Source organism: Marinactinospora rubrisoli (assembly GCF_042664915.1).
Classification (GTDB): domain Bacteria; phylum Actinomycetota; class Actinomycetes; order Streptosporangiales; family Streptosporangiaceae; genus Marinitenerispora; species Marinitenerispora rubrisoli.
Map to the genome: position 1 here is coordinate 1 of NZ_JBHTBH010000002.1, position 57,671 is coordinate 57,671.

The window sequence follows — 57,671 nt, forward strand, 5'->3', positions numbered from 1 at the left end:
ACCAGCGTGGCGGGCAGCCGCAGGCCGGTGGCCGTGTTCAGCCGGTTGCGGAGTTCGAGGGCGGTGAGGGAGTCGAACCCGAGTTCCTTGAAGGCTCGGTCGGCCTCGACGGCGCCGGCGTCGGCGTGGCCGAGGACGGCAGAGGCGTGCTCGCGGACCAGGTCGAGCAGGATCGCGTCGCGGTCGGCGGCGGCCAGCCGGGCCAGGCGCTGGGTGAACGTGGCGCCGGAGGTGCCGGCCCGGGCGTCGCGGGCGGACCGGCGGGCCGGGCCGCGGACCAGGCCGCGCAGCACGGGCGCGAGGGTGCCGGCCGTGGCCTGGGCGCGCAGCGCGGGCGCGTCCAGCCGGACCGGCAGCAGGACGGGGTCGGGGCCGGTGCGGGTGGCGTCGAAGATCGCGAGGGCCTCGCCGGTCTCCAGGGCGCCGCCGCCACCGCGCGCCATGCGGGCGAGGTCGGCGTCGGTGAGCCGCCCGGTCAGTGCGCTGCGCCGCCGCCACAGTCCCCAGCCCAGCGCCGTGGCCGGCAGGCCGAGCGCGCGGCGGTGCCGGGCGAGGGCCTCGCAGAAGGCGTTCGCCGCGGCGTAGTTGCCCTGGCCGGCGGGTCCGAAGGTGGCGGCGCCGGAGGAGAACAGCACGAACATCGACAGGTCGAGGCCGCGGGTGAGTTCGTGCAGGTGCAGGGCGCCGTCCACCTTGGGGCGCAGTACGCGGTCGAGGCGTTCGGGGGTGAGGGCCTGCAGGACGCCGTCGTCGAGCACGCCGGCGGTGTGCACGACCCCGGTGAGGGGACGGTCGGCGGGCACCGCGGCGAGGAGCCGCTCCAGGGCGGCGCGGTCGGCGACGTCGCAGGCCGCGACGGTGACCTGGGCGCCGAGGGCGGCGAGTTCGGTGGTGAGTTCGGCCGCGCCGTCCGCGGTGCCGCCGGTGCGGCTGGTCAGCAGCAGGTGCCGCACCCCCTGGGCCGCGAGGTGGCGGGCGATCAGTCCGCCGAGCGCGCCGGTCCCGCCGGTGACCAGGACGGTGCCGTCGGTGCGCGGTGCGGGCGGGACGGTGAGCACGATCTTGCCGATGTGCCGGGCCTGGCTCATGTACCGGAACGCCTCGGGGGCGTGGCGCACGTCCCAGGTGGCGACGTCGGGCAGCCGCAGGGCGCCCTGCCGGAAGAGGTCGAGGATGTGGCCGAGCATCCGGTGGATGCGGTCGGGGTCGGCGTCGAAGAGGTCGTAGGCCTGGTAGCGCACCCCGGGGTGGGCGGCGGCGACGTCGTCGGGGGCGCGGCGGTCGGTTTTGCCCATCTCCAGGAAGCGCCCGCCGTGCGGCAGCGTGCGCAGGGAGGCGTCGACGTACTCGTGGGCGAGGGAGTTGAGGACCACGTCCACGCCGCGGCCGCCGGTGGCGGTAAGGACGGCGTCGGCGAAGTCCAGCGAGCGGGAGGACGCGATGTGCGCGTCGTCCAGGCCGGCCGCCCGCAGGGCCGGCCACTTGGCGGGCGCGGCGGTGGCGTACACGTCGGCGCCCAGGTGCCGGGCGAGCTGTACCGCCGCGGTGCCGACCCCGCCGGCGGCGGCGTGCACGAGCACCGCCTCCCCGGCCCGCAGGCCGGCGAGGTCGACGAGCCCGTGGTAGGCGGTGAGGTAGGCGATGGGTACCGCGGCGGCCTGCGCGAAGGTCCAGCCGGCGGGCATCGGGGCGACCATGCGGTGGTCGGCGACGGCGAGCGGGCCGAAGGCGCCGGGGAAGACGCCCAGGACGCGGTCGCCCGGGGCGAGTCCGGTGACGCCGGGGCCGGTCTCCACGACGACGCCGGCGCCTTCGCCCCCGATGTCGCCCTCGCCCACGGCGAGGCCGAGGGCGAACAGCACGTCGCGGAAGTTGAGGCCGGCCGCGCGGACCGCGATGCGGACCTCGCCGTCGGCGAGCGGCCGGTCGGCGGCGTCGCAGGCGAGGAGGCGGAGGTCGTCGGGGGTGCCCGGATCGGTGACGGCGAGCCGCCAGGCGGCGGCGTCCTCGGGCGGGGTGAGCGCGGTGCCGGGGAGCGCGCGGGCCAGCCGGGGGATGAAGGTCGTTCCGGCGCGGATCGCCAGCTGCGGTTCCGCCGCGGCGAGCGCGGCGGGCAGCGCGGCGGCGGACTCGGCGTGGGCGTCGAGGTCGACGAGGACGCAGCGGCCGGGGTGCTCGGCCTGCGCGGAGCGGACCAGCCCCCAGACGGCGGCGGCCACGGGGTCGGTGCGGTCGCCGGGGGCCGCCGCGACGGCGTCGCGGGTGGCGACCGTCAGGGGGCGGTCGGCGAGGCGGTCGTCGGCGGTCCAGGCCCGCAGGGTCTCCAGGACGCGGCGGAGCAGGTCGCGGACGTCGGCGGCGGGGTCGCCGCCGGCGGCGGCCACCGGGTACAGGACGGTGCCGGGGGCGGGGGTTCCGGCGGCGAGGTCGGCGGCCAGGGCGCCCGGATCGGGGTAGCGCCGGACGTCGGCGCCGTCCGCGCGCAGCCGGTCGCCGAGGCCGAGCGGGTCGGCGCCCAGCAGCGCGTACCGGCCGGGCGCGGGCGCGGCGGCGGGTGCTTCGGCCAGCCGGGGCCAGTCGAGCCGCAGCAGCGCGTCGCCGGCGGGGGCGGCGGCGAGCCGGTCGGCCGCGACAGGGCGCACCACCAGGGACTCCGCCGTGGCGACGGGGGCACCGGTGGCGTCGGCGACCGCCACGGCGATGGCGTCCGGCCCGGCGGGGGCGAGCCGCACCCGCAGCTGGGCGGCGCCCGTGGCGTGCAGGGCGACCCGGCTCCAGGAGAACGGCAGCGGGACGCGGCCCGGCCCGGCGTCGGTGACGAGGCCGGTGGGTTCCAGCGCGTGCAGGGCGGCGTCCAGCAGGGCGGGGTGCAGGTCGAACCCGTGCGCGCTCTCGGTGCCGGCCGCCGTGCGCCGCGGGCCGTCGGGCAGCCGGACGTCGGCGAAGACCTCGTCGCCGCGCCGCCAGACGGCGCGCAGCCCGCGGAACGCGGGGCCGTAGTGGATGCCGCCGTCGGCGAACCGGTCGTAGAGGCCGTCGATGTCGACGGGCTCGGCGCCGGTGGGCGGCCACGGTGCGAGGTCGGGCGGCGGCGCGGCGGCGCCGGGGGCCAGTGTGCCGGTGGCGTGCCGGGTCCAGGGGGCGCCGGGGTCGTCCTCGCGGCGGGCGTGCAGCTCCAGCGGGCGGCGTCCGGAGGGGTCGGGTGCCCCGACGCGCACCTGCAGGCGTGGTTCGGCGTCCGCGGGGATCGGCAGCGGGGTCTCCAGGACGAGCTCCTCGACCAGGTCGCAGCCGGTTTCGGCGCCGGCGCGCGCCGCGATGTCGAGGAACGCGGTTCCCGGGAGGAGCACGGTCCCGTTGACCGCGTGGTCCGCCAGCCAGGGGTGGCGGCGCGGGGAGAGGCGGCCGGTGAAGAGCAGCCCGTCGCCGTCGGCGAGCGCGACGGCGGCGCCGAGCAGGGGATGGCCGGGGTCGTCCAGGCCGGCCGCGGCGACGTCGGCGGCCTGGGCGGTGGGCTCCGGCCAGTGGCGGCGGCGCTGGAAGGGGTAGGTGGGCAGGTCGACCCGGCGGGCGCCGGGGAAGAGCGGGGCCAGGTCGAGGCCCGGCCCGGCGACGTGCAGTTCGGCGAGGGAGGTCAGGAACCGGCGGGTGCCGCCCTCATCGCGGCGGAGCGTGCCGACGATCGCGGTCCCGCCGATGCCGGGGCCGTCTGCGTCGGCCAGGGTGTCCTGCAGCGCCGGGCGCAGCACCGGGTGGGGGCTGGTCTCCACGTAGCGGCGGTGGCCATCGGCCTGCAGGGCGCGCACGGCGGACTCGAACTCCACCGGGTCGCGCATGTTGCGGTACCAGTAGGCGGCGTCCAGTGCGGTGGTGTCGAGCCGGCCGCCGGTGACGGTGGAGTAGAACGGGATGTCGGCCGGGCGCGGTGCCACGGGGGCGAGTTCGGCGAGCAGCCGCTCGCGCAGCGCGTCGACCTGCGCCGAGTGGCCGGCGGTGTCCACGCCGGGGATGCGGCGGGCGTGCACGCCGTCGGCGTCCAGCTCGGCCCGCAGTTCCTCCAGTGCCTCGGGGTCGCCGGAGATGGTGGTGGCGGAGGGGGCGTTCACGGCGGCGACGGAGAGCCGGTCGCCCCACCTGCCCAGCCGCCGTCGTGCCTCGGCCGCGGGCAGCGCCGTGGAGAGCATGCCGCCGCGCCCGGCGAGTCCGAGCCACGCCTGGCTGCGCAGCGCCACGATGCGGGCGGCGTCCTCCAGTGACAGGGCGCCGGCCACGTAGGCGGCGGCGATCTCGCCCTGGCTGTGCCCGACAACGGCGGACGGCCGCACCCCGTGCCGTTGCCACAGCGCGGCGAGCGACACCATGACGGTGAACAGCACCGGCTGGACGACGTCGACCCGGGACAGCGGCGGGGGCCCGGACGCCTGCGCGCCGGTGCCGTTCGTGGCGGTCCCGCGCAGCACGTCCAGCACCGGCCAGTCGAGGTAGGGCTCCAGTGCGGCGGCGCACGCGGCCGCCTGCTCGGCGTAGGCGGGGGCGTCGGCGAGGAGTTCCGCGGCCATGCCGGGCCACTGGGAGCCCTGGCCGGGGAAGACGAAGGCGGTCCGGCCGCCGGTGGCGGCCGGTGTGCCGCGTACCACGTGCGGCGCGGGCGTGCCGGCGGCGACCGCGGTGAGGCCGTCCAGGAATCCGGCGCGGTCGGCCGCGACCACGACGGCGCGGTGCTCGAACAGCGTCCGGGAGACGGCGAGGGAGTACCCGACGTCGGCGGGGTCGAGTTCGGGGTCGGCGGCGACCCGCTCCCTCAGCCGGGCGGCCTGGTCCCGCAGGGCCGGTGCGCTGCGGGCCGAGACGGTCCAGGGCAGGACCGCGCCGGGCCGGGCGGCGGGCGCGGGCGGCCGCTCGGCCGGCGGCTCGTCCCGGACGGGCGGCTGTTCCAGGATGACGTGGGCGTTGGTGCCGCTGATGCCGAAGGAGGAGACGCCGGCGCGGCGCGGCCGGCCGGTCTCGGGCCACGGCCGGTGTTCGGTGAGCAGTTCGACGGCACCGGTGGACCAGTCGACGTGCGGGGTGGGCGCGTCGACGTGCAGGGTGCGGGGCAGTTGGCCGTGCCGCATGGCCTGCACCATCTTGATCACCCCGGCCACGCCCGCCGCGGCCTGGGCGTGCCCGATGTTGGACTTCAGCGAGCCGAGCAGGAGCGGCCGGGCGGCGGGGCGGTCCTGCCCGTAGGCGGCGATCAGGGCCTGCGCCTCGATCGGGTCGCCGAGCCGGGTGCCGGTGCCGTGCGCCTCCACCGCGTCGACCTCGGCCGGGGAGAGCCCGGCGGACCGCAGCGCCTCCCGGATCACCCGCTCCTGCGACGGCCCGTTCGGGGCGCTGAACCCGTTGCTGGCGCCGTCCTGGTTGACCGCCGACCCGCGCACCACGGCCTGCACCGGGTGGCCGTTGGCGAGCGCGTCGGAGAGCCGTTCCAGCAGCAGCACGCCGACGCCCTCGGAGAAGCCGGCCCCGTCGGCGGCGGCGGCGAACGCCTTGCTGCGGCCGTCGCCGGCCAGGCCGCGTTGCCGGCTGATCTCCACGAACAGCCAGGGGGTGGCCATCACGGTGACGCCGCCGGCCAGCGCCGTCTCGCACTCGCCGTTGCGCAGCGCCTGGCACGCCTGGTGCAGCGCCACCAGTGAGGAGGAGCACGCGGTGTCCACGGTGACGGCCGGGCCCTCCAGGCCGAGGGCGTAGGCGACGCGGCCGGAGACCAGGCTGCCGACGCTGTCGTTGGACAGGTAGCCGCCGGTGCCCTTGGGGATCGGGCGCAGCCGCACGCCGTAGTCGTGGTACATGCTGCCGGCGAACACGCCGGTGCGGCTGCCGCGCAGGGTGCGCGGGTCGAACCCGGCGCGTTCGAACACCTCCCAGGCGGCCTCCAGCAGCAGCCGCTGCTGCGGGTCCATGGTGACCGCCTCACGCGGGGAGATGCCGAAGAACTCGGCGTCGAAGTCGGCGGCGTCGTGCAGGAAGCCGCCCTGGCGGGCGTAGGCGGTGCCGGGGTGGTCGGGGTCGGGGTCGTAGAGTCCGTCGGCGTCCCAGCCGCGGTCGGTGGGCCACTCTCCGATGGCGTCGCGGCCCTCGGCCACGAGTTCCCACAGGTCTTCGGGCGAGTGGACGCCGCCGGGGAAACGGCAGCTCATCGCGACGACGGCGATGGGTTCGCGGCCGCGTTCCTCGGCCGCGCGCAGCCGGCGGCGGGTGTCGTGCAGATCGGCGGAGACCCGCTTGAGGTAGTCGCGGAGCCTGTCGTCATTCGCCATCGGCGTCTCTCCCGTCTCCAGATGCGTGGTCCGGCGCCGTGGCGCCTCCCAGGTCGATGCCGAGTTCGCGTTCGATGAAGGCGAACATCTCGTCGTCCGTGGCGTCGCGCAGCCGTGCGTGGCCGGCGGCGGGCGGCGCGGCGGGGTCGATCCGGTCCGCGAGGTCGCGCAGTCGCGCGGCGGCGGTGCCACGCAGCGCCGGGTCGGCGTCCGGGCCCTGGAGTGCGGGCAGGGCGGCGGCGAGCCGGTCGAGGTCGGCGAGCAGTGCCGCCCCGGTGGCCGGCGTGGCCGGGCGCAGGTCGGCGAGCAGCCGGCGGGCGAGCGCGTCCGGGGTGGGGTGGTCGAAGACGAGGGTGGCCGGCAGTCGCAGCCCGGTGGCGGCGGCCAGCCGGTTCCGCAATTCGACCGCGGTCAGCGAGTCGAAGCCCATCTCGCGGAAGGCGCGGTCGGCGTCGACGGCGTCCGCCCCGGCGTGGCCGAGCACGGTGGCGGCCTGCGCGCGGACCAGGTCGGTGACGGTCTCGTGGGCGTCGGCGGGCGCGAGGCCGGCCAGCCGTTCGGCCAGCGGCGGCCCGGACTCGGCCGCGGTCGCGGCGGCGGCCGTCGGCCGGGCGGTGCGCCGTGCCAGGCCGCGCAGCACCGCGGGCAGCGCGGGGTCGTCGGCGCGCAGCCGGGCCGGGTCCAGGCGGACGGGCAGCAGGAGCGCGTCGGGGGCGCCGATCGCGGCGTCCAGCAGCGCGAGTGCGTCCTCGGTGCCGAGCGGGAGCGTGCCGCCGCGGTTCATCCGGGCCAGGTCGTGGTCGCCGAGGGACCGGGTGAGTCCGCTGCGCCGCTCCCACAGGCCCCATGCCAGCGAGACGGCCGGCAGTCCCAGGTCGCGGCGGTGCCGGGCGAGGGCGTCGAGGAAGGCGTTGGCGGCGGCGTAGTTGCCCTGCCCGGGGCCGCCGAAGACGCCGGAGGCCGAGGAGAACAGCACGAAGGCGGACAGGTTCGCCGCGCGGGTGAGGTCGTGCAGGTGCGCGGCGCCGTGCAGCTTGGGGGCGAGGACGCGGTCGAGCCGGTCCGGAGTCATCGCCGCGGCGAGCCCGTCGGCCAGGACGCCGGCGGTGTGCACGACCCCGGTGAGGGGCCGGTCGGCGGGCACCGCGGCGAGGAGCCGCTCCAGGGCGGCGCGGTCGGCGACGTCGCAGGCGGCGAAGGTGGCGTCGGCGCCCAGTGCGGCGAGTTCGGTGGTGAGTTCGGCCGCGCCGTCCGCGGTGCCGCCGGTGCGGCTGGTGAGGAGGAGGTGCCGGACGCCGTGGACGGCCGCCAGGTGCCGGGCGACCGCGCCTCCCAGTGTGCCGGTGCCGCCGGTGATGAGCACGGTGCCGTTCGGGTCCCACGCCGGGCGGTCCGGCGTTTCGGCGGCGGCCGGGGCCAGGCGGGGCACGTGGAGACGGCCGGCGCGCACCGCCAGTTGCGGCTCCCCTGAGCGCACCGCGGCGGGCAGCGCGGCGGTGGACTCGGGGTGGCCGTCCACGTCGACGAGGGCGAACCGGTCCGGGTTCTCGGCCTGCGCGGACCGCACCAGGCCCCACAGCGGCGCCCACGCCAGGTCGGCCGGCCGCTCCCCCGGCACGGCGCCACGGGTGACGAGGACCAGCCGCGCTCCGGCGAAGCGGTCGTCGGCGAGCCACTCCCGCACCAGGTCCAGTGCGCGGTGCAGGTTGCCGGTGGCCACGGCGGTGAGGTCGGCGGGGTCCGGGTCGCCGGGTCCGCACGGGACGAGGACGGCGTCGGGCGGGGCCGCGCCGTCGGCGACCGCCGCGGCCAGGCCGGCGAGCGCGGCGTGGCGGTGCGGCCGCAGCCCTGCCGCGTCGAGCGCCGCGTGCACGCCGAGCCGGTCGCCGTACGGGTGCAGCACGGCCCAGCTCCGGACGGGCGGGCCGGCGGCACCGGACGCGGCTTCCGGCCACTCGACCCGGAACAGCGCGTCCCGGCGTGGGCCCGCCGGCCGGGGCGTGCCCTGGACGGGGCGCACGATGAGGGAGTCGATGGAGGCGACCGGGGAGCCGGCCGTGTCGGCGACCGTGACGCGGATCGCGTCCGGCTCGGATGCCGCGGTGAGCCGGACCCGCAGCGCGGTGGCGCCCACGGCGTGCAGCCGCACCCCGGTCCAGGCGAACGGCAGCCGCGCGCCGGAGCCGTCGGCGCTCTCGGGGGTGTCGGGCAGGCCGGTGAGGAAGGGCCCGAGCACCATGCCGTGCAGGGCGGCGTCCAGCAGGGCCGGGTGCAGGTGGAAACCGTCGGCGTCGGCCGGGTCGCCCTCGGGCGGCGCGATCTCGGCGTAGACGTCGTCGCCGTGCCGCCACGCCCGCCGCAGGCCGCGGAACACCGGCCCGTAATCGACCCCGGCCGCCGCGAGCCGGTCGTAGAGGTCGTCCACCGGCACCGGCGCGGCGCCGGGCGGCGGCCACGCGGTGAGAGCGGGCGGTGGTACCCCGTCGTCGACGGCGAGGTGACCGCGCGCGTGCCGGGTCCACGGCGTGCCGGGGGCTTCGGCGGGCCGCGCGTGCACGCTGACGGGGCGCCGCCCGGCATCGTCCGGCGCGCCGACCGCCACCTGGAGGTCGGTGGCGGCGCCGTCGGCGGCCAGCACCAGCGGGCTCTCCAGGGTCAGCTCGTCCAGAAGGCGGTACCCGACCTCGTCGCCGGCCCGCAGGGCGAGCTCGACGAACGCGGTCCCCGGCAGCAGAACGGCGCCGCCCACGGCGTGGTCGGCCAGCCATGGCTGGCGGCCGAGCCCGATCCGGCCGGTGAGCAGCACCCCGTCGGAGCCGGCGGGCGTCAGCGCGGCGGCGGCCAACGGATGATGGGCGGGGGCCAGCCCCGCGGATCCGACGTCGGCGGTGGCGGGCCGCAGCCAGTACCGGCGGTGCCGGAAGGGCTGCGTCGGCAGATCGAGGTGCCGCCCGCCGCCGGGGAACACGGCGTCCCAGTCGAGCCCCAGCCCGGCCACGTGCGCCTCGGCCAGCGAGGTGACGAGTCGGACCGGGCCGCCGTCGTCCCGGCGCAGCGTGCCGAGGACGGCGCCGCCGGGCGCGGTCCCTTCTCGCGGTTCGGCGCTCGCTGGACGCCCCGGCGCGCTCGTGCCGTCTCCTTCGGGCGGAGCGGTCGCGCGATGCGGCGCGCCGAGCGCCTCCAGCGTCTCCTGGACGGCGGTGGTGAGCACCGGGTGCGGGCTGACCTCCACGAAGTGGCGGAAGCCGTCGGCCGCCAGCTCGCGGATGGCGGGTTCGAAGCCGACGGTGCCGCGCAGGTTGCGGTACCAGTACCCGGCGTCCATCGTCGCGGTGTCCAGCCGGCCGCCGCCGTCGACCGTGGAGTACAGCGGCACCTTCGCGGTCTGCGGGGCGACGGGGGCGAGGAGGCGGAGCAGGTCGATCTCCAGTTCCGCCACCTGCGGCGAGTGGGAGGCGTAGTCCACCGGGATGCGCCGCGCCCGGACGCCGTCGCGCTCGCACGCGGTGAGGAGGCCGTCCAGGGCGGCCGGTTCGCCGGACACCACCACCGACGACGGGCCGTTCACCGCCGCCACCACGAGGCCGTCCCGGTCCGCGATCCGGGCCCGCGCCTCCGGCTCGGACAGGGCGACGGAGACCATGCCGCCGCGTCCGGCGAGCCCCCGGATGGCCCGGCTGCGCAAGCCCACCACACGTGCGGCGTCGTCCAGCGACAGCGCGCCCGCGACGCACGCCGCCGCGATCTCGCCCTGCGAATGCCCCACGACGGCGGCGGGCTCCACTCCGTACGAGCGCCACACCTCGGCCAGCGCCACCATCACCGCCCAGGTGGCGGGCTGCACCACGTCCACCCGCTCCAGCCCGGGCGCGCCTTCGGCGCCCCGCAGCACGTCCACGAGACCCCAGCCGGTGAACGGCCGCAGCGCATCGGCGCACTCCGCGATCCGGTCGGCGAACACCGGCGAGCACTCCAGCAGCTCCGCGCCCATCCCCACCCACTGCGCCCCCTGACCAGGGAACACGAACACCGGCCCGCGATCCGCCGGGGTCGCCGTGGCCCGGACCGTCCCGGGGGCGTCGTCCCCGGCGGCGAGCGCGGCGAGGCCGTGCACGAGTTCGGCGCGGTCCCGCCCGACGACGGCCGCGCGGTGCCCGAACGCGGTGCGCGTGGTGGCCAGCGCGTGCCCGACGTCCGCGGGGTGCAGATCGGGATGCCGCTCCACGTACGCCAGCAGCTCCGTGGCCCGGGCCCGCAGTCCGGCCGCGCCACGGCCCGACACCGGCCACATGACGGGACCCGCGGCCGGCACGCCGGAGGTCGTCCCGGTCGTGGCCGGGGGCGGCTGCTCCAGGACGACGTGCGCGTTGGTGCCGCTCACCCCGAAAGAGGAGACACCGGCCCGGCGCGGCCGGCCGGTCTCCGGCCATGGCACCGCCTCGGTGAGGAGTTCCACCGTTCCGGCCGACCAGTCGACGTGCGGGGTGGGCGCGTCGACGTGCAGCGTGCGCGGAAGCTCCCCGTGCCGCAGCGCCATCACGGCCTTGACCACCCCGGCCATGCCCGCCGCCGCCTGGGTGTGCCCGATGTTGGACTTCACCGACCCCAGGTACAGCGGACACCCGGACGGGCGGTCCCGCCCATAGGCGGCGATCAGCGCCTCCGCCTCGATCGGGTCGCCCAGCGTGGTCCCCGTCCCGTGCGCCTCCAGCAGGTCCACGTCGGACGGGGTCAGGCGGGCGTCGGCCAGCGCGCGGCGGATCACCCGCTCCTGCGCCGGGCCGTTCGGCGCGGTGAGGCCGTTGCTCGCACCGTCCTGGTTGACCGCCGAGCCGCGCAGCACCGCCAGCACCCGGTGCCCGTTGCGCTCGGCGTCGGACAGCCGCTCGACCATGAGGACGCCGACCCCCTCGGCCATGCCGAACCCGTCGGCCGCGGCGGCGAACGGCTTGCACCGGCCGTCAGCGGCCAGGCCGCGCTGCCGGCTGAAGGCCACGAACGGGTCCGGGGTCGCCATCACCGTGACGCCGCCGGCCAGCGCCATGGCGCACTCGCCGCGCCGCAGCGCCTGCGCCGCCAGGTGCAGCGCCACCAGCGACGACGAGCACGCGGTGTCCACCGTCACCGCCGGCCCCTCCAGGCCCAGGGTGTAGGAGATCCGGCCGGACACCACGCTGCCGCCGTTGCTGGAGGCCAGGAATCCGCTCAGGTCGCCCGAGGCCCGCGCCAGGAGCGCGCCGTAGTCCTGGGCGCTGATGCCGGCGAACACCCCGGTGGCGGTGCCGCGCAACGCGGCCGGGTCGATCCCCGCACGCTCCACCGCCTCCCAGGCCACCTCCAGCAGCAGCCGCTGCTGCGGGTCCATCGCGGTCGCCTCACGCGGGCTGATCCCGAAGAACTCCGCGTCGAACTCCCCGGCCTCGTACAGGAACCCGCCCTCGCACACGTAACTCGTGCCGGGATGGCCGGGATCGGGGTGGTGGAGCGCGGCCCGGTCCCAGCCGCGGTCCGCCGGCCACTCCCCCACGGCGTCCCGGCCCTCGGCCACCAGCCGCCACAGGTCCTCCGGGGAGCGCACCCCGCCCGGGAACCGGCACGCCATGCCGACGATGGCCACGGGTTCGTGGGCACGGTCCTCGGCCTCGCGCAGACGCTGGTGCGCCTGCCGGGCGTCGGCGATCGCCCGCCGGAGGTAGTCACGCAGTCTCTCTTCGGCCGCCACGCGCTCTCAGCTCCCTGATGAGGTCGGGTGAAGGGGGTGGTCCGCCGCGTCGGGGGCGCCGATGCCGTGGTCGACCAGGGCGAACAGCTCCTCGTCGCTCGCGGCGTCCAGGTCGGCGCCCGCGCCTTCCGCGCCCTCGTCCGCCGTGCAGCCGCGCAGCAGGTCGCGCAGGCGGGCGGCCACCCGCTCGCGGGCCGCGTCGTCGGCCGCGACCGCGGGGAGCAGCGCCGCCAGGCGGTTCAGGCCGGCGAGCACCGCGGCGTCGGGCGTCGCGGGCGCGGGGGCGAGTTCGGCCGCCAGGTGCGCGGCGAGGGCCGCGGGGGTGGGGAAGTCGAAGACGAGCGTGGCGCGCAGCCGGGTGCCGGTGGCGCGGGCGAGCCGGTTCCGCAGCTCGACGGCGGTGAGGGAGTCGAACCCGAGTTCCAGGAAGGCGCGGCCGGGTTCGACCGCGTCGGCGCCGTCGTGCCCGAGCACGGCCGCCGCGGTGCCGCGGACGAGGTCGAGGAGGACCCGGTCGCGTTCGGCCTCGGACAGGCCGGCGAGCCGGTCGGCCATCGGGGCGCCCGTGCCCTCGGCGTGCGGCGCGCGGTGCGGCGGCGGGCCGATGAGGTCACGGAACACCGTGGGCAGCGTGTCGGCCTGCCTCCGCAGCGCCGCGAGGTCGAGCCGGGCCGGCACCAGCACGGGCTCGGCCATGCGGTGCGCGGCGTCGAAGAGCGCGAGGCCGTCCGCCACCGGGAACGCGACCGTGCCGGCCCGCGCCATGCGGGCGCGGTCGGTGGCGTCCAGGCGGCCCCCCATGCCGCGCTCCTCGTCCCACAGTCCCCACGCCAGGGACACCGCGGCGAGTCCCTGGACCCGCCGGTGCCGGGCGAGGGCGTCGAGGAAGGCGTTGGCGGCGGCGTAGTTGCCCTGTCCGGGACCGCCGAAGGTCGTGGCGGCCGACGAGAACAGCGCGAACATCGCGGGCGGGCGGTCCCGGGTCAGCTCGTGCAGGTTGACGGCGCCGTCCACTTTGGGCCGCAGTACGCGGTCCACCTGTTCGGGGGTGAGCGAGCCGATCACACCATCGTCGACCACGCCGGCGGTGTGGACCACGCCGGTGATCGGATGCTCGCTCGGGACGGCGGCGAGCAGTTCGGCCAGCGCGGCGCGGTCGGCGATGTCGCAGGAGGCGACGGTCACGCTCGCCCCGAGGCCGGACAGCTCGGCCGCGAGTTCCGCCATCCCGGGCGCGGAGGCGCCGCGCCGGCTGACGAGCAGCAGGTGCCGGACGCCGTGCGCGGCGACCAGGTGGCGGGCCAGCGAGCCGCCGAGTCCGCCGCTGGCACCGGTGACCAGCACGGTCCCCTCGGGGTCCGGTGCGGGACCGGGCGGCGGAGTGCCGGCCGGTTCGGGCGGCACCGCGCGGACGAGACGGGGGACGGTCACCGTTCCGGCGCGCACGGCCAGTTGCGGTTCGCGGGCGGCCAGGGCCGCGGCGAGAGCCGGCACGGAGTCCGGGTGGCCATCGATGTCGGCGAGGACGAACCGGTCCGGGTGTTCGGACTGCGCCGAGCGCACCAGGCCCCAGACCGCCGCCCAGGGCAGGGTGGCCGGGTCGGCGGAGGCGGTCCGGTCGGCGTCGGCGCCGGTGTCCACCGCGCCGCGGGTGACCAGGACGAGGCGGGCGTCGGGGAATCGGTCGTCGGCCGTCCACGCGCGCAGCAGCTCCAGGACGCCGCCGATGGCGGTCCGGGCGGCGTGGCCGGAGTCGGCGACGCCGGTTCCGGCCGCGACCGGGCAGGGGACCGCCACGACCTGCGGCGGGGCGCTTCCGGCGGCGAGGTCGGCGAGGCCGGCCGCCTGCTCCACGGCGATCCCCGCGCCGCGCAGCGCGTCGCCCAGCCCGGCCGGGTCGCCGCCGAGCACCGCCCACCGGGCCGGTGCGGAACCGGGCGCGGCGGGCGGGCCGGGCGGTGCGGTCCAGGCGATCCGGAACAGCGAGTCGTGGTGCACCGGCCGTGCGGCGAGCCGTTCGGCGGCGACCGGGCGGACGGCCAGCGCCTTCACCGAGGCCACGGGGGCGCCGGCCGGGTCGGCCAGCTCGACGGCGACGGCGTCCGGGCCGGCCGGGGCCAGCCGTACCCGCACCGCCCGGACACCGGTCGCGTGGCGGGAGACGCCGGTCCAGGCGAAGGCCAGCCGGCCACGCTGTTCGCCGGCGGCTCCGTCGGCGCCGCGCAGGACCGATCCCAGCCCCATGCCGTGCAGTGCGGCGTCCAGCAGGGCCGGGTGCAGGTGGAAACCGTGCGCGCCGGGGGCACCGGGCGACGCGCTCTCGGGCAGCGCGACCTCGGCGAACACCTCGTCGCCGCGCAGCCACGCCCGCCGCAGGCCGCGGAACGCCGGACCGTAGTCGATTCCGGTGTCGGCGAACCGGGCGTACACGTCGGCGACCGGGACCTCGGTGGCCCCGGCGGGCGGCCACGCGGCCGGGGCGAAGGCGGGCTCGGGTGCGTCGGCGGTGAGGAAACCGGCGGCGTGCCGGGTCCAGGGCGCGCCGGCTGGGGCGTCGGCCGGTCGGGCGTGCACGCCGACCGGGCGGCGGCCGGTCTCGTCGGGCGGCCCGACGGCCACCCGCAGGTGGACGGCCGCGTCGCCGCCGAGCGTGAGCGGGGCCTGCAGGGTGAGTTCCTCCAGGTGCGGGCACCCGGCCTCGTCACCGGCGCGCAGCGCGAGTTCGACGAACGCGCTGCCGGGCAGCAGGACGGTGCCCGCCACGGCGTGGTCGGCCAGCCACGGGTGGCTGCCGAGCCCGATCCGGCCGGTCAGCACGACGCCGTCCTCCTCGGCGGCGGTCAGCGCCGCGCCCAGCATCGGGTGCCGGACGGCGGCGAGCCCGGCCGCGGCGACGTCGCCGGACCGGATCGCGGCGGTGTCCGGCCAGTACCGGCGGTGCTGGAAGGCGTAGGTGGGCAGCTCCACGTGCTCTCCGGCGGCGCCGGGGAGCACTGCGGCCCAGTCGAGGGCGAGCCCGGCCACGTGCGCCTCGGCCAGTGCGGTGACGAGCCGGACCCGGCCGCCGTCATCCCGGCGCAGGGTGCCCAGCACGGGCACGTCGTCGGCACCGAGGCCGCTGTGTTCGATGGTGTCCTGCACGCTGGTGGTGAGGACCGGGTGCGGGCTCACCTCCACGAAGCCGCGGTGGCCGTCGTCGAGGAGGGCGCGGACGGCGGGTTCGAATCCCACGGTGCCGCGCAGGTTGCGGTACCAGTACCCGGCGTCCATCGTGGTGGTGTCCAGCCAGCGGCCGTCCACCGTGGAGTACAGCGGGACGTCGGCGGCCCGTGGCCGGATCGGCGCGAGGACATCGAGCAGCTCGCCGCGCAGTTCCTCGACCTGCGCCGAGTGGGAGGCGTAGTCCACCGGGATGCGCCGCGCGCGGACCCCGTCGCGCTCGCACGCGGTGAGGAGGCCGTCCAGGGCGGCCGGTTCGCCGGACACCACCACCGACGACGGGCCGTTCACCGCCGCCACCGCGAGCCCGTCCCGGCCCGTGATCCGATCCCGCGCCTCCGGCTCGGCCAGTGCCACCGACACCATGCCGCCGCGTCCGGCCAGCGCCCGGATGGCCCGGCTGCGCAACGCCACCACCCGGGCAGCGTCCGCCAGGGACAGCGCGCCCGCGACGCACGCCGCCGCGATCTCGCCCTGCGAATGCCCCACGACGGCGGCCGGCTCCACTCCATAAGAGCGCCACACCTCGGCCAGCGCCACCATGACCGCCCAGGTGGCGGGCTGCACCACGTCCACCCGATCGAACCCCGGCGCGCCCTCAGCACCGCGCAGCACGTCCACCAGCCCCCAGCCGGTGAACGGCTCCAGAGCGGCGGCACACTCCGCGATCCGGTCGGCGAACACCGGCACGGCGTCCAGCAGCTCCGCACCCATCCCCACCCACTGCGCCCCCTGACCAGGGAACACGAAGACGGGGTCGCCCGGAGCGCCGGCGGTGCCGCACACCAGGTTCGGGGCGTCGGCTCCGTCGGCGAGCGCCCGCAGCCCGGCCAGCAGTTCCTCGCGGTCGCGGCCGACCACGACGGCGCGATGGGAGAGGGCGGCTCGGCTCGTGGCGAGCGCGCGCCCCAGCTCGGCGGGACCGGGGACCGCTTCCCGCACGGCGGCCGCTCCGGGTGGGCGCCGTTCCACGTGGCCGAGCAGCCGGGCCGCCTGCGCCCGCAGCGCCGCCGCGCCGCGTCCCGACACCGGCCAGGCGACCGGCCGTGCCGGGGTCGCGGAGGGCGCGGACGTGGCCTTCGGCGGGGCGGGCGGCTGCTCCAGGATCACGTGCGCGTTGGTGCCGCTCACCCCGAAGGAGGAGACACCGGCCCGGCGCGGCCGGCCGGTCTCGGGCCAGGCGGTGGGTTCGGCGAGCAGTTCCACGGCGCCCGCCGACCAGTCCACGTGCGGTGACGGCGCGTCCACGTGCAGCGTGCGCGGCAGCTCGCCGTGCCGCATGGCCTGCACCATCTTGATCACCCCGGCCACGCCCGCCGCCGCCTGGCTGTGCCCGATGTTGGACTTCACCGACCCCAGGTACAGCGGACGCCCGGCCGGACGGTCCCGCCCGTAGGTGGCGAGCAGGGCCTGCGCCTCGATCGGGTCGCCGAGCGTGGTCCCCGTCCCGTGCGCCTCCACGGCGTCCACCTCGGCCGGGGTCAGACCGGCGGACCGCAGCGCCTCGCGGATCACCCGCTGCTGGGCGGGCCCGCTGGGCGCGGTCAATCCGCTGCTCGCACCGTCCTGGTTCACCGCGGAGCCGCGCAGCACCGCCAGCACCCGGTGCCCGTTGCGCTCGGCGTCGGACAGCCGCTCCACCAGCAGCAGCCCGACGCCCTCGCCCCACGCGGTGCCGTCGGCCGCGGCGGCGAACGGCTTGCACCGGCCGTCGGGCGCCAGGCCCCGCTGCCGGCTGAACCCGACGAACCCGGCCGGGGTCGCCATCACGGACACCCCGCCGGCCAGTGCCATAGTGCATTCGCCGCGCCGCAGCGCCTGCGCCGCCAGGTGCAGCGCCACCAGGGACGACGAGCACGCGGTGTCCACCGTCAGCGCCGGCCCCTCCAGGCCGAGGACGTAGGCGATCCGCCCCGAGGCGACGCTCGCGGCGCCGCCGGTGCCGACGTGCCCTTCCAGTTCCTCCGGCGGGTCGGCGAGCAGGGCCGGGTAGTCCTGCCCGTTGGTTCCGACGAACACCCCGGTCCGGGTGCCGCGGAGCGCGGCCGGGTCGACGCCGGCGTGTTCGGCCGCCTCCCAGGCGACCTCCAGCAGCAGCCGCTGCTGCGGGTCCATGGCCAGCGCCTCGCGTGGGCTGATCCCGAAGAACCCGGCGTCGAAGCCGGCGAGGTCGTACAGAAAGCCGCCCTCGCGGACGTAGCTGGTCCCCGGGTGGTCGGGGTCGGGGTGGTACAGGGCGGCGCGGTCCCAGCCGCGGTCCGCCGGCCACGCGCCGATGGCGTCGCGCCCCTCGGCCACCAGCTCCCACAGCTCCTCCGGCGAGCGGACCCCGCCGGGGAACCGGCAGGCCATGCCGACGACCGCGACCGGTTCGCGCAGGCGCTCGGCGGCCTCCCGCCCCTCGCGGCGCAGCCGGCCGATCTCCTTGAGCGCGTCCCGCAGAGCCGTGACGAGTTCCTCGGGCGGCGTGTGGCTCATGGTCTCCCCACTTCCGGAGATCGGCGGGACTCGGTGGTCGTGCGGGCGGCGCGCAGCAGACTCTCGACGTCCATGCCGTCGATGGCGTCCGCGTCGTCCTCGGGTCGGGGCGCCGCCGCGGCGGCGCCGGGCTCGGTGGCGGTGCCGTCCGGCTCGGCGGGTTCGGGGGCGAGTTCGGTCCGCAGGTGGCGGGCCAGTGCCTGCGGGGTGGGGTGGTCGAAGACGAGGGTGGGCGGCAGCCGCAGGCCGGTGGCGGCGGTCAGCCGGTTCCGCAGCTCGACGGCGGTGAGCGAGTCGAAGCCGAGGTCCAGGAAGCCCCGTCCGGGGTCGACGTCCCCGGGCGACCCGCGGCGCAGAATGCCGGCGGCGTGCGCGCGGACCGTCTCCAGCAGCACGCGGTCCCGCTGCGCCTCCGAGCGGCAGTCCGCGAGCCGGGCGCGCAGCGACGCCTCCGGTGCGGGGGCCGCCGGGGCGGCCGTGTCCGCGGTCGCGGGTGTGCCGGCGAGGCCGGCGAGCAGCGGGCTGCGGCGCGCGGCGGTGAACGCGGGCACGAACCGGGTCCAGTCGACGTCGGCGACCAGCGGGCAGCCGTCGTCGCCGTCGGTGGCGCGGCGCAGCGCCTCGACCGCGGTCTCGGGGTCCATGGCCGCCAGGCCGTTGCCGTGCATGCGGTGCGCGTCCACGCCGGACGCCATACCGTCGCCGTCCCACCAGCCCCAGGCGATGGAGGTGGCGGGCAGGCCGCGCGAGCGCCGCCACCCGGCGAGCGCGTCCAGGTAGGCGTTGCCGGCGGCGTAGTTGGCCTGCCCGGCGCTGCCGACCGCCCCCGCCATTGCGGAGAAGAGCACGAACGCCGACAGGTCGCGGTCCCGGGTGAGCTCGTGCAGGTGCCGGGCCGCCTCGGTCTTGGGGCGCAGCACCGCGGCGAGCCGCTCGGGGGTCATGCCGTCGAGGACGCCGTCGTCCAGGACTCCGGCGGTGTGCACCACGGCGGTCAGCGGCGTCTCCTCGGGGATTGCGGCGAGCACCCGGGCGGCCTCGGCGCGCTCGGCCATGTCGCAGGCCGTGACGGTGACCCGTGTCCCCAGGGCGGTGAGTTCGGCGGCCAGTTCGCCGGCTCCCGGCGCGGCGGGCCCACGGCGGCTGGTGAGGACCAGGTGCTCGGCCCCGTTGTGGGCCAGCCAGCGGGCGACGTGCGCGCCGAGGGCACCGGTGCCGCCGGTGACGAGCACCGTGCCGGTGGGCCGCCAGTCGTGGGCCGGCGCGGCGGCCGGTGCGGCGGGGACGAGGCGCCGGGTGAACAGGCCCGCGTCGCGCACGGCGAGCTGGTCGGCTCCGTCCGGGCCGGTCAGCGCGGCGGCGAGGTGCGCGCGGGCCCGCGCGTCGGGGGCCGCGGGAAGGTCGACCAGGCCGCCCCAGCGCTGCGGGTGCTCCAGGGCGGCGGCCCGTCCCAGACCCCAGACGTGCGCCTGGAGCGGGTGCTCCGGACGGTCGGCGGCGGAGACCGGCAGTGCCGTGCGGGTGGCGCACCACAGCGGCGCGTCGACGCCGGCGTCGCCCAGGGCCTGCACGAGGGCGGTGGTGAGCGCCAGGCCGAGTGGCGCCGCGGGGTGGCCGGGGTACGGCCGCTCGGCGAGCGCGAGCAGGGAGAGCACGCCGGTGACGTCCCCGGCCGGGAGGTCGGGGGTCCCGCCCGCCGTCCGGAGCAGGTCGGGGGCCAGCCGCCGGCGGTCGGCGTGGTCGGCGGTCAGGTCGATCCGGCGCACCCGGGCCCCGCGCTCGGCCAGCGTCCGCTCGGCCGCCGCGACCCAGGGGTCGCCGGCCTGCTCGGCGGGGACGGCGAGCAGCCAGGTGCCGGTGGGCGTGGCGTCGGCGGGGGCGGTGAGCGGCCGCCACACGAAGCGGTGCCGCCAGGAGTCGGCGGTGGCGCGCCGCCGGGCGCCGCGGCGCCGGCCGGCGAGGGCGGACAGCGCCGGCAGCACGGCGGACAGCTCCCGGTGGTCGCCGTCGGCCAGGCCGAGGGCGGCGGCGAGGGCGGCGGGGTCGGCGTCCTCGGCGGCGTCCCAGAACCGCGCCTCGGCGGGGTCCGCCCGCACGGTGGCGCCGCGCGCGGGGGGTTCGGCCGGGGTGGGCGCGTCCAGCCAGTAGCGGCGGCGCTGGAAGGCGTAGGTGGGCAGCGTCACCGGGCGCGGGCGGTGGCCGGTGAAGAAGGCGGCCCAGTCGGGGGCGGCACCGTGCACGAAGAGGGCGGCGAGGGCCGCGGCGAGCGCCGCGGGCTCGGGGAGGTCCTTGCGGGCGACGGGGACGCACACGGCGGTGGTGTCGCCGAGGCCGTCCTGTGCCATCGAGGTGAGCGCCCCACCGGGGCCGACCTCCAGCAGGGTGGTGCAGCCGAGGTCGCGCAGCCGGGTGAGGCCGTCGGCGAACCAGACGGGACAGCGGACGTGCCGGACCCAGTAGTCGGCGGTGGTGATCTCGGCGGGATCGGCGATTTCGCCGGTGAGGTCGGAGACCACCGGGATGCGCGGCTCGGCGTAGCCGACCCGTTCGGCCACGGCGCGGAACTCCGCCAGCATCGGCTCCATCAGCGGCGAATGGAACGCGTGACTCACCCGCAGCCGCCGGGTCCGCACGCCCCGCTCGGCGAGCACACCGGCGATCCGCTCCACCGCGGCGGCCGTCCCGGACAGCACGGTGGCCTGCGGACCGTTGACCGCGGCGATCCCCGCCTCGGTGGCCAGGCCGGTGAGCAGCGGACGGACCTCCGCCTCGGGGGCGCGTACCGAGAGCATCACGCCGCCGGGCAGTGCCTGCATCAGCCGGGCGCGCGCGGCGACCAGGGTGCAGGCGTCATCGAGGGAGAGCACGCCGGCCGCGTGCGCGGCGGCCAGCTCCCCGATCGAGTGGCCCAGCAGCACGTCGGGGCGCACGCCGAGGTGGTCGAGGAGCCGGAACGCCGCCGTTTCGAAGGCGAACAGCGCGGTCTGGGTGTAGACGGTGCGGTCCAGCAGGCCGGCCGCGGGGGAACCGGGTTCGGCGGCGAGCACCTCGCGGAGCGGGACGTCGACGTATCCGGCCAGTTCGGCGTCCAGGCGGGCGGCCACGTCGTCGAACACCCCGGCGAACACCGGGTGGGCGGAGCGCAGTCCGGCGCCCATGCGCGGGCGCTGCGCGCCCTGCCCGGAGAACAGGAACGCGGTGCGGCCGGCGGTCTCGGCGGTGCCGCGGTGGACGTCCACCGCGGGCTCGCCGTGCACGAGGGCGCGCAGCCCCGCGGTGAACGCGTCGTGGTCGGTGGCGACCACGGCGGCGCGGTGCGGGAACGCCGCGCGGGTGGTGGCGAGCGCCGCGCCGACGTCGACGGGGCGCGCGTCCGGGTGCTCGGCGAGGTGGTCGAGCAGGCGGGCGGCCTGGCCGCGCAGCGCCGCCTCGCTCTTGGCGGTGAGCAGCCACGGGACGGCGGGCGCGGCACTGGACCCCCCTGCGGGCCGGCCGTGGTCCGCGCCGTCGGCGGGCGGGTCCGGCGGCCGCTCCAGGACGACGTGCGCGTTGGTGCCGCTGATACCGAAGGAGGAGACCCCCGCCCGGCGCGCCCGCCCGGTCTCGGGCCACGGCATCGCCTCGGTGAGCGGGGCGACCGTCCCCGCCGACCAGTCGATGTCCGGGGACGGGTCGTCGGCGTACAGGGTGCGCGGCAGTTCGCCGTGCCCCAGCGCCAGCACCGTCTTGATGACGCCCGCGACCCCGGCGGCGCCGAGGGTGTGGCCGATGTTTGACTTGACGGAGCCGATGCGCAGCGGCCGGCCGGCGGGCCGGTCCTGCCCGTAGGTGGCCATGAGCGCGTGCGCCTCGATGGGGTCGCCGAGCCGGGTGCCGGTGCCGTGCGCCTCCACGGCGTCCACCTCGGCCGGGGCGAGCCGGGCCGCGGCCAGCGCCTGGCGGATCACCCGTTCCTGCGCGCCACGGTTCGGCGCGGTGAGACCGTTGCTGGCGCCGTCCTGGTTGACCGCCGACCCGCGCACCACCGCGAGCACCGGGTGGCCGTTGGCGAGGGCGTCGGAGAGCCGCTCCACGACGAGCATGCCGGCGCCCTCGGACATCCCGAACCCGTCCGCCCGCGCCGAGAACGCCTTGCAGCGGCCGTCGGGCGCGAGGCCGCGCTGCCGGCTGATCGCCACGAACGTGGCCGGTGTGGCGGTCACCGTGACGCCGCCGGCCAGCGCCAGGGAGCACTCGCCCTGGCGCAGCGCCTGGCAGGCCAGGTGCAGCGCCACCAGGGACGACGAGCACGCGGTGTCCACCGTGACCGCCGGCCCCTCCAGGCCGAACGCGTAGGAGACCCGGCCGGACAGCACCGCGGCCCCGGAGCCGGTGACGAGGTAGCCCTGGTCGGCCTCGGGCACGGCGCCGGCCAGGGTGGCGTAGTCCTGCCCGCTGGAACCGGCGAAGACGCCGACCCGGCCGCCGCGCAGCCCGGACGGGTCGATCCCGGCCCGCTCCAGCGCCTCCCAGGAGACCTCCAGCAGCAGCCGCTGCTGCGGGTCCATGACCGCGGCCTCGCGGGGGTTGATGCCGAAGAAGTCGGCGTCGAACTCGGCCGCGTCGTGCAGGAAGCCGCCGGAGCGGGTGTAGCTGGTGCCGGGGTGGTCGGGGTCGGGGTGGTAGAGGGCGTCGAGGTCCCAGCCGCGGTCGGCCGGGAAGTCCGAGATCGCGTCGCCGCCCGCCGCGAGCAGCCGCCACAGGTCCTCGGGCGAGCGCACCCCGCCGGGGAACCGGCAGCCCATCCCGACGATGGCGATCGGCTCTCCCGCATCGCCGGGCCGGGCGGCCGGCGGCTCCGGGGCGGCGTCCGGGCCCGGCGCGCCCGACAGTTCGGCCAGCAGATGGTCGGCGAGCGCCGCCGGGGTCGGGTGGTCGAACACCAGGGTGGTGGGCAGGCGCAGCCCGGTGGCGGACCGCAGCCGGTTGCGCACGTCCACGGCGGTGAGGGAGTCGAAGCCGAGCTCGCGGAAGGCGCGGTCGGCGTCCAGCGCGTCCGGGGCCGGGTGGCCGAGGGCGGCGGCCGCGGTCGCGCGGACGAGCTCCAGCACCTCCCGGCGGCGTTCGGCCGCCGGAAGGGCGGCCAGCCGTTCGGCCGCCGGCTTCCCGCCGCCGGCCTGCCCGGCGGCGCGGGCCGCCCGGCGGCGGGCGGGGCGGAGCAGACCGCGGAGCACCGGCGGCACCGGCCGGCCGGCGGCCTGGAGGGCGGCGACGTCGAGACGGACGGGGAGCAGCACCGCGTCGGTGCCGCCGAGCGCCGCGTCGAACAGCGCCAGCGCCTCGTCCGTGGCGAGCGGCAGCGTGCCGCCGCGGGCGATCCGGGCGAGGTCGGCCGCGCCGAGAGCCCCGGTGAGTTCGCTGCGTTCCGCCCACAGGCCCCATGCCAGCGCGACCGCGGGGACGCCCTCGGCGCGGAGCCGCCCGGCGTAGGCGTCGAGGAAGGCGTTGGCGGCGGCGTAGTTGCCCTGGCCGGCGCTGCCGATCGTGCCGGCCGCCGAGGAGAACAGCACGAACGCCGCGAGGTCCCGGTCGCGGGTGAGTTCGCGCAGGTGACGGGCGCCGTCGGCCTTGGGGCGCAGCACCCGCTCGACCCGCTCGGGGGTGAGGTCGGTGGTCAGGCCGTCGTCGGTCGCCCCCGCGGCGTGCACCACCGCCGTCAGCGGACGCGCGGCGGGGATGGCGTCGAGGACGGCGCGCAGCCGCTCGCGGTCCGCGACGTCGCACGCGGCGATGGTGACCGCGGCGCCCAGCCCGGCCAGGTCCGCGCGCAGCCGCGCCGCACCGGGCGCGGTGTCGCCGCGCCGGCTGATCAGCAGCAGGTGGCGGACGCCGTGCGCGGCGGCCAGGTGACGGGCGACCAGGCCGCCGAGCGTGCCGGGGCCGCCGGTCACCAGCACGGTGCCGTCCGGGTCGAGCCGCCGGGGCGCCGTCGGCGCGGGTGCCGCCCGCGTCAGACGGGGGACCTTGACGGATCCGTCGCGCACGGCGAACTGCGGTTCGCCGGTGGCCACCGCGGCGAGGAGCGCCCGGGCCGACGTCGCGGAGCCGTCGACGTCGGCGAGCACGAACCGGCCGGGGTGCTCGGCCTGCGCGGAGCGGACCAGTCCCCAGACGGCGGCCTGCGCCGGATCGGCGGGCGCGTCGCCCGGGGTGGCGACGGCCCCCCGGGACACCAGGACCAGGCGGACGCCGTCGAGCCGTTCCTCGACCGGCCAGCGGCGCAGCAGGTCGAGTGCGCGGAGCACGGCGACGCGGGCCCCGGCGGCCGGGTCGACCGCCCGGCCCGACGGGCAGCCGACGATGACGGTCTCCGGCAGGGGGGCGCCCGAGGTGCCGCCGCGGAGCAGGTCGTCGATGTCGGTGAACGCGCCGGTCCGCCCCTCAGGCGCCCCGGCACCGGCCGGTGCGGCGAGCGGCCCGTCCTCGGCCGCGGCGTCCGCCCCGAGCAGCGCCCATGGGCGCACGGGCGCGGCGGGGGCCACGGTGTCGGTGTCGACGTCGACCCAGTCGAGCCGGAACAGCGCGTCGCGCCGCGCCGGCGTCGCGGACGGCCGCGGCCGCAGCGTGACCGCCTCCGCGCTGAGCACCGGCGCGCCGGCCGGGTCGGCCGCGGTCACCACCAGGGTCTCCGCGCCGACGCGGGCGAGCCGGACCCGGAGTTCCGCCGCGGCGCTGGCGTGCAGCCGCACCCGGCTCCACTCCGCGGCGAACATCGCGGAGTCCGGCACGGCACCGGCCAGGCCGTCCGCGCGCAGGGCGGCGTCCAACAGGGCCGGGTGCAGCCCGAATCGGTCGGCCTCGGCCGCGGTGTCCTCGGGCAGCACGACCTCGGCGTACACCGCGTCGCCGTGCCGCCAGGCCGCCCGCAGTCCCACGGCGGACGCCTCAGCCGGGACGGCGACCGGTTCCGCGCCCACGGGCGGCCACGCGGCGCGGTCGGCCGGCGGCGCCACCGGCTCGGGTGACGCGATCGCGAGGTCACCGGTCGCGTTGCGGGTCCACGGCGCGTCCGGAGCGGCGTCCTCGGGCCGGGTGTGCAGGGTGAAGGGGCGGCGTCCCCCGGGTCCGGGGGCGTCGACGGTGAGGCGCAGGTGCAGCGCGCCGCTCTCGGGAAGGCGGAGCGGGGTGTCGACGGTGAGGCGCTCGACCAGGTCGCATCCGGCCTCGTCGGCGGCGCGGAAGGCCAGGTCGAGGACGGCCGCCGCCGGTGGCTCCGCTGACTCGGCCGGCCAGGGCAGGGTGGATTCGGTGAGGCGGCCGGTGAGCAGGATGCCGCCGGAGCCGGGGAGAGCGACCGCGGCGCCGAGCAGGGGGTGGCCGGCCGAGGTCAGGCCGGCCCAGGTGATGTCGCCCGAGGGGCGGGACGCGCGGTCCAGCCAGTAGCGGCGGCGCTGGAAGGGGTAGGTGGGCAGATCGAGGCGCCGCCCCGGGCGGCCGGCGAACACCGTGGTCCAGTCGAGACCGATACCGGCCACGTGCGCCGTGGCCAGCGCGGCGGCCAGCCGGGCGGGGCCGCCGTCGTCCCGGCGGAGCGTGCCGACGACGGCCGCGGGGGCGGTCGTCTCGGCGATCTCCTGGACGGCGGTGGTGAGGACCGGGTGCGGGCTCACCTCCACGAAGTGCCGGTACCCCTCGTCGATGAGGGCGCGGACGGCGGGTTCGAATCCCACGGTGCCGCGCAGGTTGCGGTACCAGTACCCGGCGTCCATCGTCGCGGTGTCCAGCCAGCCGCCTTCGGCGGTGGAGTACACCGGGATCCGGGCGGTACCCGGCCGGATCGGGGCGAGCACGTCCAGCAGTTCGGCGCGCAGTTCCTCGACCTGCGGCGAGTGGGAGGCGTAGTCCACCGGGATGCGCCGCGCGCGGACCCCGTCGCGCTCGCACTCGGTGAGGAGGCCGTCCAGGGCGGCCTCCTCACCGGAGACCACCACCGACGAGGGGCCGTTCACCGCCGCCACCGCGAGCCCGTCCCGGCCCGCGATCCGGCTCCGGACGTCGGCTTCGGCCGCCGCGACGGAGACCATCCCACCGCGTCCGGCCAGCGCCCGGATGGCCCGGCTGCGCAGCGCCACCACCCGGGCGGCATCGTCCAAGGAGAGCGCGCCCGCGACGCACGCCGCCGCGATCTCGCCCTGCGAGTGCCCGACGACGGCGGCGGGTTCCACTCCGTACGAGCGCCACACCTCGGCCAGCGCCACCATGACCGCCCAGGTGGCGGGCTGTACCACGTCCACCCGCTCGAATCCGGGCGCGCATTCGGCACTCCGCAGCACGTCCACGAGCCCCCAGCCGGTGAACGGCTCCAGAGCGGCGGCACACTCCGCGATCCGCTCCGCGAACACCGGCACGGCGTCCAGCAGCTCCGCGCCCATCCCCACCCACTGCGCCCCCTGACCAGGGAACACGAACACCGGCCCACGGTCCGCCGCGAGCGCGGAACCGCGCAGGATCCCGGGATTCTCGGCCCCCGCCGCGAGCGCCTCCAGGCCGGCCAGCAGTTCGTTCCGTCCGGTGCCGACGACGGCCGCGCGGTGCCCGAACGCCGTGCGCGTGGTGGCCAGGGCGTACCCGACGTCGGCCGGGTCGGCTTCGGGCTCGCTCCGCACGTGGTCGAGCAGCCGGGCCGCCTGCGCCCGCAGCGCCGCCTCGTCCCCGCCGGACAGCACCCACGGCACCGGCGCCGCCGGGTCCGTGGCGGCGGGCTCGGCGACGGGTGCGTTCACCGGCGGCTGTTCCAGGATGGCGTGCGCGTTGGTGCCGCTGATGCCGAAGGATGACACCCCGACCCGGCGCGGCCGGCCGGTCTCAGGCCACGGCCGGTGCTCGGTGAGCAATTCCACTGCGCCCGCCGACCAGTCGACGTGCGGGGTGGGCGCGTCGACGTGCAGCGTGCGCGGCAGCTGCCCGTGCCGCATGGCCTGGACCATCTTGATCACCCCGGCCATGCCCGCCGCGGCCTGGGTGTGCCCGATGTTGGACTTCACCGACCCCAGGTACAGCGGACGCCCGGCCGGACGGTCCTGGCCGTAGGCGGCGATCAGCGCCTCCGCCTCGATCGGGTCGCCCAGCTCCGTGCCGGTGCCGTGCGCCTCCACCGCGTCGACCTCGGCCGGGGAGAGCCCGGCTGCGTCCAGCGCACGGCGGATCACGCGCTCCTGGGCGCCGCCGTTCGGCGCGGTGAGACCGTTGCTCGCACCGTCCTGGTTCACCGCGGTCGAGCGGACGACGGCGAGCACGGCGTGGCCGTTGCGCTCGGCGTCGGACAGCCGCTCCACCACCAGCATGCCGACGCCCTCGGACAGGCCCGTGCCGTCGGCGCCGGCCGCGAACGCCCGGCACCGCCCGTCGGCGGACAGCGCCCGCTGCCGGCTGAACGCGACGAGCCCTTCCGGGGTGGACATGACCGAGACGCCGCCGACCAGGGCCAGCGTGCACTCGTCCTGGCGCAGCGCCTGCACGGCCTGGTGCAGCGCGACGAGGGAGGCCGAGCAGGCGGTGTCCACGGTCACCGCGGGGCCTTCGAGGCCCAGGGTGTAGGCGATCCGGCCCGAGGCGACGCTGGCGGCGCTGCCGGTGGCCAGGTAGCCCTCCAAATCCTGGGGGTCGGCCGAAAGCAGGGCTCCGTAGTCCTGGCCGTGGGTGCCGGCGAACACCCCGGTCCGGGTGCCGCGCAGGGTGGCGGGGTCGATGCCGGCGCGTTCGACGGCCTCCCAGGCTGCCTCCAGCAGCAGCCGCTGCTGCGGGTCCATCGCGGTCGCCTCGCGGGGGCCGATCCCGAAGAACCCGGCGTCGAATCCGGCGACGTCGCGGAGGAACCCGCCCGACCGGGTATAGCTGTGTCCCCGCTTGCCGGGGTCGGGATCGTACAGACCGTCGAGGTCCCAGCCACGGTCGGTGGGCAGCCCGCCGACGACGTCGGTGCCGTCCGCGACCACGCGCCACAGGTCCTCTGGAGACTCCACCCCGCCGGGGAACCGGCAGCTCATGCCGACGATCACGATCGGGTCGTCGTCGGCGCCGACGGCCCGGGCGGCCGGCGCGGGGGCGAGCGTCGGCCCGAGGAGTTGGGCGGCCAGGTGCTCGGTCATGGCGGCGGGGGTGGGGTGGTTGAAGGTGACCGTGGGCGAGAGCCGCAGTCCGGTGGCCGTGTTCAGCCGGTTCCGCAGCTCGACCGCGGTGAGGGAGTCGAATCCGAGTTCCTTGAAGGAACCGCCGGGGGTCACCGCGTCCGGCGTGGCGTGCCCCAGCACGGCGGCCGCGTGGCCGCGCACGAGGTCGAGCAGTTCGTGCCGGCGGTCGGCCTCCGGGAGCGCGGCGAGCCGGGCGGGGAGGGAGCCGTCGTCCGTGGTGGCCGGGTTCGCGGCGGCGCGGCGCGCCGGGGCCGGCGCCAGGTCGCGCAGCAGCGCGGACGGGGGTTCGGCCGCGCCGGTCCGCAGGGCGGCGGTGTCCAGCCGCACCGGCACCAGCACGGGGTGGCCGGCCGTCCCGGCGGCGTCGAAGAGCGCGAGGCCCTCCCGTTCGGACAGTGCGAGCGTTCCGCCGCGCGCCATGCGCCGCAGGTCGGCGTGGCCGAGCCGGCCGCCCATCCCGGCCCGCTCGGCCCACAGGCCCCAGGCGAGCGAGACCGCGGGCAGCCCGGCGTGCCGCCGGTGGTGGGCGAGCGCGTCGAGGAAGGCGTTGGCGGCGGCGTAGTTGCCCTGGCCGGGGCTGCCGAAGGTCGTGGCCGCGGAGGAGTAGAGGACGAACGCGGCGAGGTCGTGCTCGCGGGTGAGCTCGTGCAGGTGCAGGGCGGCGTCCAGCTTGGGGCGCAGCACGCGGTCGATCCGGTCGGGGGTCAGCGATTCCAGGACGCCGTCGGCCACGACGCCGGCGGTGTGCACCACGGCGGTCAGCGGGTGGGCGGCCGGCACACCGGCCAGCAGTTCGCGCAGCGCGTCCCGGTCGGCGACATCGCAGGCGGCGACGGTGGCGGCGGCCCCCAGCTCGGCGAGTTCGGCGGAGAGGCGGGCCGCGCCGTCGGCGGCCGGGCCACGGCGGCCGGCCAGCAGCAGGTGCCGGGCGCCGCGCGCGGCGAGGTGGCGGGCGACGAGCGCTCCCAGCCCACCGGTGCCGCCGGTGACCAGCACGGTGCCCTCGGGGTCGAACGGTGGTGCCGCGGCGGCGGGATCCTGCGGTGCCGCCCGGATGAGCCGCGGCACGAGGACGCGGCCGGCGCGCAGTGCCAGCTGCGGTTCGCCGGTCGCCACGGCGGCGGCCAGCAGCCGGGCCGACGCGGGGTGGTCGTCGACGTCCAGCAGCGTGCACCGGCCGGGGTGTTCGGACTGCGCCGAGCGCAGCAGCCCCCACACGGGCGCGGTGGCGAGGTCGGGCGGACCGTCGGGGTCGGTGGCGCCGAGCGCGGCGCCACGGGTGGCGACGATCAGGCGGGAGGCGGCCAGCCGGTCGTCGGCCAGCCAGTCGCGCAGCCGGTCCAGCTGCTCGCCGAGGAGGGCGCGCACCCGCGCGGGCAGGTCGGCCATGGGCAGGCCGGGCTCCGGCGCGAGGGACACCAGGACCACATCGGGCGCCGGCGCGCCCCGGTCGAGGCCGGCGCGCAGGGCCGCAAGGTCGGTGTGGCGGTCCGGGCGCGCGCCGCCGGGCGCCGTGGCGGCGAGATTCAGCGGGTCGCCGCCGCACACGGCCCAGCGTCCGGTGGCCGACGGGACGCCCGTGGTGGGCAGGTCGCGCCAGGCGACGCGGTACAGCGACTCGGGCGCCGCCGCGGGCTCGGCGGCCGGCCGGCCGGTGCCGACCGGGCGAACGGCGAGCGCGGCCACCGACGCGACCGGGGCGCCCGCCGTGTCGGCCACCGTCACGGCGACGGCGTCCGGGCCGGCCGGGGCCAGCCGTACCCGCACCGCCCGGACACCGGTCGCGTGCAGCGCGACCCCGCTCCAGGCGAAGGCGAGCCGACGGCGCGCCGGGTCCTCCCGCGGCTCGTCGCCGGGGTCGAGGGCGCCCAGGTCCATGCCGTGCAGGCAGGCGTCCAGCAGGGCCGGGTGCAGGGCGAAGGCGGTGCCGGAATCGGGCGGAGCGCCGTTCCCGGTGTCCGTCGCGTCGTCCGGCAGCGCGACCTCGGCGAACACCTCGGCGCCGCGGCGCCATGCCCGCCGCAGGCCGCGGAAGGCCGGACCGTAGTCGGCGCCGGAGGCGGCGAGCCGGTCGTAGTAGCCGTCCAGGTCGGCGGGGTCGGCACCGGCGGGCGGCCATTCGGTCAGGCCGGGCGGGGCGGCGGCGCCGCGGAACAGCGTTCCGGTGGCGTGCCGGGTCCAGGACGCATCGGCGGGGGCGTCGGCCGGGCGGGCGTGCACGGTGAGGGGGCGGCGGCCGGTGCCGTCGGGGGCGCCGACCGCGACCTGGAGGTCGAGGGCGCCGTGCTCGGGCAGTGGCAGGGGCGTTTCGAGGGTGAGTTCCTCGACCAGGTCGCAGCCGGTCTCGTCGCCGGCGCGGATCGCCATCTCGACGAAGGCGCTGCCGGGCAGCAGGACGGCGCCCATGACGGTGTGGTCGGCCAGCCACGGGTGGCTGCCGAGCCCGATCCGGCCGGTGAGCAGCACACCGCCGGAGTCGGCGACCGGGGCGGCGGCGCCGAGCAGTGGATGGCCGGCGGCCCGCAGGCCGGCGGCGGCGACGTCCGCGGCGGGCCCGGCGGAGCGCGTCAGCCAGTAGCGGCGGCGCTGGAAGGGGTAGGTGGGCAGGTCCACGTGCCGGCCGGGGCGGCCGGCGAACACGGCGTCCCAGTCGAGGGCGAGCCCGGCGGCGTGCGCCTCGGCCAGCGCGGTGACGAGCCGGACCGGGCCGCCGTCGTTGCGGCGCAGGGTGCCGAGCACGGACACGTCCACGGCTGCATCGGGCGCGGCGCCGGTGTGCTGACCGGCCGCCTCGGCCGTCTCCTGCACGCTGGCGGTGAGCACGGGGTGCGGGCTGACCTCGACGAAGTGCCGGTGCCCCTCGTCGATGAGGGCCCGGATGGCGGGTTCGAAGCCGACGGTGCCGCGCAGGTTGCGGTACCAGTACCCGGCGTCCATCGTGGTGGTGTCCAGCCGGCTGCCTTCGACGGTGGAGTAGAGGGGCACCTCGGCGGCCCGTGGCCGGATCGGCGCGAGGACGTCCAGCAGCTCGGCGCGCAGTTCCTCGACCTGCGGCGAGTGGGAGGCGTAGTCCACCGGGATGCGCCGCGCCCGGACGCCGTCTCGCTCGCACTCGGTGAGGAGGCCGTCCAGGGCGGCCGGTTCGCCGGAGACCACCACCGACGACGGGCCGTTCACCGCGGCGAGGGAGAGCCGGCCGGACCGGCCGGCGATACGGGCGCGGGCGTCCGGCTCGGACAGGGCGACGGAGACCATGCCGCCGCGTCCGGCGAGCGCCCGGATGGCCCGGCTGCGCAAGGCCACCACACGTGCGGCGTCCGCGAGGGACAGCGCGCCCGCGACGCACGCCGCCGCGATCTCCCCCTGCGAATGCCCCACGACGGCCGCGGGCTCCACTCCGTACGAGCGCCACATCTCCGCCAGCGCCACCATGACCGCCCAGGTGGCGGGCTGCACCACGTCCACCCGGTCGAACCCGGGCGCGCCTTCGGCACCCCGCAGCACGTCCACCAGACCCCAGCCGGTGAACGGCCGCAGCGCATCGGCGCACTCCGCGATCCGGTCGGCGAACACCGGCGAGCACTCCAGCAGCTCCGCGCCCATCCCCACCCACTGTGCCCCCTGACCGGGGAACACGAAGACGCTCCCGCCGTCGCCGGTGCCCGCTGTCGCGCGCACGAGGCCGGGGGCGGCGGTGCCGTCGGCCAGTGCACGCAGCCCGGCCGCCAGCGCGTCCCGCCCGGCGCCGATGACGGCCGCGCGATGTGCCATGGCGGTGCGCGTGGTGGCCAGCGCGTGCCCGACGTCGGCCGGGTCCGGCTCGGGACGCTGCTCCAGGTGCGCCAGCAGCGCCGCCGCCCGCGCGCGGAGCGCGGACTCGTCCCGGGCGGACAGCGGCCACAGCACGGGGCGGCCGGCCGAAGCGGCCGGTGCGGGGGCGGGCGGTTCGGCGGGCCGGCCGGGGCCCTGTTCCAGGATGACGTGCGCGTTGGTGCCGCTCACCCCGAACGAGGACACCGCCGCCCGGCGGGGACGGCCCGCCTCCGGCCACGGGACGGCCTCGGTCAGGAGTTCCACCGCGCCGGCCGTCCAGTCCACGTGCGGCGACGGCGCGTCCACGTGCAGGGTCTTCGGCAGCGTGCCGTGCCGCATGGCCTGCACCATCTTGATGACGCCACCGACCCCCGCGGCCGCCTGGGCGTGCCCGATGTTGGATTTGAGCGAGCCGAGCCGGAGCGGCCGGCCGGCGGGCCGGTCCCGGCCGTAGGTGGCGATCAGCGCCTGCGCCTCGATCGGGTCGCCGAGGGTGGTGCCGGTGCCGTGCGCCTCCACGGCGTCCACGTCGGCGGGCGTGAGGCCCGCGTCGTCGAGGGCTTGGCGGATGACGCGCTGCTGGGCGGGGCCGCTGGGCGCGGTGAGACCGTTGCTGGCGCCGTCCTGGTTGACCGCCGAGCCGCGGAGGACCGCGAGGACGGGGTGCCCGAGCCGTTCGGCGTCGGACAGCCGCTCCACGAGCAGCACCCCGGCCCCTTCGGACCAGCCCGTGCCGTCGGCCGCGGCGGCGAACGGCTTGCACCGGCCGTCGGGGGCCAGGCCCCGCTGGCGGCTGAACTCGACGAAGACCTCGGGGGTCGCCATGACCGCGACCCCGCCCGCGAGCGCCATGGCACACTCGCCGCGCCGCAGCGCCTGCGCCGCCAGGTGCAGCGCCACCAGCGACGACGAGCAAGCGGTGTCCACCGTCACCGCCGGCCCTTCCAGGCCCAGCGCGTAGGAGATGCGGCCGGACGCGACGCTGCCCGCACCACCGGTGCCCAGATAGCCCTCCAGTCCTTCGGGTACCCGGCCGGCGCCGGAGGCGTAGTCGTGGAACATCACGCCCGCGAACACCCCGGTGGCGGTGCCGCGCAACGCGGCCGGGTCGATGCCGGCGCGTTCGACCGCCTCCCAGGCCACCTCCAGCAGCAGCCGCTGCTGCGGGTCCATGGCCAGCGCCTCACGCGGGCTGATCCCGAAGAACCCGGCGTCGAACTCCCCCGCGCCGTCGAGGAACCCCCCGGATCGCACGTAGCTGGTACCGGGGTGGCCGGGGTCGGGGTGGAAGAGGCTCGCCAGGTCCCAGCCCCGGTCGCCGGGGAAGTCCGCGACCGCGTCGCGGCCCTCGGCGACCAGCCGCCACAGCTCCTCGGGGGAGCCGACCGCGCCGGGGTACCGGCAGGCCATGCCGACGATCGCGATCGGTTCGTCCGGCCCGCCCGGCGTTCGCACCGGCCGGCGAGCCGGGCCGGGATCCCCCAGCAGGTCCCGGCCCAGGCGGCCGGCCACCGCGGCCGGTGTGGGGTGGTCGAAGGCGAGTGTGGCGGGCAGCCGCAGGCCGGTGGCCGCCGTCAGCCGGTTGCGCAGCCGCACCGCGGTGGCGGAGTCGAATCCGAGCTCCCGGAATGAGCGAAGCGCGCCGACCGCGTCCGGGCCGGGCAGGCCGAGTACTTCGGCGACCTCGGCACGCACGAGCCGGCCGAGGTGGCGGGCCCGCGCCGCGTCCGGCAGGCCGCCGATGCGGCGGCGCAGCGCGCCCGCGACCGCCGGGTCGCCTCCGGCCGGGGGCTGCTCGGCCGGCACCGGCGCGCCGTGCTGCCGGGCGGACGCCACGAGGGTGTGCGGCCCGTCGGCCAGCGCGTGCCGGACGACCTTGCCCGATCCGGTCCGCGGGATGCGCGGCACCTGGTAGAGCGCCTCGGGGACCTTGAAGTAGGACAGCCGGTCGCGGCAGGCCGCGAAGATCTTCTCGGGGTCCAGGGTGCCGCCGTCCTCAGGGACCGCGTAGACGACGGGGACCTCGCCCAGTGTCTCGTCGGCGCGGCCGGCGGCGGCCGCGTCCGCGACTCCGGGAACCTCGCGGACCACGTCCTCGATCTCCGCCGGGTGGATGTTCTCCCCGCCGCGGATGATGAGTTCCTTGAGCCGGCCGCTGATGGCGAGGAAACCCGCCGCGTCCTGGCGGGCGAGGTCGCCGGTGCGGTACCAGCCGTCGCGCAGAGCGGCGGCGGTGTCATCGGCCCGTCCGTGGTAGCCGAGCATCAGGTTGGGGCCGGCGACCCACACCTCGCCCTCCTCCCCCGCCGCGACGTCGCGGCCGGTGTCGGGGTGGACGAGGCGGACCCGCAGCCCGGGGACCGGGATGCCGCATGACCCGTCCGGCGCGGGGGTGCCCGGCCGGGTCATGGTGATCGCGCCGCAGGTCTCGGTGCTGCCGTAGCTGTCGACCAGTGGCACGGCGAAGGCCGCCTCGAAGTCCCGGCGCAGCGACGCGGCGGTGACGGCTCCCGTGGACAGGCAGACCCGCAGCGCGGCGGTGTCCGGCCGGTCCTGCTCGCGGGTGCGCAGCAGGTGGTGGTAGAGGGCGGGGACGCCGGCCACGAGGGTGTAGGCGTCGCGGTGCAGCTCGTCCAGGACGTCGCCGGCGGCGGCCGAGGGCAGGATGTGCGCGGTGGCGCCCACCGACGTCACGCCCAGGACGCAGAGGATGTGCGCGAGGCTGTGGAAGAGCGGCAGCGGCCAGAGCACCCGGTCCGTGGCGGACAGCCCGAGGATCGGCGCGTAGCAGGAGGCCACCGACCACAGGCAGGAGCGCTGGGTGGAGAGCACGCCCTTGGGGCGGCCGGTGGTGCCGGAGGTGTAGAGCAGCCAGGCGGGGGCGTCGAGGCCGAGGTCGTCGGGCGCGGGGCGGGCCGGATCGGTGGTGGCCAGCCGTTCGAAGTCCGCCGTGCCGGCGAGGACGGCCGCGTCGTCGGCGGGGCCGCCGCCGGGGGGCCCGGCCAGCACGACGGACGGCAGGGGACCGTCGCCGACCGCGCGGCGCAGCACCTCCAGCCGGGCCGGATCGGTGATGACGAGCACCGCACCGCTGTCGGCGAGGATGTGGCCGAGTTCGGCGGCGGAGCTGTGCGGGTTGACGGGCACGCCGACACCGCCCGCGCGCGTCACCGCGAGGTAGCTCTCCACGGTCTCGACCCGGTCGCCGAGCAGGATGACGGCGCGTTCGCCGGCGCACACCCCGAGTCCGGCGAGGTGACCGCCCAGCCGGGCGGTGCGGCGCTCCAGTTCGGCGTAACCGAGGCTGCGCCACGGGTCGCGGAAGGCCGTCCGGTCTCCATGGGCGGCGGCCCGCTCCCGCAGGGTCTCCGGCAGCGGCCGGATCAGCCCGGAACGCGTCATCGTCCCACCCCTCCTCGCAATGCGCACCGCTCGCCCGCTCCGGCCGGCCGACGCGAAATCGGTGTCGCCGAAACGGTGGCCGAGGGCCGGAAAACCGGCGATTGGACAGGTCAATGATTGGGGACGGGACAGCACCGCAAAACCCCTATAAGCGACGCCGGATCCCCTACCTCCCCCCTATTCACCCCTAGGAATTGCAATTCACCCGCAATTTCCGAAAAATGCTGGAACGTCAGCCACATTTCCCCCTAGCATGCAATGGTTCCCTTGCGGGGCAGGCCCGGGGCACGACCCCAGGAGCCGTCGCGCCGCGCAATCCGCACGTCAGGCGCGATCACGAGCAAGGACTTCGCGTGAGGTTCCGATGACGCAGGCACCCAATTCCGGCTATGCAGATCCGACCGACCGAATATCCCCGACGACGCGAATGGCGCCGGACCCCGTGACGCAGCGGAATGCCGCGGCACCGGAATCGTCCCGCGCCGCCGCGGAGCGGGAGACACCCCCGAGAATCGTCGGAGCGGGAACGGCCGTTCCGGCGCTGTCGTACACGCAGGAGGAACTCCTCGACATCTACCGGATCGAGGACCCGCGCGTCCGGTCGGTCTTCCGCAACAGCGCGATCGACCGGCGGCACCTGACCCTGCCCCCGGAGGGGCCCGGCGGGGCGCGCCGCACCGAGACCCAGGGCGAGCTCCTGGCCAAGCACCGCGAGCAGGGGCTGGACATGGGGTCGCGGGCCCTGCAGGCCTGCCTGAAGGACCTGGACGCCGACCCCGGCGAGGTGCGCTACCTGTGCTGCGTGTCCTCGACCGGCTTCCTGACCCCGGGGTTCAGCGCCCTGCTGATCCGCGAACTGGGGCTGGCGCGCAACTGCGCCCGGCTGGACGTCGTCGGCATGGGGTGCAACGCCGGGCTGAACGGCCTGGCGGCGGTCACCGGGTGGGCGCGATCCCACCCGGGCGAGCTCGCCGTGATGCTGTGCGTCGAGGCGTGCTCGGCCGCCTACGTCTTCGACGGCACCATGCGCACCTCGGTCGTCAACAGCCTGTTCGGCGACGGCGCCGCCGCCGTGGCCGTGGTCAGCGGCGGCCCGCACGATAAGGGCGGCGGGCCACAGGTGCTGCGCTCGGCGAGCCGCATCATCCCCGACGCCATCGAGGCCATGCGCTACGACTGGGACGACGCCGCCGGTAAGTTCAGCTTCTTCCTCGACCGGGACATCCCCTACGTCGTGGGCGCCAACGCCGAGGCGGTCGTCGGCGAACTGCTGGCCGGCACCGGCCTGCGGCGCAGCGACATCGCGCACTGGCTGGTGCACTCCGGCGGCAAGAAGGTCATCGACTCGGTGATGGTCAACCTCGGCCTGACCCGGCACGACCTGCGGCACACCACCAGCGTGCTGCGCGACTACGGCAACCTCTCCAGCGGCTCGTTCCTGTTCTCCTTCCAGCGGCTGCGTGAGGAGGGGACCGTGTCCCCCGGCGACCACGGGATCTTCATGACCATGGGCCCGGGATCCACCATCGAGACCGCGCTGCTGCGCTGGTGACCGGCCGAGACAGGAAAGCGGAGGACGCGAGGACGATGCCATCGATGGACACGATGCCCGGCGTGGCCGGGCGGGTGGGCGTGCGGATCGGCGCCGACCGGCCGCTGAGCGCGTCGCTGGTCGCGGAGGTCGAGGACTGCTGCGCCCGAGCGGAGGACTCCGGCGGCCCCGTGGTGCTGTACGCCGCGGGCACGCCGGCCGGCGCCGACGTCCCGGAGTGGCCCGGGGATGTGGAGATCCACCTGGTGGGCAAGTGGGAGCGCGCGCTGCGCCGGGTGGAACGGCTCGGCGCCGCGACGGTCGCGGTGGCGGACGGGTTCTGCACCGGCCCGGCGCTGGAGGCGCTGCTGGTCGCCGACCACCGCGTCGCGACGCCGGAGGCCACGTTCGGCCTGCCGCTCGGCGCGGGCGGCGCGTGGCCGGGCATGGTGGTGCACCGCCTGGCCGGCCGCCTGGGCGGCCGGGCCCGCGGGCTCGTGCTGTTCGGCGACCGGCTGGGCGCGGCCGAGGCGCACGCGGCCGGCCTCGTGGACGAGGTCGCCGACGACGTCGCGGAGCGGGTGGCGGCCGTGACGCGGTCACTGGAGGGGGTGGCGGGCCCGGAGCTGGCCATCCGCCGGCGGCTGCTGCTCGACGCGGCGACGACCGGTTTCGAGGAGGCGCTCGGCGCCCACCTCGCCTCCTGCGACCGGGAGCTGCGCCGCGAGCGCGCACGGGCCGGCCTGCCCGCGACGGCGCCGTGACGGCCGAAGGCGCCCGCGCCGCGGGGACACCGGACGGCGCGGTCCCGAGCCCGCCCGGGGGGTGCGTGGTGCCGCCCGAGGACGCCGCGGCGCTGGGCGCCCGCGTCGAGGCGGGCGAGGAGCGGCTGGCCGCACTGCCCGCCCGGCCCGCCCGCGACCCCGCCCAGCACCGCGCCGCCGCGCTGGTGCACGACGCCTGCCGTACGGCCCGCGCCGGATTCCTGCGCCTGCACGCCGAGACGGTCTACCGCCGGCTGACCGCGAACCTGACCCGTCCGCGGCGGATCGCCGACCTCGTCCACGCCGCGGCCACGGAGTTCCCCGGCCTGGTGCCCACCCGCGAGCAACTCGCCGAGGAGCGCCGACGGCCCCAGGCCGCCAAGGAGGGGCGCGAGATCGACCAGGGCATCTTCTTCCAGGCGGTGCTGCGCTCCCCGGAGTGCGGAGAGCACCTGCTGGAGGCCATGCGGCTGCCCACGGACCGCGCCGTCGCCCTGCTTCCGGAGTTCCGCGCGACGGGACGGCTGGACCTCGGTCCGGTCCGGATCGAACGGCGCTCGGGCGCGGCGCACCTGACCATCCACAACGAGCACTGCCTCAACGCCGAGGACGACGCGCTCACCGCCGCCATGGAGACGGCCGTCGACCTCGCGCTGCTCGACGAGGAGGTACGGGTGGGCGTGCTGCGCGGCGCGGTGATGACGCACCCCCGCTACGCCGGCCGGCGGGTGTTCAGCGCCGGGATCAACCTGTCCGAGCTGCACGCGGGCCGGATCTCGTTCGTGGACTTCCTGCTCGGCCGTGAACTGGGTTACATCAGCAAGCTGTGGCACGGGCCGGCGGTCCCCGGCGGCGCCGAGGGGTGGCACCACCCGGCCGGCAAGCCGTGGATCGCCGCGGTGGACACCTTCGCCATCGGCGGCGGCATGCAGCTGCTGCTGGTGTTCGACCACGTGATCGCCGCGGCCGACGCCTACTTCAGCCTGCCCGCCGCGCAGGAGGGCATCGTGCCCGGCGCCGGGAACCTGCGGCTGGGGCGGCTGGCCGGCGGCCGGCTGGCCCGCCGGGTGATCCTGTCGGGCGCCAAGATCCGGGCGGCGGCGCCGGAGGGCCGGCTGATCTGCGATGAGGTCGTGGACCCGCGGGACATGGACGCCGCCGTCGAGGCCGCCGCGGCGCGGCTGTCCGGCCCCGCCGTCGCGCCCAACCGGCGCATGCTCAACCTCGCCGACGAGCCGGCCGACGCCTTCCGCCGCTACATGGCGGAGTTCGCGCTGGAGCAGGCCATCCGGCTGTACGCCGACGACGTGCTGGACAAGGTGGAGCGGTCCTGGGCCCGGCCGGAGCGCCCGCGCGCCGGGGCGGTGACGGCCGGATGAGACCGATCGAGGCCCTGCTGCGGGTGCTGCGGGACGAGCGGGTGGACCGGGTGTTCGGCAACCCGGGCACCACGGAACTGCCGTTCACGGACGCGCTCGCCGACGCCCCGGACATCGAGTACGTGCTCGGCGTGCAGGAGGGCTCCGTCGTCGCCATGGCCGACGGCTACGCCCGCGCCACCGGCCGCCCGGCCTTCGTCAGCCTGCACGTCGCGGCCGGGCTGGCCAACGGCCTGGTGGGCCTGCTCAACGCCCGGCGCTCGCGCACGCCGCTGGTGGTGACGGCCGGGCAGCAGGACCGGCGGCACCTCGTCCGCGACCCGATGCTCTCCGGCGACCTGGTCGGCATCGCCCGCCCCGCGGTGAAGGCCGCGTTCGACGTACAGCACGCCCACGACCTGCCGGTGCTGCTGCGCCGCGCGTTCGCGCTCGCGGTGCGGCCCCCGGCCGGGCCGGTCTTCCTCTCCGTCCCCATGGACCTGCTGGCCGAGGACGCCGACGTGGCGCTGCCGGCCCGCTCCGCGCCGCCCGCCCCCGGCCCGGCCACCGGGCTCGCCGAGGCGGCCGGTCTGCTGGCCGCCGCCCGCGCCCCCGTCGTGGTGGCCGGGGACGGCGTGGGCCGGGAGGGCGCGGTGGCCGAGCTGACCGCGGTGGCCGAGGCGCTGGGCGCGGTCGTCTACCACCAGCCGATGAACGACGGCATCAACTTCCCGGGCTCGCACCCGCTGTTCGCGGGGGCGCTGGAGCCGGTCGACGCCGAGATCCGCCGCGCGCTGGACGGGCACGACGTCGTCCTCGTCGTGGGCACGCACGCCTTCATGGCGCACCACTACACACCGGCCGACCCGATCCCGGAGTCGGCGCGGGTGGTGCAGATCGACTCCGATCCCGACGAGGTCGGCCGCAACTTCCCGGTGGCCGCCGGGCTGGTCGGCGGCCTGCGGCCCACGCTGGCCGCGCTCGCCGGGCGGCTGGCCGGCCGGGTGCCGGCCGCGGCGGAGCGGACGGCCGCCGCCGGTGAGCGGGCGGAGCGCCGCCGGGCCCGGCTGGCCGCCGAGGTGCGCGCGGCCGTCTCCGCGCGCGCCTCGGCGCCGCTGGACCCGCTGGCGGCCGTGCACACGGTGGCGTCGGCGCTCCCGGCGGACGCCGTAGTGGTGGAGGAGGCGATCACCGGCGGGGTGCTGCTGCGCCGGGTGCTGCGTCAGGACCGCCCGAAGTCCTACGTGCACACGGTGGGCGGCGGGCTGGGGTCGGGGATCGGGATGGCGGTCGGCACCCGCCTGGGCGATCTGCGCCGCCCGGTGGTGGCGGTGCTGGGCGACGGCTGCACGCTGTTCGGCCTGCAGGGGCTGTGGTCCGCCGCCCGCTACCGGGTGCCGGTGACCTTCGTGGTGCTCGCCAACGGCGAGTACCGCACGCTCAAGGAGACGCTGGACCGCCGGGACGGCGCGTCCCGCCGGACCGGCCGCTACGTCGGCCTGGACCTCTCCCCGCCGCACCTGGACTTCCGCCGGGCGGCGGAGTTCTTCGGGATCGCGTCGGTGCGCGTCACCGACGCCGGCCGGCTGGCCGCGGCGGTGGCCGCGGGGCTGGCGTCGGATGGGCCGCTGCTCGTGGACGTGCCGGTGACCGGGCACGGTTCGGACCGCCGGCTCTCCGGGGAGGATCCCCCGTGATATTGCCGGCCCGGGACCGGGACGACGTGCGTACGCCCGCACGGCGCCACCGGCTCCTCCCCCGGTCTCCAGACACCCGACGCTCCGGGCGGCAACGGCCGCCGACCCGGCCGCCGCGATACCGGGACCGGCGCGGGCCGCCGCCCGGTAGCGGATCGCGCGCCGACGCCGCGCCCGCGAAGGCCGCCGGACACGACAACGCACCATCAGAGGAACGCCGCCCCCCGCTCCTCGTCAACGAAGGGGGTCCCCGGCCCGGACCGCCTGCCGGTCCAGCGGAGGGCCGGGTCCCCCTCAGCACCAGCCGGGTCGCACCAGCCCGGTCCACCCGAAGATCGGAGGTCGCTGTGCCGGTTCGGTTCTCTCTCAGCACGTCGTGCGCGCCTGGTTCCCGCGGCGTGGCCAACGCCGTGCCCCCGAGCAGGTGCGCGGCGAAACACCGCCTCCGCCGCCGCGTACCGTCCCATTCCCGGCCGGAAGGCCGGGACGCGCGCGGAGGGATCCGGTGACGCCCGGGCTCCTGGTGCCCGCCGCCGAGGGGGCGGCCTTCGGCGACGGCCGGCGGACGCCCTCGGGCGGCGCCATGGCGTCGGTGGAACCCGCCACCGGGCGGGTGCTCGCGACGGTGCGGGCCGCGGACGCCTCCGATGTCCGGCGCGCCGCGGACGCGGCACGGCGCGCGCAGCCCGCCTGGGCGGGGCTGGCCGCCACCGAGCGCGCCGCCGTGCTGCGCCGGGCGTCCCACCGGCTCGGCGAGCACGCGGCCGAGGTCGCCGAGTGGCTGGTCCGCGAGGGCGGGGCCGTCCCGGCCAAGGCCGACGCCGAGATCCGGTCGGTGCGGGACGAACTGCGGGTGGCCGCCGACCTGGCCACCAGGGCACCGGGGACGCTGCTGCCGACCCCGCCCGGCCGTACCAGCCTCGCCCGGCGGGTCCCGCTGGGCGTGGTCGGAGTGATCAGCCCGTGGAATTTCCCGCTGCTGCTGGCGATGCGCGCGGTGGCGCCCGCGCTGGCGCTCGGCAACGCGGTGCTGCTGAAGCCCGACCCCAACACCCCGGTCGCGGGCGGCCACGTGGTGGCGCGGTTGTTCGAGGAGGCGGGACTGCCGGACGGCGTGCTGCACGTGCTGCCCGGCGACGCCGAGCCGGGCGCGGCCCTGACCGCCGATCCGGACGTCGCGATGGTCGCGTTCACGGGTTCCACCGCGGTCGGGCGCCTGGTCGGCGCCACCGCGGGGCGGCTGCTCAAGCGCGCCTCCCTGGAACTCGGGGGCAACAACGCCCTGATCGTGCTCGATGACGCGGACCTCGATGCAGCGAGTTCGGCGGGCGCGTGGGGGTCGTTCTTCCACCAGGGGCAGGTGTGCATGGCGGCCGGCCGGCACATCGTGCTGGAGGCGGTGGCCGACGAGTACCTCGGCCGCCTCGCGCGGCGGGCCGCGGCGCTGACGGTGGGCGACCCGTGGCGGGACAAGGTGGACCTGGGTCCGCTGATCAACGACGCGCAGGCGGACCGGGTGCGCCGGATCGTCGCCGAGAGCATGGCGGCGGGCGCCCGGGTGTGCGCGGGCGGCACCGGCGAGGGGCGGTTCCTGCGGCCGACCGTGCTCGCCGGCGTGACGCCGGAGATGCCGGCGTTCAGCGAGGAGATCTTCGGCCCGGTGGCCCCGGTGACCGTGGTCGCCGACGAGGACGAGGCCGTGGAGGTCGCGAACCGGACCGAGTACGGCCTGGTCGCCGCCGTGCAGACCGGCTGCGAGCGGCGTGGCGCGGCGGTGGCCGAGCGGCTGCGCACCGGGATCGCGCACGTGAACGACCAGACGATCGGTGACGACGCGTTCGTGCCGTTCGGTGGCATGGGCGCCTCCGGCAACGGCACCCGCTACGGCGCGGAGCAGAGCTGGGAGGCGTTCACCCAGTGGCGGTGGCTGACCTCCCGGCCGCGGGCCGAGGCGCTTCCGTTCTAGACCGGGCACCGCGGATCGACCGCCGGGCCGCCCGTGCGGGGGTGCGCGGGAGGCGCCGGCGCAGGAAGGAGACGACCGTGCCGAACCGGCTGCCGGACGGTGAACGTCCGCGCGTGCGGTACGAGAAGAAGGACCGCGTCGCCTACGTGACGCTGGACCGGCCGCACGTGCTGAACGCCATGGACCTGGCGACGCACGCGGAACTCGCCGAGATCTGGGACGACTTCGAGCGCGACGACGACGTCTGGGTCGGTGTGCTCACCGGCGCCGGGGACCGCGCGTTCTCGGTGGGCCAGGACCTGAAGGAGCTGGTACGGCGGACCGAGGAGGGCGCCGCGGCGCCCTCCTCCTTCGGCAGCGCGGGCCGGCCGGGATGGCCCCGGCTCACCGAGCGCTTCGGCCTCGCCAAGCCGCTGGTGGCGCGGGTGAACGGTTACGCCCTGGGCGGCGGGTTCGAGCTCGCGCTGGCCTGCGACATCATCGTCGCGGTGGAGGAGGCGGAGTTCGCGCTGCCGGAGGCGCGTCTGGGGCTGGTGGCCGGGGCGGGCGGGGTGTTCCGGCTGACCCGGCAGCTGCCGTTGCGTACCGCGCTCGGCTACGCGATGACGGGGCGGCGCATCCCCGCGGCGCGCGCACTGGCGCTCGGCCTGGTGAACGACGTGGTGCCGGCGGCGGAGCTGGACGCCTGCGTGGCCGGCTGGGTGGCGGACCTCCTGGCCTGCGCTCCGCTCGCCGTGCGCGCGGTCAAGGAGGCGGCGCTCGCCTCCGCGCACCTCTCCCTTGAGGAGGCGTTCGCCGGTTCGTACCGGTGGGAGCGGGCGCGCATGCACAGCCACGACGCGGTGGAGGGGCCGCGGGCGTTCGTGGAGAAGCGGCCGCCGCGCTGGCGCGGGGCCTGAGAGGCGGGCGGGAGAGCGCCGGACCGGACGGCGCGCCGGCGGCGAGCGGTGCGGAACCGCTCGCCGCCGGCGCGTGTGCGTGGTGGCGCCCGACTCCCCGGACGTGATGTCCGCCACATCCGGACGGACGGCCAGGGGCGACCGGCGCCCAGGGGGCGTACCCGCCGAGCGGCCACCACCGCTGGTCAACCACCTCGCCACACCGTGCGCCGGACCCGCCAGAGAACCCGAGGGAACGAACTACATTTTTCATATATACCGGAAATTCTGCATGGTTGCCGGTCATAGTTCGGATTTCATAATCTGACCCACATAAGCACCAGAAAACTCACATTCCACTAATCCGGTTTTTCCGCCGTCCTCCGTACACCGCACAAATCCACCCGGGCACACCACCGATATCCATACGACGGAATAACGCACGTGGGGGCAGTAGATGGGGCTGGTCGAGCGCGATCACGAACTGGGAGCGCTACGGGAGGCGTTCAGCGAGGCCGCACGGGGACGAGGCGCGATCGCGGTGGTCAGCGGCCCCACCGCCAGCGGCAAGAGCGCCCTGCTGTACGCCTTCACCGACGTGGCCACCGAATCGGGGGCACTCGTCCTCAGCGCCACCGGCTCACGCGAGGAGCAGCCGATCCCCTTCGGCGTGATCGATCAATTGCTGCACGCCGCCCCGGCCGAGGGAGAACCCCTGGAATCCCCGCTTCCGGCGGCCGGCCCCACCCGGGCCCCGGAGCCCGCCGGACCCGGCGTCACCACGTCCGGCCACGCGCGCGTGATCGACGACGCCTGCCGGGTTCTCCTCGACCTCGCCCGGACGTCCGCTCCGCTGGTGATCGCCGTGGACGACGTCCAGTTCGCCGACCCGCTCTCGCTGCGGTGCCTGTCCTTCCTCGTCCGGCGGGTCCGCTCGGCGGGCGTGCTCGTCGTCGTCACCGAGTCGGCCGGGGCCCGGCCGACGGACGCGGCGTTCGCGTCCGAACTCCGGCGGCAGCCGAACTCCCGGCGGGTCCGGCTGTCCCCGCTCTCCCCCGCCGGCGTGGCCGCACTGGCCGCCCAGCACCCGGGACTGCCCGCCACCGACGGCTTCGCCGCCGAGATCGCCCGGCTGAGCGGCGGCAATCCGCTGCTCGCCCGCGGCCTGATCGAGGACGCCCTCGCCCACCCGGGCGGTGACGGCCGGCCCCACGGCGGCGAGGCGTTCGGCGAGGCGGTCCTGGCCTGCCTGCACAGCGCCGGGCCGGACGTCCTGGCCGTGGCGCGCACGCTCGCCGTCCTCGGGCCGCCGCCCGCCCCCAAGCTCATCGCGCGGTTGCTCGGCACCGACACCGCCGCCACGGCGCGCTGCCTGCGGATCCTGCGCGTGACGGGCGTCCTGGACGCCGACGGGTTCCGGCACCCCCGCGCCCGCTCCGCCGTCCTGGACAGCATCCCCGCCGAGGAACGCGCCGGGACCCGGCTGCGCGCCGCCGAACTGCTGCACCGCGACGGCGCCGACGCCGCGGAGGTGGCCGGCCTGCTGCTCGCCGCCGGCCGGGCCGACGGCACGTGGGCGATGGCGGTCCTGCGCGAGGCGGCCGACCGTGCTCTCGCCGCCGACCGCGTGGACGAGGCCGTGCAGTACCTGGAGCTGGCCTACTGGTCGTTCCCCGAGCAGCAGGGCGCCGCGATCACGATGATGTTCGCCCGCCTGGAGTGGTGGGACGATCCCCAGGCCGCCGGCCGGTACCTCTCGTGGCTGACCCGTGCGCTGCACGAGGGCCACGCGCCGTTCGGCACGGCGCTGGCCGGGACCAAGTACCTGCTCAGCTACGGCCGGGTGGAGGACGCCCGCAAGGCGCTCGCCGTGCTGGCCGGCGCCACATCGGCCCTCGACGCCGACGCCCGCGCCGAACTGCACGCCTTCCGGACCTGGCTGCGCGTCACCTACCCGGCTCTGGCCGACGAGCTTCCCGCGCCGCTGCCGGCGGCCGCCGCGGACGGGCCCACGCCCGCCGCCTGCGACGACCCGTGGCCGCGGGCCGGCCGGCTGCTCGGCGACGTGCTGGCCGGCGGGGGCGGCGAGCGGGCCACCGACGAGGCGACCGAGATCCTGGAACGGTGCCGGCTGGACGGCACTCCGCCGGAGGCGATCGACGCCGCGCTCACGGTGCTGCTCCTCCGGGACCGTCCCGACCTCGCCGCCCCGTGGTGCGCCGCGCTGCTGCGCGAGTGCGGCGAACGCGGGACCGGCAGCGGCGGCGACGCCATGCGGGCCGTCCTCCTCGGCGTCCAGGCCGACATCGCGCTGCTGCGCGGCGACCTGCCGGCGGCGCGCCGGGCCGCCGCCGAGGCGCTGCGGACCAAACGGCCGGAGGCGTGGGGGGTGCGCGTCGGCGCACCGCTGGCCACCCTGCTGCTGGCCAGCAGCGCCATGGGCGCCCGCGACGAGGCCGAGGCCCTTCTCGACCACGCCGTGCCCGAGGCCATGTCGCAGACCGTGCACGCCCCGCGCTTCCTCTACGCGCGCGGCCGCCACCTGCTGGCCACCGACCGGCTGCACTCCGCGCTCGCCGACTTCCGCACCTGCGGCGAGCTCATGGCCCAGTGGGGAGTCGATGTGCCCGCGCTGGCGCCCTGGCGGACCGGCATCGCCGAGGTGCTGCTGAGGCTGAACCGGCGCGCCGAGGCCCGCGAGCTCGTGGAGGAGCAGCTGGCACTGCTCGGCGGCGCGCGCACCCGTGGCCACGGCGCGTCGCTGCGGCTGCTGGCCGCCACCCGGGAGCCCCGGCAGCGGCCCGCCCTGCTCAAGGAGGCGGTGCACCTGCTCCAGGAGCGCGGCGACCGGCTGGAGCTGGCCCGCGCGCTGGTCGACCTCGGCCACGCGCACCGTTCCCTGGGCGACGCCGGGCGGGCCCGGATGGTGGTGCGGCGCGCGTGGCACCTCGCCAAGGAGTGCCGGGCCGAGCCGCTGCTGGCGGGGCTCTCCACCCTGCAGGAGCACACCGAACCGGTGGCGGTCGCCGCCGGCTCCCCGGAACGCGCGCCGGGCATCTCCGCGCTCAGCGACGCCGAGCGCCGGGTCGCCGCCCTCGCCGCGCAGGGCCACACCAACCGGGAGATCGCCGGCCGGCTCTATATCACGGTGAGCACGGTGGAGCAGCACCTCACCCGGGTGTACCGCAAGCTCAACGTCCAGCAGCGGGCCAATCTGCCCACCGCCTTGTCGTTCTGCTCAGTGCAGGGGTGAGGGCCGCCACCGCCGGCCCGAAGGGCGCTCAGCCCAGCCGGAAGTAGACCATCGGGTTGGCGGCCGACGCGCGTATCGGCTCGCCCAGGTCGAGGCGGCGCCGCAGCGCGGTCAGCCGGTCGAAGGTGCGCGGCGCGCGCGCCGGGGCGGCGGTGAAGTACCGGGTCCCGGTGCGGGAGAGCCACTTGAGCACCTCGGCGCCCTCGCTGAACGGCAGCGGGCGGCGGCGGTGGAAGACATCGTGCACGCTGACCAGCGCGGGCGCGGGCATCCGGGGCAGCAGGCTGTCCAGGTACCAGCGGGCGAAGGACGCGGTGTGCGCGGCGTCGATGAAGAGGTGGTCGAGGTCGGCCGGGCACCGGTCGGCCAGCCGCCGGATGTCGCCGTGCCGGAACTCCCAGCCGGTCGCGGCCAGTTCGGGCGGCACCCGGCGGACGGCGCCGTCGGCCGGGCCGATGCTCACGAGCCGGCCGTGGCCGTTGTCCCGCAGGGCCTGCAGGATCCACGTGGTGGACCAGCCGTGCAGGCACCCGGCCTCCACCACGCACCGGGGCCGGCCGGCGCGCAGCAGCAGGTAGGTGACCTCGGCCTCGATGTCGTCGAGCCGCGCGCGCAGGTCACGGCTGTTGCGGTGCAGCTCCCGCTGCCTCGCGCGCACCGCCCGCAGCGCGTCCGCGTACTCCAGGTAGAGGCCGACGATGTAGTCCTCGGTGAGGTCGCGCACGGATGCTCCGCCTTCCATGACGGCTGGGGGGCCGGCGTGGTCGTTCCGCCGCGCGGCTCGCCCGGGGCTGACGGCGGCCGCTCGTGGACGGGGTGCGGCGGACCGGCTTTCGGGGTCGGCCCGGCCGCGGGACCACGCTAGGCGGGGTCCGTCGGGCCGGGCATCACCTGCCGGTACGGTCCGGGCGCTGGCTCTCAGGTATCAGCCGGACACGGACCGCACGCCGCCCAGCACGTTAACGACGGCGCGGGCGGCGGGCCAACCCCTAGGACGCCCCTACCAGCGCCGTTCCGGCCCCTGTGCTCGGCGCCCGGGCCGCTCAGGCGGCGGGCAGCCGGGCCTCGACCCGGAAGCCGCCGCCGTCCACCGGCGCGGCGCGCAGCGTGCCGCCGAGATGGTGCGCGCGTTCCCGCAGCCCCAGCAGGCCGTGGCCGCCGCCGGGAAGCCGGAGCGGGGGTGCCGCCGCCGGGCCGTTGGCGATGTCGATGACGAGCGCGGCGTCCTCGTAACGGAGACCGACGTCGACGGTGGCGCCCGGGGCGTGCTTGCGGATGTTGGTCAGGGACTCCTGCACGATGCGGTAGGCCGCCCGTTCGACGGGCTCGGGCCAGCGGCGGCCGGGCGGCAGGTCGATGGTGGCCGTGACGGGCATCCCGCTGGAGTCGAGCAGGCCGCGCAGTTCGTCCAGCGTGGGCTGCGGGGTGAGCTCGGTGCCGCGGGCGCCGGCCGCGCGCAGGACGCTGACCATGTGCCGGAGTTCGGTGAGCGTGGTGACGCTCAGCCGGCGCAGCTCCCGGGCGGCCTCGCGCACCGCGGGATCGGGGTGCGCGGCCTGGAGGGCGGACGCCTGGACGCTCATCAGGCTGACCTGGTGGGCGACGACGTCGTGCATCTCGCGGGCCAGCCGCGCCCGTTCGGTGGCCAGTGCGCGCTCTTCGATGAGCTGGCGCTCATGGCGCTGGGTGGCCTCCAGGTCGGTGATGCGCGCGGCGAGTTCGCGCCGGGTGCGCACCAGCATCCCGATGACGGTGGGCGCGAGCCCGGTCAGCGTCGCGTAACCGACGCCGAGCAGCGTGCGGGTGTCCAGGGCCGGGGGGTGGGTTCCGTCGAGGAAGGACCGGACGTCCACGAGGGCGATGACGACGGCCCCCAGGACGGCCGGCCACGGCCGCCGGTACCGCTCGGCCAGGCTGTAGACGGCGAACATCGGCGCCAGCCACAGGAATCCGGTCCACTGCCCGGGCAGCGCGAGCAGCAGGGCCGCCTCCGGCCGGTGGCGGCGCAGCAGCAGGCCGGCGGCGGCGAGCAGCGCCAGCGCGCGGGCCGTCGGGTTCCCGGGGTCGGTGACGATGAGGCCCTCGACCGCGGCCAGCGCGGCGGGCAGGCCGATCGCCGCCCAGCCGGGGGTCCTCACGGCTCGGCCGCCGCCGCGGCGAGTCCGCACTCGTGGGCGAGCACCGCGGCCTGCACGCGGTTGCCGACCCCGAGCTTGCCGAGCAGCACGCTGATGTGCTCCTTGACCGTGCCGCTGGCCAGGTGCAGCCGGGCGGCGATCTCGGCGTTGGACAGCCCGAGGGCGAGCAGCCGCAGGACGTCCTTCTCCCGCGTGGTGAGAGTCCGCACGCGTTCGGCGCCGCGCGGGCGGGACCGCTGGCGCACCACGCTGCGGGTGACGGCGGCCGACAGGGCGGTGACGCCGCATGCCAGCAGCCGCACCGCGTGGATCAGTTGTTCGGGCTCGGTGTCCTTGAGCAGGTAGCCGGCCGCGCCCTCGCGCAGGGCGGTGGTGATGTACTCGTCGGTGTCGAAGGTCGTCAGCATCGCCACCGCGGGCGGCCGCGGCCGGGCGCGGATCCGGCGCAGCAGGGTCAGGCCGTCGACCTCGGGCATGCGGACGTCGAGCAGGACCACGTCGGGCCGCTGCTCCTCGACGGCGCGCACCGCCGAGGGGCCGTCGCAGGCGCCCACGACGTCGATGTCGGCCGCGGTGCCGAGCACCATGCTCAGCCCGCGCCGCACCAGCGCTTCGTCATCAACGATCAACAATCGGGGCATCAACCCCTTTATACCTCCTTACCTGCGGTTTTACCCAATATGCGGTCCGCCGGGGCGGCGGCCCGGCCCACCCGTGTCCTCCTCCCCGCGGAGGAGGGCCCGCCGGCCGATCGGCGGGCGATCGCCGCCCATCGGCGGGTAGCCGCCACGGCCAAGGGCGTGCAGCATCACACCCATGAATCGGTTTCGGATCCGCCAAGCGATGCCCAAGTCGCGCCGGGCCCGCCTCGCGGTGCCCGCGCTGCTGTGCGCACTGCTGGCCGCGGGCGGCTGCTCCCTCCCCCAGCAGACCGCGCCGGTCAGCCACGACCGCGTGGCCGCGTTCCCCGCAGCCGCCTCCCTGACCGTCGGCTACGACTCCCCCGGCAAGGGGCAGGACGCCGACGCCGCCTTCCTGCGCGAGAGCCGGACGATGGAGGACCTCGCCGACCGGATCAACTCCGACTTCCTCCTGCCCGCCCCCATCACCATCACGGGAACGTCCTGCGGCGCACCGGACGCCTACTACGATCCCGCCCAGTCCGGGATCACCATCTGCTACGAGTACGTCCGGGACGCGCGCGACGGCTTCACCTCCCAGGGGGCCGAGGACGTCGACGGCAAGGTGCTCGGCCTGCTGACCGAGACGGTCTTCCACGAGGCCGGCCACGCGCTCATCGACAAGCTCGCGCTGCCGATCACCGGACGCGAGGAGGACGTCGCCGACCAGTTCGCCGCCTACATGCTCATCGGCACCGACATGGAGCCCCGGCTGCGCGGCGCCCTCGCCGACTACGAGCGGCGCGCCGAGGCTCCGGGCGGCAACATCGTGCATCCCTCCGACGAGCACTCGCCGAACGGCCAGCGGTCCGGGAACTACCGCTGCTACCTCTACGGGGCGGCGCCGGACCGCAACTCCGACCTCGTCGACGGCACGTGGCTCACCGAGGACCGTGCGCAGATGTGCGGTGACACGTGGCACAAGCTGCAGGCCGGGCTGGACAACCTGCTGGATGAGCACCGCGCGGCCTGACGCGCGGGGCGCGCGGCCGGCCGGCCCCGGACGCCGGCCGCGCGCCGCGGAACGGGCACCGGGAACCGTCCTTCCGGACCGTCCCATGGCATGAAGGGCGTCGGTGGGTGTCGAGTTGATCTCGACACCCACCGAATCCCATTCGTAATATTCGTATTTCGCGTCAACCTTACGAATTTCGCCGAATTCATCTCGCTACACTTCCTGCATGCGAGACCCCCACAGCCCTTCACTTCGGCTTCGCCGGCTGGCGGCCGAACTCCGTCGTTCCCGCGAGAGCGCCAGGCTGACGGTGACCCAGGTCGCCAAGGAACTTGGGTGGAGCGCCCCCAAGGTCAGCAAAATGGAGACGACGGAGACCAAGCGCATCAGCGCCGCCGACCTCGACAAACTCATGGACCTGTACAAGATCGACGACCCGGAGACCCGGGAGGCGATGCAGGCCCTGGCTCGGGACGCGCGGGAACGGGGCTGGTGGTCCAAGTACAAGGACATCTTCGGCTCCAAGGCGCTGCCGGACTTCGAGGCGGAGGCGTCGACCATCCGCACGTTCGAGGCGCAGATGATCCCGGGCCTGTTCCAGACCCCCGACTACACGGCCGCGCTGCTGGCGGGCCGGCGATACACCACCCAGGAGGAGATCAACCGCAAGGTCGAGGCGCGCATGGCCCGGCGGGAGATCCTGTACAAGTTCCGTCCGGTCCAGTTGCTCGCAGTGCTCGATGAGGGAGCACTGCGGCGGATGATCGGCGGCCCGAAGATCATGCGCGAGCAGTTGGAGCACGTGCTGCACATCGCGCAGATGCCGAACATCAACGTGCAGGTGCTGCCGTTCTCCAGCGGGTCCCACTCCGCGCTGGGGGCGCCGTTCACGATTCTGGAATTCCCCGAGCCCCAGGACCTCCCCATCATCTACGTCGAGACCGTGACCGACGGGATCTTCGTGGAGGACCGCGCGGAGATCGACCGGTATTCCATGGTCTTCGGTGATGTTCAGGGGTCCGCCATCAGCACGGCGCAGTCGGCGGAGTTCATCCGTGGCGTGATCGAGTCCTTAGAGGACGCGTGATGAGCACCCCGGCCTTCCGCAAGAGTTCGCACAGCGGCCACTCCGCGGAGTGCGTGGAGGTCGCCGGTGGGTCCGGCGACCTCCTGGTCCGGGACTCCCGCCATCCGGGCCAGGGGTGCCTCTCCTTCCCCATGGCCGAGTGGGGCGCGTTCCTGGCGGTCGTGCGGCTCGGCGCCCTCTGACGTGCGGCCGGGGCGGTCGCCGGCCCGGCCCGGCGACCGCCGCTCACTCCGCGACGCCGAACAGCCCCAGGTAGTGCTCCTTGGCGAACATGCGCGCGGCCTCGACCGCCGAGGGCCGCCCGGCGTGCGGATCGGCTCCGTGCGCGGCGAGCACGCGGACCACCTCGTCCTCGCCCTTGAAGACCGCTCCGGCCAGCGGCGATTGCCCGCGGTCGTTGAGCCGGTCGACGTCGGCGCCGCGTTCGCACAACCGCGCCACCGTGCCGGCATGGCCGTGGTAGGCGGTGAGCATCACCAGCGTGTCGCCGCGGTCGTTGGTCAGGTCGGGCGGCACTCCCGCCGCGACGTAGGCGTCCAGCGTCTCGGTGTCGCCGCGGCGGGCCAGGTCGAACAGCTTCGTCGCCAGTTCGATGATCTCCGGATCGTTCGCCGGGTCCGCGGACTCCTCTGCATTGCTCACACGCCCCACCCTAGGCAGCCGCCGAACTGTGACCGTAGTCACGACACGACGCCGTTATCCCCGCGTGACCCGGCGTCCCGTTGCCCCGGCCGCCGCGCGACCACCCGCCAGAGATGCGAACGATGCCCATATTTGGGAGTTTCTCGGTATGGTGCTTGCTCGATCTGAGAGGAGCACCCCCGTGCGACATGTCGTCGGCTTCGTGATCGGTCTCGTCGTTCTCACGCCGCTCTGCCTGCTGGGAATCGGGTGGGCCTTCCGCCGCGTCAGCGCCAACGCCGAGGTGGGCGGCGGCCTGCTGTCCACCGGCGGGCTGACCGGGCTCGCCGCCCTGGGCGTCCTGGCACTGCTGCTGTCGGTCGTGGTCGCCGCACCCCGGCTCTCCCCGCTGGTGCCCGCGGTCGCCGGTATGGCGCTGATCGGCCTCACCACCACGCACCTGCTCCGCCCGGAACTCGCCGACCGCGTTCCCCTGGTTCCCGGCGTCGAGGGCGCGCTCAGCCTGCTCTCCCTCGGCCTGTTCCTCCCGCTCGCCCTCGCCCTGGTCGTGCCGATGTTCGTGCCGTCGCGCTGGCAGAGCTACCGGCCGCGCGGCGCGCACGCCGCCGACGATGCGGACGGCGACTACCTCAACGCCCTCCAGGACGAGGAGGACGACCGGCCGCCCCTTCCCCGGCGTCGGCCGGAGCGCCGGACGGCGGTCTGACCCGGACCGCATCGGGCGGGTGAGCCGCTGGCCCCGGGAGCCCGTCCCGGCTAGCGGCGCCAGGGCGGGGCCCAGCCGCTGCTGTCGGACACCCCCGGAGGCAGCGGCGGCAGCAGCCGGGCACCCGGCGGAACACCGGAGTCGTCCTCGTCCTCGCCGGACGTGGCGTCCGGCGCCCCGGTGCGCCCCGGCCGCGGCTCTCCCGAGCCACGGACTGGATCATCGGCGATCGCCGGGAACCGTTCGGTGGCGGTGCCGACGGGCGCCGGGCGCCAGGCCGGCTCCTCCGTGGGCGGGGGCGGAAGGTCGGCCGGACGGGAGTCGGCCGGGGGCGGGGCGAGCGGGTCACCGGCCGGTTCCGCGTCGGCGAACGGCACCTCCACCGGCCCGGCGGCCGGGCTCGGCGCCGCCTCCGGTCCCGGCGTGGCGTCCTCCTGCCCGGCGTCGGCGTTCGGGGCCGGACCGCCGCCGAACGCGTTGTGGGGAGAGTGGGACGGCGCGACCCGCGCCCACCACGTACGGGCCTCCTCCGCGGTGAGCTCGTCCAGCACGTCCAGGGAGCCGACGACGTGCGGGTGCATCCGCCCGGCGTTCCAGGTGCGCACGTAGGGCTGCTCGTCCAGCACGATCACCCGCTCCCCCTCGACGACCGGGATGTCCGCGGGCACGCCCTCGTTCCAGATCCAGGAGCCGTCCGCGGCGACGAGGTTCCACGACCCGCGCACGGGATCGGCCTCGCGCACCGGCTCGCCGTCCCGGAACGCGGACACCCACAGCGGATCGGGACGCTCACCGGCCAGGCCGCGCCCCTCCGGGCCGATCAGCGCGTCCGCGAGCAGCGTGTGCAGCTGGAAGTTGTCGCCGATGCCGTCGAAGCGAACCCGGAAGCCGCGGCCGGACGCGCGGTCCAGCACCACCGCCGAGGTCGCCTCCCCCATGCGCAGCAGCGCGTCGATCTCGCGGTACTCGGGCAGGTACTGCGCGAGCCGCCGGGCGATGGGCAGGAGTTCGGAATGCAGGGTCACGTCCGAGCACACCGCCGAGCGGACGGCGGATTCACTGAGCATGGTCTTGGCGGCCAGGCCGTGCCGGCGGGCCGTCCACCAGCACATGGTGGCGGCCGGGGCCGACTCGCCGAGGATCTGGGCCACCCGTTCCTCGTCGGCGGCCGTCACCTCCTCGGGCTCGGGCGGCGCGCCGCCGCCGGTCTGGTCCCAAGCGTGCAGGAAGACGCCCGCCGCCGCGCCGGTCTCGCGCAGCCGCCGCAGGATCTCCACGCCGGTGGCGCCGGGCGGCGTACCCAGCTCGACGAGCGCCCCGGCCACCACCATGAGATCGGCGGCGATGCCGGGGACGGTGTGGTGGCCGGAGAAGATCGGAGCGAGGGCCTCGACCGCGATCTCCCGCTCATCGGCGGGGACCTGCCGGGCCAGCCCGTACACTTCGCCGACGGCCGCGCCGAACCGCTGGGGATCGGTAGCGAGAGCCGAGTCGATCAGCTCTTGGAAGGCAGCACGAAACGCATCGATCACCCACGCATACTGCCATATGTCGGGTAGTGAATGGCCACCCCCGTACCCGACGGACAGGCCGGATTCGGGGCGGCGAAACGACCGGTTCACGCGTGCGCCGCCCGGCGCCGGGGGCGGCGGCGCGGGGGGCGGCGCGGGGACGCGGCGCACCGGCGCCCGCACCGCGGAGGGCCGGAACCGGTGGCGCGACGGCGGCCGAGCCGCTCCCGCGCCGGGGCGTAGGAGTGACGTGGCGAAATCGCGGCAGTGCGGCGTTCCCAGCCGTGCGGATCGGTCCCGCGTCGGTGAGCAGACCGGACGGCCCCGGTCTCCGGGAAGGACGTCTTCGCCGATGACGGACGCGCTGTGCGGTGAGCATGTGGTCACGGCCGGTCGTCGCACACCCGCCCTCGGCGCACTCCGCCACGCCTACAGGCGTTCCGGCCCGATCCGGGGCAACCGTCCGGCGCTCCCGTCCGGACGGCATCACCTCGAACACCGCCCGCTCCCGATCGAGACGCACGACCCCATCGGCGAACGCCGGCCGGGCGGCGACCGCGGACCGGCGGCCTTCCGCACCGTGCCGCCTTCGGCGGGACCGTGTCGGGTCTCACCCGGAGGGGGCGGTAGTGGCCGGTCAACGGGTGCGCAACCGCCGAACCGGTAACGAAACCCACACCCCGGCCGGCACGTCGACGCGCTTCGTGAGACTCACCCGGCGTTGCGGTCCATGCGCCTCTTCCGGAGGGCGTCAGATGCCGAGGCGCGTCACGGCGTTGTCCTCCAGCGGGTTGGCGGTCCGGATGTAGCCGTGCACCGTGCGCGGATTCGTCCAGCGGCCCTGCCGCATGATCTCGCGGTCGCTGGCCCCGCCCAGCGCCGCCTGCGTCGCGAACCCCGAGCGCAGCGAGTGCCCGCTGAACGCCCGCGGGTCCAGACCCGCGCGCTCGGCGTACCGCTTGACCAGTTCGGCCACCCCGCGCCCGGAGATCGGCCGCGCGGAGAGCGCGCCGTGCCGGCTCACCGCCGGGAACAGCGGCCGGCCGGTGCCGTCGGCCAGCCCGGTGCCCGCGTAACGGTGGCAGCGGTGCGCACGTGCGGCGCCGGGTCCCGCCGGGCCGGCGGGTTCGGCGTCAGCATCGGCGTCGGCGTCGGCGAGGAACGCGCGCACGCCGGCCGCGCCGCCGTCGCGGTGCGCCTCCACGAGATCGGCCCAGTCGGCGAACGCGCACACCGGGCAGGTCTCGGCGCGGCGGCCGCGCGGCAGCGCGACCTGCTGTTCGTGGCGCGCCTCCTGGTCGGTCTTGGTCGCGGCGAGGCGGACGACGAGCAGCGGTTCGCCCGTGCGGGGGTCGGTGTCCACGGCGACGTCGTCGAACGACAGCCCGGCCAGTTCACCGCGCCGCAACGCCCCGGCGAACCCGGTGAGCAGCAGGAGCGCGTCCCGCCGCCGCGCGACACCGGTGGGGTGGCCGGGCGCCGGTCGTTCCGCCAGCAGCGCCTCCAGGGTGTGCAGCAGGACCGGGCGCTTGCGGTCGGGCTGGGCGCGCCGGGTCCGCCGGATGCCGCGCAGCGTCATCCGCACCACGTCGGCGCGGGTGGGCGAGGGCAGGCCGTGGGCGCCGTGCACCGCGGCGATCGCGGCGGCCTTGCGTTCGAGGGTCGCCGGCGACAGTGCCCAGCGCCCCGGCTCGCCCTCGCGCACCGCGTCGGCGGCAGCGGCGAGGTAGACCGCGACGTCCACCGGGTCGGCGGGCAGCGACCGGCGGCCTTCGGCGAGACACCACGCGGTGAACGCGATCCAATCCGAGCGGTAGGCGCGCAGGGTGTTGGCCGACTGCGCGGCGCTCAGGTACCGGCCGAGCGTGCCGGCCTGCTCGTCATCGAACCGGCGGCGGACCGCCTCCAGCGCCCGGGTGTCCACCAGGACGCTGGCCGTCCCCTGATCCAGCCGGGTGCGGACCTCCACCGGCAGGGCTTCGACGGCCTCGATCGCGTGCTGCTCGCTCGTCACGGTTGACCATGATGGCGCATCCGCGCGGGCCACGGCACCGGGCGCGTCGCGGCCGGGAAGCACCGGTTCAGGAGGAGAAGGCACCGGCGATCGCCCCGGCGTACTCCGAGGGGGGCGCCACCAGCCAGAGCCCGGCCACCGAGAGCAGCAGCAGGACACCGAAGAATCCCGCCGCCACCCGGCGCCGGGTGCGCAGCGCCACCAGGCCCCCCGCCAGCGGGATCAGCAGCGCGCAGACCAGCATCCAGATCAGGTACCAGGCCGCGGAGCGCCGGGCGGCGTCGGTCACCTCTGTCATGGCTAGGAGCTGCACCCCCTCGGCCAGCCACAGCACGGCGAACACCGCGGTCCCGGCCAGCCAGGCGAAGGTGAGCGCGGGCCACACGACGAACGGCCACCGGCGGCGCTCGTCGAGCACGACGGGAGTCCGGCTCACCGTGGACGGCCGCGCCGAGCCCCCGAGGGCCGGACGTTCGGGCTGCACGGGCCGCCCGACCGGTCGCGTGGGCCGGGGGGCCGGCCGGGTGGGTCTGCGGGCGCGTTTCTTCTTCGGGGACACACGTTCTCCGGGCGGTGACGGCGAGGGTTCGAGGGCTGTCCGGACCACCCTAGACCGGCCCGGGCGAGTGGCAGCGGAGGCGACACGGCGGGTCCACCCGCCCGGCCGCGAGCGGGTCGGCGGGACCGGGCTCCGGCCGTGGACCTCGGGAGCGGCTCCGGACGATCCTGGCCGGTCCCGACCGGCATCGCCGCTGATCGCCCACGGCCTGCGAGTACGCGTCCACCCGGCCGGTGCCCGGCCCGTCCGCACGCGGCTGGCCGACGGCACACCGAACCGGTAACGGCCGGCAGGCTCGTCGAAACGGGTCGCGATTACGCGAGGTGCTTGAGTCGAGCGAAGCTCCGCTCGATCGGATTCCGCCGCTGGTACGGTTCAGCGCGAACCGGGGCGGCCGGGGTCCCGGCTTCCCTTACGGACGCGGTCGGCGCGCTGGCCGGCAGGCTCAGCAATGACCGCGGTGCCGCGGCGTCGCCGCAGGTGGACATGGATCGGCTGAGCCGCGTACCCCTTGCCGCCCAGCAGAGCCGCCGTCCTGCGGCGCGGGCGCCCGCCGCCGGGGCGGGCAACGCGTACCCGTCCCATGCGCTGCTCGGCAACGACCGAATCGTTGCCGTTGCCCGCCGTGACGAGCCCCGCCATCGGCAGGCCGCGCCCCTCCGCCACCGGGCGCGCCTTGGACGTCAGCGCGCCCCGCGGCCGATCCCGCCTCTCCTGTCCGATCTGCCGGACTCGATGGTCGCTCCGTGCCCTCGTCCCGCCGAGTTCCCGCTCTTTCCGCGCGCGCCGGCCGCATGCCGGTGAGCGCGGGCGATCGAGGAATC

23 protein-coding genes (1 of these 23 running past the window's edge) are annotated in these 57,671 nt (G+C 76.8%); 11 read left to right on the forward strand and 12 right to left on the reverse strand.

What is annotated here, in order from left to right; genetic code table 11:
- The 4 genes from ACFQRF_RS04325 to ACFQRF_RS04340 form a co-directional block, all read right to left on the reverse strand.
- A partial coding sequence (locus ACFQRF_RS04325; RefSeq protein ID WP_379869049.1) for a type I polyketide synthase occupies positions 1-6,305 on the reverse strand: 6,305 nt, incomplete at its 3' end.
- The gene (locus ACFQRF_RS04330) at positions 6,295-12,027 is read right to left on the reverse strand and encodes a type I polyketide synthase (RefSeq protein ID WP_379869051.1); all 5,733 of its coding nucleotides are present in this window, start codon (positions 12,025-12,027) and stop codon (positions 6,295-6,297) included. The genes ACFQRF_RS04330 and ACFQRF_RS04325, both read right to left, overlap by 11 nt.
- Before the next feature lie 6 nt (positions 12,028-12,033).
- Entirely contained in the window at positions 12,034-17,724 is a 5,691-nt protein-coding gene (locus ACFQRF_RS04335) for a type I polyketide synthase (protein ID WP_379869052.1), read from the reverse strand.
- Positions 17,721-35,108, reverse strand: a complete 17,388-nt coding sequence (locus ACFQRF_RS04340; RefSeq protein ID WP_379869053.1) for a type I polyketide synthase — start codon at positions 35,106-35,108, stop codon at positions 17,721-17,723. The genes ACFQRF_RS04335 and ACFQRF_RS04340 overlap by 4 nt, the downstream gene beginning before the upstream one ends.
- A gap of 442 nt (positions 35,109-35,550) precedes the next feature.
- On the opposite strand from ACFQRF_RS04340, the gene dpgA reads away from it, so the two are divergent.
- The 7 genes from dpgA to ACFQRF_RS04375 all read left to right on the forward strand — a co-directional run bounded on the left by dpgA (position 35,551) and on the right by ACFQRF_RS04375 (position 46,555).
- A complete protein-coding gene (gene dpgA / locus ACFQRF_RS04345; RefSeq protein ID WP_379869054.1) occupies positions 35,551-36,660 on the forward strand; it encodes a 3,5-dihydroxyphenylacetyl-CoA synthase DpgA in 1,110 nt (369 codons plus the stop codon).
- A 44-nt stretch (positions 36,661-36,704) separates the two neighbouring features.
- Positions 36,705-37,403 carry an enoyl-CoA-hydratase DpgB gene (dpgB, locus tag ACFQRF_RS04350; RefSeq protein ID WP_379869055.1) on the forward strand — a complete coding sequence of 233 codons (699 nt, stop codon included), beginning with the start codon at positions 36,705-36,707 and terminating at the stop codon, positions 37,401-37,403.
- Positions 37,404-37,471: 68 nt separating this feature from the next.
- On the forward strand, positions 37,472-38,782 hold the full coding sequence (dpgC, locus tag ACFQRF_RS04355) for a (3,5-dihydroxyphenyl)acetyl-CoA 1,2-dioxygenase DpgC (protein WP_379869057.1): 1,311 nt from the start codon (positions 37,472-37,474) through the stop codon (positions 38,780-38,782).
- A complete protein-coding gene (locus tag ACFQRF_RS04360; protein WP_379869059.1) occupies positions 38,779-40,458 on the forward strand; it encodes a thiamine pyrophosphate-binding protein in 1,680 nt (559 codons plus the stop codon). The genes dpgC and ACFQRF_RS04360 overlap by 4 nt, the downstream gene beginning before the upstream one ends.
- Positions 40,459-40,963: 505 nt before the next feature.
- Positions 40,964-42,424: a benzaldehyde dehydrogenase gene (locus ACFQRF_RS04365; protein ID WP_379869060.1), complete on the forward strand. Its 1,461-nt coding sequence runs from the start codon at positions 40,964-40,966 to the stop codon at positions 42,422-42,424.
- 77 nt (positions 42,425-42,501) lie between these two features.
- Positions 42,502-43,323, forward strand: coding sequence for an enoyl-CoA-hydratase DpgD (gene dpgD / locus ACFQRF_RS04370; RefSeq protein ID WP_379869062.1), 822 nt, complete (start codon positions 42,502-42,504; stop codon positions 43,321-43,323).
- 436 nt (positions 43,324-43,759) lie between these two features.
- Positions 43,760-46,555: a helix-turn-helix transcriptional regulator gene (locus ACFQRF_RS04375; RefSeq protein WP_379869063.1), complete on the forward strand. Its 2,796-nt coding sequence runs from the start codon at positions 43,760-43,762 to the stop codon at positions 46,553-46,555.
- Positions 46,556-46,583: 28 nt separating this feature from the next.
- On the opposite strand, the gene ACFQRF_RS04380 is transcribed toward ACFQRF_RS04375, so the two are convergent.
- The 3 genes from ACFQRF_RS04380 to ACFQRF_RS04390 form a co-directional block, all read right to left on the reverse strand.
- Complete coding sequence (locus tag ACFQRF_RS04380) at positions 46,584-47,279, reverse strand: class I SAM-dependent methyltransferase (protein ID WP_379869064.1); 696 nt, start codon at positions 47,277-47,279, stop codon at positions 46,584-46,586.
- Between the two features lie 319 nt (positions 47,280-47,598).
- Entirely contained in the window at positions 47,599-48,693 is a 1,095-nt protein-coding gene (locus tag ACFQRF_RS04385; RefSeq protein ID WP_379869065.1) for a sensor histidine kinase, read from the reverse strand.
- On the reverse strand, positions 48,690-49,334 hold the full coding sequence (locus ACFQRF_RS04390; RefSeq protein WP_379869066.1) for a response regulator: 645 nt from the start codon (positions 49,332-49,334) through the stop codon (positions 48,690-48,692). Before ACFQRF_RS04390 ends, ACFQRF_RS04385 begins: the two co-directional genes overlap by 4 nt.
- Positions 49,335-49,509: 175 nt before the next feature.
- Here ACFQRF_RS04390 and ACFQRF_RS04395 point away from each other — a divergent pair, with 175 nt between their 5' ends.
- The 3 genes from ACFQRF_RS04395 to ACFQRF_RS04405 all read left to right on the forward strand — a co-directional run bounded on the left by ACFQRF_RS04395 (position 49,510) and on the right by ACFQRF_RS04405 (position 51,597).
- Positions 49,510-50,346: a DUF4344 domain-containing metallopeptidase gene (locus ACFQRF_RS04395; RefSeq protein ID WP_379869068.1), complete on the forward strand. Its 837-nt coding sequence runs from the start codon at positions 49,510-49,512 to the stop codon at positions 50,344-50,346.
- Between the two features lie 208 nt (positions 50,347-50,554).
- On the forward strand, positions 50,555-51,415 hold the full coding sequence (locus ACFQRF_RS04400) for a helix-turn-helix domain-containing protein (protein ID WP_379869070.1): 861 nt from the start codon (positions 50,555-50,557) through the stop codon (positions 51,413-51,415).
- On the forward strand, positions 51,415-51,597 hold the full coding sequence (locus ACFQRF_RS04405) for a DUF397 domain-containing protein (protein ID WP_379869071.1): 183 nt from the start codon (positions 51,415-51,417) through the stop codon (positions 51,595-51,597). The genes ACFQRF_RS04400 and ACFQRF_RS04405 overlap by 1 nt, the downstream gene beginning before the upstream one ends.
- Positions 51,598-51,640: 43 nt before the next feature.
- Here ACFQRF_RS04405 and ACFQRF_RS04410 read toward each other — a convergent pair whose 3' ends face one another.
- Positions 51,641-52,066, reverse strand: a complete 426-nt coding sequence (locus tag ACFQRF_RS04410) for an ankyrin repeat domain-containing protein (RefSeq protein WP_379869072.1) — start codon at positions 52,064-52,066, stop codon at positions 51,641-51,643.
- 172 nt (positions 52,067-52,238) lie between these two features.
- Here ACFQRF_RS04410 and ACFQRF_RS04415 point away from each other — a divergent pair, with 172 nt between their 5' ends.
- A complete protein-coding gene (locus ACFQRF_RS04415) occupies positions 52,239-52,763 on the forward strand; it encodes a hypothetical protein (protein WP_379869073.1) in 525 nt (174 codons plus the stop codon).
- A gap of 50 nt (positions 52,764-52,813) precedes the next feature.
- On the opposite strand, the gene ACFQRF_RS04420 is transcribed toward ACFQRF_RS04415, so the two are convergent.
- The 4 genes from ACFQRF_RS04420 to ACFQRF_RS04435 all read right to left on the reverse strand — a co-directional run.
- Positions 52,814-54,295, reverse strand: a complete 1,482-nt coding sequence (locus ACFQRF_RS04420) for a hypothetical protein (RefSeq protein ID WP_379869075.1) — start codon at positions 54,293-54,295, stop codon at positions 52,814-52,816.
- Between the two features lie 730 nt (positions 54,296-55,025).
- The gene (locus ACFQRF_RS04425) at positions 55,026-56,288 is read right to left on the reverse strand and encodes a site-specific integrase (protein WP_379869076.1); all 1,263 of its coding nucleotides are present in this window, start codon (positions 56,286-56,288) and stop codon (positions 55,026-55,028) included.
- A gap of 67 nt (positions 56,289-56,355) precedes the next feature.
- On the reverse strand, positions 56,356-56,724 hold the full coding sequence (locus tag ACFQRF_RS04430) for a hypothetical protein (RefSeq protein WP_379869078.1): 369 nt from the start codon (positions 56,722-56,724) through the stop codon (positions 56,356-56,358).
- A gap of 945 nt (positions 56,725-57,669) precedes the next feature.
- Positions 57,670-57,671: a 2-nt sliver of a hypothetical protein gene (locus ACFQRF_RS04435; RefSeq protein WP_379869080.1), read on the reverse strand. Its footprint extends 178 nt past the window's final position; a 2-nt sliver of its 180-nt coding sequence is all that appears in the window; its start codon lies off the right edge, out of view — the gene reads right to left on this strand; its stop codon straddles the right edge of the window (only 2 of its three bases are visible, at positions 57,670-57,671).

Excerpts from the sequence above, each read along its gene's own strand:
- ACFQRF_RS04335 (WP_379869052.1), bottom strand. The coding sequence starts at position 17,724 with ATGAGCCACACGCCGCCCGAGGAACTCGTCACGGCTCTGCGGGACGCG.
- ACFQRF_RS04340 (WP_379869053.1), bottom strand. The coding sequence starts at position 35,108 with ATGACGCGTTCCGGGCTGATCCGGCCGCTGCCGGAGACCCTGCGGGAG.
- dpgB (WP_379869055.1), top strand. The coding sequence starts at position 36,705 with ATGGACACGATGCCCGGCGTGGCCGGGCGGGTGGGCGTGCGGATCGGC.
- ACFQRF_RS04360 (WP_379869059.1), top strand. The coding sequence starts at position 38,779 with ATGAGACCGATCGAGGCCCTGCTGCGGGTGCTGCGGGACGAGCGGGTG.
- ACFQRF_RS04375 (WP_379869063.1), top strand. The coding sequence starts at position 43,760 with ATGGGGCTGGTCGAGCGCGATCACGAACTGGGAGCGCTACGGGAGGCG.
- ACFQRF_RS04390 (WP_379869066.1), bottom strand. The coding sequence starts at position 49,334 with ATGCCCCGATTGTTGATCGTTGATGACGAAGCGCTGGTGCGGCGCGGG.
- ACFQRF_RS04395 (WP_379869068.1), top strand. The coding sequence starts at position 49,510 with ATGAATCGGTTTCGGATCCGCCAAGCGATGCCCAAGTCGCGCCGGGCC.
- ACFQRF_RS04400 (WP_379869070.1), top strand. The coding sequence starts at position 50,555 with ATGCGAGACCCCCACAGCCCTTCACTTCGGCTTCGCCGGCTGGCGGCC.
- ACFQRF_RS04405 (WP_379869071.1), top strand. The coding sequence starts at position 51,415 with ATGAGCACCCCGGCCTTCCGCAAGAGTTCGCACAGCGGCCACTCCGCG.